41 protein-coding genes, 1 tRNA gene and 1 pseudogene (1 of these 43 running past the window's edge) are annotated in these 57,671 nt (G+C 69.7%); 18 read left to right on the plus strand and 25 right to left on the minus strand.

The genetic code is table 11. The features are described from left to right. Positions 1-1,827: aminopeptidase N (gene pepN, locus N4G66_RS17020; protein ID WP_261704962.1), on the plus strand; the 1,827-nt coding region annotated here is incomplete at its 5' end. 90 nt (positions 1,828-1,917) lie between these two features. Here pepN and N4G66_RS17025 read toward each other — a convergent pair. Together N4G66_RS17025 and N4G66_RS17030 are read right to left on the minus strand one after the other, a co-directional pair. Beyond that, positions 1,918-2,424, minus strand: a complete 507-nt coding sequence (locus N4G66_RS17025; protein ID WP_261704963.1) for a hypothetical protein — start codon at positions 2,422-2,424, stop codon at positions 1,918-1,920. 215 nt (positions 2,425-2,639) lie between these two features. Continuing rightward, positions 2,640-2,724: transfer RNA gene (locus N4G66_RS17030), tRNA-Leu, on the minus strand. A 142-nt stretch (positions 2,725-2,866) separates the two neighbouring features. Here N4G66_RS17030 and N4G66_RS17035 point away from each other — a divergent pair. Then, positions 2,867-4,198: a DUF2254 domain-containing protein gene (locus N4G66_RS17035; RefSeq protein WP_261704964.1), complete on the plus strand. Its 1,332-nt coding sequence runs from the start codon at positions 2,867-2,869 to the stop codon at positions 4,196-4,198. Positions 4,199-4,363: 165 nt separating this feature from the next. Here the strand turns inward: N4G66_RS17035 and N4G66_RS17040 are convergent, their stop codons facing one another. From N4G66_RS17040 to sucC, 3 genes are all read right to left on the minus strand, one after another. Continuing rightward, on the minus strand, positions 4,364-5,962 hold the full coding sequence (locus tag N4G66_RS17040) for an aldehyde dehydrogenase family protein (RefSeq protein WP_261704965.1): 1,599 nt from the start codon (positions 5,960-5,962) through the stop codon (positions 4,364-4,366). Positions 5,963-6,105: 143 nt separating this feature from the next. Continuing rightward, entirely contained in the window at positions 6,106-7,047 is a 942-nt protein-coding gene (gene sucD / locus N4G66_RS17045) for a succinate--CoA ligase subunit alpha (protein ID WP_261704966.1), read from the minus strand. Positions 7,048-7,058: 11 nt separating this feature from the next. Next, the gene (sucC, locus tag N4G66_RS17050) at positions 7,059-8,189 is read right to left on the minus strand and encodes an ADP-forming succinate--CoA ligase subunit beta (protein WP_261704967.1); all 1,131 of its coding nucleotides are present in this window, start codon (positions 8,187-8,189) and stop codon (positions 7,059-7,061) included. Between the two features lie 166 nt (positions 8,190-8,355). Between sucC and frc the strand changes: the two genes are divergently transcribed. The 4 genes from frc (at position 8,356) to N4G66_RS17070 (ending at position 14,655) form a co-directional block, all read left to right on the plus strand. After that, the gene (gene frc / locus N4G66_RS17055) at positions 8,356-9,588 is read left to right on the plus strand and encodes a formyl-CoA transferase (protein WP_261704968.1); all 1,233 of its coding nucleotides are present in this window, start codon (positions 8,356-8,358) and stop codon (positions 9,586-9,588) included. Position 9,589: 1 nt separating this feature from the next. Continuing rightward, entirely contained in the window at positions 9,590-11,737 is a 2,148-nt protein-coding gene (locus N4G66_RS17060; protein ID WP_261704969.1) for an acetate--CoA ligase family protein, read from the plus strand. Positions 11,738-11,860: 123 nt separating this feature from the next. Beyond that, the gene (locus tag N4G66_RS17065) at positions 11,861-13,249 is read left to right on the plus strand and encodes an OFA family MFS transporter (protein WP_261704970.1); all 1,389 of its coding nucleotides are present in this window, start codon (positions 11,861-11,863) and stop codon (positions 13,247-13,249) included. After that, a complete protein-coding gene (locus tag N4G66_RS17070; protein WP_261704971.1) occupies positions 13,249-14,655 on the plus strand; it encodes an OFA family MFS transporter in 1,407 nt (468 codons plus the stop codon). Before N4G66_RS17065 ends, N4G66_RS17070 begins: the two co-directional genes overlap by 1 nt. Positions 14,656-14,780: 125 nt before the next feature. Here the strand turns inward: N4G66_RS17070 and N4G66_RS17075 are convergent, their stop codons facing one another. From N4G66_RS17075 to N4G66_RS17120, 10 genes are all read right to left on the minus strand, one after another. Then, the gene (locus tag N4G66_RS17075) at positions 14,781-15,791 is read right to left on the minus strand and encodes a sugar phosphate isomerase/epimerase family protein (RefSeq protein ID WP_261704972.1); all 1,011 of its coding nucleotides are present in this window, start codon (positions 15,789-15,791) and stop codon (positions 14,781-14,783) included. Positions 15,792-15,802: 11 nt separating this feature from the next. Next, positions 15,803-17,128, minus strand: a complete 1,326-nt coding sequence (locus tag N4G66_RS17080) for a Gfo/Idh/MocA family protein (protein ID WP_261704973.1) — start codon at positions 17,126-17,128, stop codon at positions 15,803-15,805. Between the two features lie 82 nt (positions 17,129-17,210). Next, positions 17,211-18,260: a substrate-binding domain-containing protein gene (locus N4G66_RS17085; protein ID WP_261704974.1), complete on the minus strand. Its 1,050-nt coding sequence runs from the start codon at positions 18,258-18,260 to the stop codon at positions 17,211-17,213. 20 nt (positions 18,261-18,280) lie between these two features. Continuing rightward, a complete protein-coding gene (locus N4G66_RS17090) occupies positions 18,281-19,300 on the minus strand; it encodes an ABC transporter permease (RefSeq protein WP_261704975.1) in 1,020 nt (339 codons plus the stop codon). Next, positions 19,297-20,835: a sugar ABC transporter ATP-binding protein gene (locus tag N4G66_RS17095; RefSeq protein WP_261704976.1), complete on the minus strand. Its 1,539-nt coding sequence runs from the start codon at positions 20,833-20,835 to the stop codon at positions 19,297-19,299. The genes N4G66_RS17090 and N4G66_RS17095 overlap by 4 nt, the downstream gene beginning before the upstream one ends. 314 nt (positions 20,836-21,149) lie before the next feature. Beyond that, positions 21,150-22,331, minus strand: coding sequence for an ROK family transcriptional regulator (locus N4G66_RS17100; RefSeq protein WP_261704977.1), 1,182 nt, complete (start codon positions 22,329-22,331; stop codon positions 21,150-21,152). Between the two features lie 252 nt (positions 22,332-22,583). Further along, a complete protein-coding gene (locus N4G66_RS17105) occupies positions 22,584-23,258 on the minus strand; it encodes a GntR family transcriptional regulator (RefSeq protein ID WP_261704978.1) in 675 nt (224 codons plus the stop codon). A 155-nt stretch (positions 23,259-23,413) separates the two neighbouring features. Next, positions 23,414-24,361 carry a beta-ketoacyl-ACP synthase III gene (locus N4G66_RS17110; RefSeq protein ID WP_261704979.1) on the minus strand — a complete coding sequence of 316 codons (948 nt, stop codon included), beginning with the start codon at positions 24,359-24,361 and terminating at the stop codon, positions 23,414-23,416. Between the two features lie 134 nt (positions 24,362-24,495). Then, complete coding sequence (locus N4G66_RS17115; RefSeq protein ID WP_261704980.1) at positions 24,496-24,630, minus strand: MFS transporter small subunit; 135 nt, start codon at positions 24,628-24,630, stop codon at positions 24,496-24,498. Next, positions 24,599-25,930: an OFA family MFS transporter gene (locus tag N4G66_RS17120; RefSeq protein WP_261704981.1), complete on the minus strand. Its 1,332-nt coding sequence runs from the start codon at positions 25,928-25,930 to the stop codon at positions 24,599-24,601. The genes N4G66_RS17115 and N4G66_RS17120 overlap by 32 nt, the downstream gene beginning before the upstream one ends. Positions 25,931-26,293: 363 nt before the next feature. Here N4G66_RS17120 and N4G66_RS17125 point away from each other — a divergent pair, with 363 nt between their 5' ends. Both N4G66_RS17125 and fdhD read left to right on the plus strand, forming a co-directional pair. Beyond that, a complete protein-coding gene (locus N4G66_RS17125) occupies positions 26,294-27,265 on the plus strand; it encodes a 2-dehydropantoate 2-reductase (RefSeq protein WP_261704982.1) in 972 nt (323 codons plus the stop codon). Positions 27,266-27,608: 343 nt separating this feature from the next. Continuing rightward, positions 27,609-28,472, plus strand: coding sequence for a formate dehydrogenase accessory sulfurtransferase FdhD (fdhD, locus tag N4G66_RS17130; RefSeq protein ID WP_261704983.1), 864 nt, complete (start codon positions 27,609-27,611; stop codon positions 28,470-28,472). A gap of 73 nt (positions 28,473-28,545) precedes the next feature. Here fdhD and N4G66_RS17135 read toward each other — a convergent pair whose 3' ends face one another. Next, complete coding sequence (locus N4G66_RS17135) at positions 28,546-29,361, minus strand: LysR family transcriptional regulator (protein WP_261704984.1); 816 nt, start codon at positions 29,359-29,361, stop codon at positions 28,546-28,548. A 144-nt stretch (positions 29,362-29,505) separates the two neighbouring features. On the opposite strand from N4G66_RS17135, the gene N4G66_RS17140 reads away from it, so the two are divergent. Continuing rightward, on the plus strand, positions 29,506-30,234 hold the full coding sequence (locus N4G66_RS17140) for an SDR family oxidoreductase (protein WP_261704985.1): 729 nt from the start codon (positions 29,506-29,508) through the stop codon (positions 30,232-30,234). Between the two features lie 76 nt (positions 30,235-30,310). On the opposite strand, the gene N4G66_RS17145 is transcribed toward N4G66_RS17140, so the two are convergent. After that, positions 30,311-30,853, minus strand: coding sequence for an isochorismatase family protein (locus N4G66_RS17145; protein ID WP_261704986.1), 543 nt, complete (start codon positions 30,851-30,853; stop codon positions 30,311-30,313). Positions 30,854-30,872: 19 nt separating this feature from the next. Then, positions 30,873-31,248 (minus strand): annotated as a pseudogene (locus N4G66_RS17150) (MarR family winged helix-turn-helix transcriptional regulator); the annotation flags it as partial. 555 nt (positions 31,249-31,803) lie between these two features. Here N4G66_RS17150 and N4G66_RS17155 point away from each other — a divergent pair. Continuing rightward, the gene (locus N4G66_RS17155) at positions 31,804-33,687 is read left to right on the plus strand and encodes a sialidase family protein (protein ID WP_261704987.1); all 1,884 of its coding nucleotides are present in this window, start codon (positions 31,804-31,806) and stop codon (positions 33,685-33,687) included. 247 nt (positions 33,688-33,934) lie between these two features. On the opposite strand, the gene N4G66_RS17160 is transcribed toward N4G66_RS17155, so the two are convergent. Beyond that, positions 33,935-35,050, minus strand: coding sequence for a bile acid:sodium symporter family protein (locus tag N4G66_RS17160; RefSeq protein WP_261705092.1), 1,116 nt, complete (start codon positions 35,048-35,050; stop codon positions 33,935-33,937). 170 nt (positions 35,051-35,220) lie between these two features. Here N4G66_RS17160 and N4G66_RS17165 point away from each other — a divergent pair, with 170 nt between their 5' ends. From N4G66_RS17165 to N4G66_RS17180, 4 genes are all read left to right on the plus strand, one after another. Continuing rightward, positions 35,221-36,093, plus strand: coding sequence for a LysR substrate-binding domain-containing protein (locus tag N4G66_RS17165; RefSeq protein ID WP_261704988.1), 873 nt, complete (start codon positions 35,221-35,223; stop codon positions 36,091-36,093). 299 nt (positions 36,094-36,392) lie between these two features. Beyond that, on the plus strand, positions 36,393-38,219 hold the full coding sequence (locus N4G66_RS17170) for an AMP-dependent synthetase/ligase (RefSeq protein ID WP_261704989.1): 1,827 nt from the start codon (positions 36,393-36,395) through the stop codon (positions 38,217-38,219). 221 nt (positions 38,220-38,440) lie between these two features. Beyond that, positions 38,441-39,232 carry an aldo/keto reductase gene (locus N4G66_RS17175; RefSeq protein WP_261705093.1) on the plus strand — a complete coding sequence of 264 codons (792 nt, stop codon included), beginning with the start codon at positions 38,441-38,443 and terminating at the stop codon, positions 39,230-39,232. Between the two features lie 175 nt (positions 39,233-39,407). Next, on the plus strand, positions 39,408-40,103 hold the full coding sequence (locus N4G66_RS17180) for a glycoside hydrolase family 75 protein (protein ID WP_261704990.1): 696 nt from the start codon (positions 39,408-39,410) through the stop codon (positions 40,101-40,103). Positions 40,104-40,145: 42 nt separating this feature from the next. Here N4G66_RS17180 and N4G66_RS17185 read toward each other — a convergent pair whose 3' ends face one another. Further along, positions 40,146-40,847, minus strand: a complete 702-nt coding sequence (locus tag N4G66_RS17185; RefSeq protein ID WP_261704991.1) for an SDR family oxidoreductase — start codon at positions 40,845-40,847, stop codon at positions 40,146-40,148. A 130-nt stretch (positions 40,848-40,977) separates the two neighbouring features. Then, entirely contained in the window at positions 40,978-41,937 is a 960-nt protein-coding gene (locus tag N4G66_RS17190; protein ID WP_261704992.1) for a methyltransferase domain-containing protein, read from the minus strand. Between the two features lie 137 nt (positions 41,938-42,074). Here N4G66_RS17190 and N4G66_RS17195 point away from each other — a divergent pair, with 137 nt between their 5' ends. Then, positions 42,075-42,851: a phytanoyl-CoA dioxygenase family protein gene (locus N4G66_RS17195; RefSeq protein WP_261704993.1), complete on the plus strand. Its 777-nt coding sequence runs from the start codon at positions 42,075-42,077 to the stop codon at positions 42,849-42,851. Between the two features lie 27 nt (positions 42,852-42,878). Here N4G66_RS17195 and N4G66_RS17200 read toward each other — a convergent pair whose 3' ends face one another. Beyond that, positions 42,879-44,597, minus strand: a complete 1,719-nt coding sequence (locus tag N4G66_RS17200) for a glycoside hydrolase family 6 protein (RefSeq protein WP_261704994.1) — start codon at positions 44,595-44,597, stop codon at positions 42,879-42,881. An 11-nt stretch (positions 44,598-44,608) separates the two neighbouring features. Further along, positions 44,609-46,087, minus strand: a complete 1,479-nt coding sequence (locus N4G66_RS17205; RefSeq protein ID WP_261704995.1) for a cellulase family glycosylhydrolase — start codon at positions 46,085-46,087, stop codon at positions 44,609-44,611. A gap of 255 nt (positions 46,088-46,342) precedes the next feature. Here N4G66_RS17205 and N4G66_RS17210 point away from each other — a divergent pair, with 255 nt between their 5' ends. The 3 genes from N4G66_RS17210 to N4G66_RS17220 all read left to right on the plus strand — a co-directional run bounded on the left by N4G66_RS17210 (position 46,343) and on the right by N4G66_RS17220 (position 52,868). Next, positions 46,343-49,267, plus strand: a complete 2,925-nt coding sequence (locus N4G66_RS17210) for a glycoside hydrolase family 48 protein (RefSeq protein WP_261704996.1) — start codon at positions 46,343-46,345, stop codon at positions 49,265-49,267. Between the two features lie 194 nt (positions 49,268-49,461). Then, the gene (locus tag N4G66_RS17215; protein ID WP_261704997.1) at positions 49,462-52,116 is read left to right on the plus strand and encodes a cellulose binding domain-containing protein; all 2,655 of its coding nucleotides are present in this window, start codon (positions 49,462-49,464) and stop codon (positions 52,114-52,116) included. A gap of 203 nt (positions 52,117-52,319) precedes the next feature. Next, positions 52,320-52,868: a hypothetical protein gene (locus N4G66_RS17220; RefSeq protein WP_261704998.1), complete on the plus strand. Its 549-nt coding sequence runs from the start codon at positions 52,320-52,322 to the stop codon at positions 52,866-52,868. A gap of 79 nt (positions 52,869-52,947) precedes the next feature. Here N4G66_RS17220 and N4G66_RS17225 read toward each other — a convergent pair whose 3' ends face one another. Beyond that, a complete protein-coding gene (locus N4G66_RS17225; RefSeq protein WP_261704999.1) occupies positions 52,948-53,202 on the minus strand; it encodes a DUF7660 family protein in 255 nt (84 codons plus the stop codon). Between the two features lie 11 nt (positions 53,203-53,213). Beyond that, positions 53,214-57,671: the 3' portion of an RHS repeat domain-containing protein gene (locus N4G66_RS17230; RefSeq protein WP_261705000.1), read on the minus strand. 2,094 nt of this gene lie beyond the right edge of the window; 4,458 of the gene's 6,552 nt are visible here — the last part of the coding sequence; its start codon lies off the right edge, out of view — the gene reads right to left on this strand; its stop codon occupies positions 53,214-53,216.

The raw sequence follows: 57,671 nt of genomic DNA on the forward strand, positions 1-57,671 counted from the left end.
AAGAAGTACGACCAGCTGTTCGTGCCCGAGTTCAACGCGGGCGCGATGGAGAACGCCGGGGCCGTCACCATCCGCGACCAGTACGTCTTCCGCTCGAAGGCCACGGACGCCGAATACGAGATGCTCGCCAGGGGACTCCTGCACGAGCTGGCCCACATGTGGTTCGGCGACCTCGTGACCATGGAGTGGTGGAACGACCTCTGGCTGAACGAGTCGTTCGCGACGTACACCTCCATCGCCTGCCAGGCGTACGCCCCCGAGAGCCGGTGGCCGCACTCCTGGACCACCTTCGCCAACTCGATGAAGACGTGGGCGTACCGGCAGGACCAGCTCCCGTCCACGCACCCGATCATGGCCGAGATCCGCGACCTCGACGACGTGCTCGTCAACTTCGACGGCATCACGTACGCGAAGGGCGCGAGCGTACTGAAGCAGCTCGTCGCGTACGTCGGCACGGACGAGTTCTTCAGCGGCGTCCAGGCCTACTTCAAGGCGCACGCGTACGGGAACACGCGGCTCAGCGATCTGCTGGATGCGCTGGAGGAGACCTCCGGCCGTGACCTGAAGGACTGGTCCAAGAAGTGGCTGCAAACCGCGGGCATCAACATCCTGCGTCCGGAGATCGAGACCGATGCGAACGGTGTCATCACCTCCTTCGCCATCCGCCAGGAGGCCCCGGCCCTGCCCGCCGGCGCCCAGGGCGAGCCAACCCTGCGTCCGCACAGGATCGCGATCGGCCTGTACGACCTCGATGAGGACAGCGGCAAGCTACTGCGCAACGAGCGCGTGGAACTGGACGTGGACGGCGAACTGACCGCCGTGCCCGAGCTGTTGGGCAAGCTCCGCCCAGCCGTCATTCTGCTCAACGACGACGACCTGTCGTACGCGAAGGTCCGCCTCGACGAGCAGTCACTGGCCCTCGTGATCGAGCACCTGGGCGACTTCGAGTCCTCACTCCCGCGCGCGCTGTGCTGGTCCATCGCCTGGGACATGACGCGCGATGGCGAGTTCGCCACTCGCGACTACCTGGCACTGGTCCTCTCCAACGTCGGGAAGGAGACGGACATCGACGTCGTTCAGTCCCTGCAACACCAGGTCAAGCTCGCCCTCGACTGCTACGCCGCCCCCACCTGGCGCGAGACGGGTCTGGCGCGATGGAGCGAGTTCGCTCTGGCGCAGCTGCGTGCCGCAGAGCCTGCCGACGACCACCAGCTGGCGTGGACCCGGGCGTTTGCAGCCACGTCCCGCACGCCGGAGCAACTCGACCTGCTGCAGGCGCTGCTCGACGGCTCGCAGACCGTCGACGGCCTGGCCGTCGACGCCGAGCTGCGCTGGGCCCTGCTGCAACGTCTCGCGGCGACTGGACGCGCGGGTGAGGACGAGATCGCGGAGGAGCTGAAACGCGACGCAACAGCGGCGGGTGAGCGCCACGCGGCGATGGCGCGGGCGGCAAGGCCGACGGCGGAGGCGAAAGCCGATGCATGGGAGCGTGTCGTCGAGAAGGGCGAGCTGGCGAACGCTGTTCAGGAGGCAATCATCAGTGGCTTCGTCCAGCCCGACCAAGGGCAGCTGCTCGCCCCCTACACAGAGAAGTACTTCGCGGCCCTCAAGGACATCTACCTGAGCCGCAGCCACGAGATCGGGCAGCAGACCATCGTCGGACTCTACCCGCGCATGCAAGTCTCGCAGGAGACACTGGGCGCGACGGACGCGTGGCTGGCGTCGGCTCGGCCGAACGCGAAGCTGCGCCGTATGGTCACAGAGCTCCGCGCCGACCTGGAGCGAGCCCTTCGAGCGCAGAGGGCGGACGACGGGGTCCAATACTGATCCGCCGATGTCAGGGCTGCGAAGATCCCAATATTGCCGCCCCTGACCTGGGCGACGGACAGTGAAGCTGCGCCATCTTGAAGTGGCTGGTCAGGGTACGGGGTGTGATGTCGTTTCGGGGTGCTCGTGCTGGTCGTGGGCGGCAGTCCGGGGTGTGTCGTCGCGGGTGCCGCTCCTACGCTCCGGCCCGTGATGGATCCCGAGGTGTTGGAGCGGATCGCCCCGCGGCGTGCGGAGCTGGACGGACTCGAAGAGCAGCTGGTCGAGCAGCTGTCGGAGGTACGAGCCGAGCGCGATGAGCCGGCCGTGGCCGAGCGGGTGCGGCAGCGGATGGGCGAGCAGCTCTCCGACGAGCGCACGGAGGCCGGGTCTCCGGTGGTCCAGGTGGCAGGTCGGGCGGTGCGGCTGGTCCCGGACCGTGGGCCGGGGGTGGCTGAGTCCGTACTGCCGACGGAGTACCAGCGCGTCCTGACCGTGGTGCGGCAGGCCGCCAGCCCGGTCTCCACCCGGCAGATCGGCGAGGCGCTGGGCTTGGACACCGGGGTACGGGGCAAGTTGGAGCCGTTGCGCGGGAAGCTCACGAAGCGACGCCGGCAACGTGGCTCTCGGACACGAGACCCGGCTGCGCTGGAACCAGCGGGAGGCCTGGATCCGGTCCAGCGGCACCGCGCACCAGCCACTGATCGACGCCGAACCACAGGACAAGGCCGACGTCTACCAGGACCTCGGTCTCCGGCTCACCTACGAGCCAGGAAAACAGCTTGTGCGGGCCGAGGCTCAGCTCGACCCGCACAAGTTGGAGATACGGTCTGTGTCCGAGGGGGGACTTGAACCCCCACGCCCGATAAAGGGCACTAGCACCTCAAGCTAGCGCGTCTGCCATTCCGCCACCCGGACTAGGTGTCTGCCGCCCGGCCGGGGGTGTTCCCCGCGGCGACATGGACAACAATACCAAGGTTTCAGAGTGCCTTTCACCTGCATATCCGGGCCCTCGGAGCGGGTCCGCAGGACAAGGTAGGGGTGCGCCTACAGTCGCACCATGGGTGACTGGATGACTACCGGGGGTTTGCGGGAAGGGCGGCGGCCGAGGGCGCTGTCACCGTTGCGGGAGCATCTGCGCGACACGTTCTGGTTCGCGCCCACCGCGGCCATGGTGCTGGTCTTCGTGGTGTGGGCGGTGGCGAACGCGCTCGACACCGCGATCGTCGACTCGCTGCAGAAGGCGCGCGACTACGACACCCTCGACGATCTGCTGCGTCTGGCCGACGACGCGAAGGCCGTGGTGACGGTGGTCAGCTCGGCGATGATGACGTTCATCGGTGTGGTCTTCAGCATCTCGCTGGTCGCCGTCCAGATGGCGAGCGGGCAGTTCAGTCCCCGCGTGGTGCGGATCTTCGTGCGGAGCCGGATCACCAAGGCCACGTTCGCCGTCTTCCTCGCGACCTTTCTGCTGTCGCTCCTCGTGCTGACCTCGTACGAGGGGCAGGCCGAAGCGCGGTATGTGACCTCGGTCCCCCTCGTCCAGTCGGTTCTGACGCTCCTGATGCTGGGGCTCAGCCTCCTGCTCTTCGTGCTGTACGTGAACCAGACCCTGCGTCTCATGCGCATCAGCCATGTCATCGACCGCATCACCCGCGAGGCGTTCAAGGTGATCACACGGATGCCGGTGGCCCGCTCGTCCGGCGAGGAGAACGCCCTCGGGCCCGAGACCGCCCGGGTCGCCCACCACGGGCGGGCCGGCGTCCTGCGGGACGTGAACATCGCCCGGCTGGTGAAGGCGGCCCGGCAGCAGGATGTCGTCCTGCGGCTGATCCCGCGGATGGGGGACTTCGTCGTACCGGGCACTCCGCTGCTCGCCGTGCACGGAGGTTCAGCGCCCACGGGGCGGTCGCTGAGCTACACCGTGTCCGTCGGGGTGGAGCGCACCTTCCACCAGGACTTCGCCTTCGGGCTGCGGCAGCTCTCCGACATCGGGCTGCGCGCCCTGTCGGCCGCGGTGAACGACCCGACCACGGCCGTGCAGGCGATCGACCGCATCGTGCAGTTCCTGACCGCCGTCGCCGGTCGGCCACTGGACACGGCCCTCTATCGCGACCGGCGGGGGAACGTGCGGCTGGTACAGCCCGTGCCGGGCTGGACGGAGCTGGTCGATCTCGGGTTCGCCGAGATCCGGGCCTGCGCGATCGGCAGCCCGCAGGTCACCCGGCGCATCATCGCCGGGCTCGACGATCTGGCCGTGATCGCTCCCGCGGACCGCCGCGAGCCACTGCTCCGGCACCGCGCGCTGCTCATCGAGGCGGTGGAGCGATCAGGCCTGGAAGCGTCGGACCGCGCCTTCGCGCTGCGGCCCGACCGGCAGGGCATCGGGTAGCCGACACCCCCCGGCCGCACGCCGCCCGGCAGGGCGGCGCCCGGTCACGGGCGGCGCCTCACGCTCACCTCACGGGTTTCGGGACACTCACCGAGCTCACCGTGCCCACCGCGCAGGTCTCGCGACACCCATCGGGCTCACCGGGCAGGGCTCGCCTCACCGCGCTCACGGCATCAAGTGGTAGTCCGGGAAGTTCCCCGGCAACCGCTCCCCCGCCGGGCCCTGGGTCACCGCGCGTACCAGCAGTTCTCCGCCGACGAACGCGCCGCGCCATGACGCGCCGAAGCCGCCGAAGAGTTCGTCGCGGTCGCCCCGGGAGCGGGGCTTTCCGTGGCCGGTCTTGAACGCGCGGATCTGCGGGGCCAGTCGGGTGTACGTCGCCTCGTCGTCCGTGGACAGCGTGGCGACCAGCGCGCCGTTCGACGCGTTCATCGCCGCGAGCAGTTCGGCCTCGGTGTCGACCAGGACGATGGTGTCGACCGGGCCGAACGGTTCCGCGTGGTGCAGCGGTGAGGAGGGGGGCGGGTTGAGGAGGGTGACGGGCCGGACGTACGCCGACGTGTCCTGGCCGGGCAGGAAGCGGGTGTCGGACAGCCTGCCGCGGTGCAGCGGGACGGCGCCCCGGTCGATGGCCTCGGCGACCTGGTCGTGCAGTTCCTTGGCCTTGGCCGCGTTGATGACCGGGCCGAAGTCCAGTGAGGGGCAGGGGTCGTCGGGGTTCTCGACGGCGAGGGGGTGGCCGGTCCGCAGGGTGCGGACGGCGGGCAGGTACGCGGTGAGGAAGTCGTCGAACAGAGCGCGCTGGACGACGAAGCGCGGGTAGGCCGTGCAGCGCTGCTTGCCGTAGTCGAAGAGCTTGGGGACGATTGCCGTCAGCGCGTCCCAGTCGGTGTAGTTCCAGACGCCCCAGGTGTTGAGTCCCTCCTGTTCGAGGACATGGCGCTTGCCGAGGTCGGCGACGGCGGTGGCCACCGCGGCGCCGGTGTCCCGGCCGCCGACGAAGGAGACGCAGCCGATCTCGGGCGCGCGCACGAGCGCCTCCGACAGCTCACCCCCGGAGCCGCTGACCAGGGTGACGGGGATGCCTTCGCGCGCGGCGAGCGCGCAGGCCAGGGTGAGGCAGGCGACGCCGCCGTCGGTCGGGGTCTTGGCGATGACGGCGTTGCCCGCCAGGGCCTGGACCAGCATCGCGTGGACGAGCACGCTCATCGGGTAGTTCCAGCTGGCGATGTTGGAGACGGGTCCGTCGAGCGGGGCCCGGCCCTCGACCATGGGCTCGATGCCGTCGACGTACCAGCGCACACCGTCGATCGCCCGGTCCACGTCGGCCTGGGCCAGCCGCCAGGGCTTGCCGATCTCCCAGACCAGCAGGAGGGCGAGCAGTTCACGGTGTTCGGTGAGGGCGTCGAGGGTCGCCGCCACGCGGGCCCGGCGTTCCGCGAGAGGCACATGACGCCAGGCCCGGTGCTGTTCGAGCGAGGCGCGGACGGCCTGCCGGGCGGTGGCGCCGTCGAGCCGTGGCGGTCCCGCGATGGGACTGCCGTCGACGGGGCTGGCGGCGGGCAGTGCCCGGCCGTCCGCCTGCCAGCCGGAGTTCCAGAGGTTGAGGACCCGGTCGTCGCGGAAAGCCTCGGGGGCGACGGCGAGGCACCGCCGCCAGGCGTCGGTCCAGGACGTCCCAGACTTGAGGACGAGAGGGGTGGGGGCGAGGGGGGTGGGATCGAGGGGATCGCGTTCGCGAGGGTCGGTGTCGAGGGTTGTCATGGATGTCTCCGCTCTCGGTGCACAGTCGGGGGCGGGGGGCCCGGCTTCTGCCGAGCGGCAGGTCGTACGGGCCCGCGCGAACAGTCGTCGCGTACGTAAGGGGACGGTAGTGAGGCCGTACGGCTTCCGGCAGTCACCTCACGTCAACTATGAGTGACATCACTCCGGGTCGCAGGCTCGCCCAGCCGGGCCAGGACCAGCCGTGCCGTCTCGGTCGGGGTGCCGCCCACCTGCACCCCGACCGACTCCAGGGCCTTCTTCTTGGCCTGGGCGGTGCCCGAGGAGCCGGTGACGATGGCACCGGCGTGTCCCATGGTGCGGCCCTCGGGGGCGGTGAATCCGGCGATGTAGCCGACGACCGGCTTGGTGATGTGATCGCGGATGTACGCGGCGGCCCGTTCCTCCGCGTCGCCGCCGATCTCCCCGATGAGAACGATCAGCTCGGTGTCGGGGTCGTCCTGGAAGGCCGCCAGGCAGTCGATGTGGGAGGTGCCGACGACGGGGTCCCCGCCGATGCCCACACAGGTCGAGAAGCCGGTGTCCCGCAGTTCGTGCATGAGCTGGTAGGTGAGGGTGCCGGACTTGGAGACCAGACCGACGCGTCCGGGCTCGGTGATGTCGGCGGGGATGATGCCCGCGCTGGACTGTCCGGGGGTGATGAGCCCGGGACAGTTGGGTCCGATGACGCGGGTGCCCCTGGTGGCGGCATGCGCGCAGAAGGCGACGGAGTCGTGGACGGGGATGCCCTCGGTGATGACGACGGCGAGACCGATCCCGGCGTCGGCGGCCTCCAGCACGGCCGCGCGGGCGAAGGCGGGCGGTACGAACACGACGCTCACGTCCGCGCCGGTCGCCTCGATTCCCTCGCACACCGACCCGAACACGGGGACGCTTCTGGGGGCGCTGCCCAGGCCCTCGGGGTGCCGGGGGACGTCGAACTCGACGGTCCGGCCCGCCTTGCGCGGGTTGACGCCGCCTACGACGTTCGTGCCGGCCGCGAGCATGCGCCGGGTGTGTCTCATGCCCTCGACGCCGGTCATGCCCTGGACGAGGACCTTGGAATCCTTGGTCAGAAAGACGGCCATGTCCCGCTCCTTCAGGTGGTGTCGGCCAGTCGGGCGGCGAGGCGGGCGGCTTCGTCCATGGTGGTGGCCTGGTGCACCAAGGGGTGCGCGCGGTCGCCGAGGACGGCGCGGCCCCGTGCCGCGTTGTTGCCGTCGAGCCGGACGACCAGCGGCTTGGTCGCCCGTACGGTGTCCAGGGCCCGAACGATGCCGTCGGCGACCGTGTCGCAGGCGGTGATCCCGCCGAAGACGTTGACGAGGACGGACCTGACGTCCGGGTCGGAGAGGACGACGGAGAGGCCGTCGGACATGATCCGGGCGGACGCCCCGCCGCCGATGTCGAGGAAGTTGGCGGGGCGGGCGCCGCAGCCGGCGACCACGTCGAGGGTCGCCATGACGAGTCCCGCGCCGTTGCCGATGACGCCGACCTCGCCGTCCAGCTTCACGTAGTCGATGCCCCTGGCCGCGGCCGCCGCCTCCAGCGGGTCGGTGTGCGGGTCCTCCTGCTCACCCCGACGCGCTTGGCGGAAGCGGGCGTTGTCGTCGAGGGTCACCTTGCCGTCGAGGGCCATGATCTGTCCCCGGGTGGTGCGGACGAGGGGGTTCACCTCGACGAGGACGGCGTCCTCGCCCGTCAGTACCTGCCAGAGCCGTATCAGGATGTCGGCGGTCCGCGGGGGCAGGCCGGCCGCCCGTACGATCTCGGTCGCCTTCGCCGAGGTGACGCCCTCCGCGGGGTCCACCGGGATGCGCGCCACCGCCTCCGGCCTGGTCGCGGCCACCTCCTCGATCTCGGTGCCGCCCTCGGCCGAGGCGATCGCGAGGAAACGTCCGGCGGCGCGGTCGAGGACGTACGAGACGTAGAACTCGCTCTCGATGTCGACGGGTTGGGCCAGCATCACCGCCCGGACCGGGTGGCCCTTGATGTCCGTGCCGAGGATCTGACGCGCTGTCCGCTCGGCGGCGGCGGGATCCTCGGCGAGCCGCACCCCGCCCGCCTTGCCGCGCCCACCGGTCCTGACCTGGGCTTTGACGACGACCCGGCCGCCGAGCCCGCGGGCGATCACCCGCGCCCGGCGGGGCGAGTCCGTGACCTCGGCGCGCGGCACCAAGATGCCGTACTCCTCGAAGAGTTGCCGCGCCTGGTGCTCGTACAGGTCCACGATTCGGCTCCTGTCCTGAAAGTGGTGCACGACCCCTGGACATCACCCATCGGATGCGGGATAACAATCTTCATACAGTATTCGTCGACTGTATGCAATATGCCGAACCTGGCCCACCGCCGGCTGTACCGGGGCGGCTCAAGGCAACGGACAAGTGAGGTGACCTGTGACGACCAAGGCTCTCGAAGGCATCCGCGTCCTGGACATGACGCACGTTCAGTCCGGTCCCTCGGCGACCCAGTTGATGGCATGGCTCGGCGCCGACGTGGTCAAACTGGAGGCGCCGTCCGGTGACATCACCCGCACCCAGCTGCGGGACATCCCGGACGCCGACTCCCTCTACTTCACCATGCTCAACAGCAACAAGCGCAGCATCACCCTCAACACCAAGACCGAGCGCGGCAAACAGCTCCTGACCGAGCTGATCCGCCGCTCCGACGTCATGGTGGAGAACTTCGGACCCGGCGCGATCGACCGCATGGGCTTCACCTGGGACCGCGTCCGCGAGATCAACCCGCGGATCGTCTACGCCTCCATCAAGGGCTTCGGGGACGGCCCCTACACCGACTTCAAGGCGTACGAGGTGGTCGCGCAGGCCATGGGCGGCTCCATGGCCACCACCGGATTCGAGGACGGTCCACCGATGGCCACCGGCGCCCAGATCGGTGACTCCGGCACCGGGATCCACGCCGTCGCCGCCATCCTCGCCGCACTCCTCCAGCGCACCCGCACCGGACGCGGCCAGCGCGTCAACGTCGCCATGCAGCACGCCGTCCTCAACCTCTGCCGGGTGAAGCTGCGCGACCAGCAGCGCCTCGCGCACGGGCCGCTCGCCGAGTATCCCAACGAGGACTTCGGCGACGAGGTCCCGCGTTCCGGCAACGCCTCCGGCGGCGGCCAGCCCGGCTGGGCCGTCAAGTGCGCGCCCGGTGGCCCCAACGACTACGTGTACGTCATCGTCCAGCCCACCGGCTGGAAGCCGATCACGCGGCTGATCGGCCGCCCCGAACTCGCCGAGGACGCCGAGTGGGCGACCCCGCAGGCCCGGCTGCCCAAGCTCGCCAAGATGTTCCAGCTCATCGAGGAATGGACCGGCACCCTGCCCAAGTGGGAGGTACTGGAGAAACTCAACGCCCAGAGCATCCCGTGCGGACCGATCCTGTCCACCAAGGAGATCATCGAGGACGCGTCGCTCGCCGCCAACGACATGGTGGTCGAGGTCGAGCACCCCGAGCGCGGCTCGTACGTCACCGTCGGCAGTCCGCTCAAACTCTCCGACTCCCCCGTCGACATCACCGCCTCCCCGCTGCTCGGTGAGCACAACGAGGAGATCTACATCGGCGAACTCGGCCTCGGCGACGAGGAATTGCGGCTGCTCAAGTCGGGCGGGGTGATCTGAGATGGCGGGGCAGGACCGGGTGGCGAGGGTGCGGGCGCTGCTCGACGGCGTCCGACGCGAGGGGCGCACCGCGCTGACGGCGCCCGAGGGCAAGCTGGTCGCCGACGCCTACGGGATCGCCGTGCCCGGCGAGGAGTTGGCCCGCGACGCGGACGAGGCGGTGGCCCACGCGGAACGCTTCGGCGGCCCGGTGGTGATGAAGATCGTCTCCCCCGACATCCTGCACAAGACCGACGCGGGCGGGGTGCTGGTCGGTGTCGAGGGGGCGGCGGACGTACGGGCCGCGTTCCGCAGCATCGTCGAGAACGCGCGGGCGTACGACGTCCGCGCCCGGATCGACGGCGTACAGGTGCAGGAACTGGTCCCGCCGGGACAGGAGGTCATCGTCGGCGCGGTGAGCGACCCGACGTTCGGGAAAGTCGTCGCCTTCGGACTCGGCGGGGTGCTCGTCGAGGTCCTCAAGGACGTCACCTTCCGTCTCGCGCCGGTGAACACCGACGAGGCGCTGTCGATGCTGGACTCGATCCGCTCGGCACAGATCCTGCGCGGGGTGCGCGGCGCGCTGCCGGTGCACAGGGCGGCCCTCGCCACGCAGATCCGCCGGGTCTCCGAACTCGTCACGGACTTCCCCGAGATCGCCGAGGTGGACCTCAACCCGGTGATCGCCTCCCCGGAGGGCGCGGTCGCGGCGGACATCCGCGTGATCCTCGGCGGGAGCCCTCCGGCCGAACGGCGCCGGTACACGCGGGCGGAGATCCTCGCCTCCATGGACCGGCTGATGCGGCCGAGGTCGATCGCCGTGATCGGCGCCTCCGACGTTCCGGGCAAGATCGGTCACGCGGTGCTGCGCAACCTCGTCGACGGGGGCTTCACGGGCGAGATCCATCCGGTGAACCCACGGGCCGACGACATCCAGGGCCGCAAGGCCTACGCGAGTGTGACGGACATCCCCGGAGAGGTGGACGTCGCGGTCTTCGCCGTTCCCGCCCGCGCGGTGGCCCTGGTCCTGGAGGAGGTGGGGCGCAAGAACATCCCCAACGCGGTCCTGATCCCCTCCGGGTTCGCGGAGACCGGCGAACACGGGCTCCAGGACGAGATCGTGGCCATCGGCGAGCGGTACGGCGTCAGGCTGCTGGGCCCGAACATCTACGGCTACTACTCGACCTGGCAGGACGTGTGCGCCACGTTCTGCACGCCGTACGACGTGAAGGGGGGTGTCGCGCTCACCTCGCAGTCCGGTGGCATCGGCATGGCCGTCCTGGGGTTCGCGCGGACGACGAAGACGGGTGTCTCGGCGATCGTCGGGCTCGGCAACAAGGCGGACCTGGACGAGGACGACCTGCTCACCTGGTTCGGCGAGGACCCGCACACGACGTGCATCGCGATGCACCTGGAGGACCTCAAGGACGGCCGCGCCTTCGTGGCGGCGGCCCGCGCCACGGTCCCGAGGAAGCCGGTCGTGGTGCTGAAGGCCGGCCGTACCGCCGCCGGCGCGCGGGCCGCGGGCTCGCACACCGGAGCGCTCGCGGGCGACGACGCCGTGTACGACGACATCCTGCGGCAGGCCGGTGTCATCAGGGCTCCCGGACTGAACGACATGCTGGAGTACGCGCGCGCCCTGCCGGTGCTGCCGGCTCCCCGGGGCGACAACGTCGTGATCATCACGGGCGCGGGCGGCAGCGGCGTGCTGCTGTCCGACGCGGTGACCGACAACGGGCTGTCCCTGATGGAGATCCCGCCGGACCTCGACGCCGCCTTCAGGAAGTTCATCCCGCCCTTCGGGGCCGCGGGCAACCCGGTGGACATCACGGGCGGCGAGCCGCCGTCGACGTACGAGGCGACGATCCGGCTCGCACTGGAGGACCCGCGCGTCCACGCGCTCGTCCTCGGCTACTGGCACACCGTGGTGACCCCTCCCATGGTCTTCGCCGAGCTCACCGCCCGGGTGGTGGCCGAATTCCGCGAACTCGGCGTCGAGAAGCCCGTGGTGGCGTCGCTCGCGGGCGACGTCGAGGTCGAGGAGGCCTGCCGGTACCTGTACGAGCGGGGGGTCGTGGCCTACCCGTACACGACCGAGATGCCGGTGGCCGTCCTCGGCGCGAAGTACCGCTGGGCGCGCGCGGCAGGACTGTTGGGGGGCCGTTCATGACATGAGTGTGCGCGGGGGCGGCCGACGGTGCGCGTCGGCCGCCCCCGGGACCCGTGAGCGCACGAAAGGCATTTGGCAGGGGGCGCTGACCAGATCTTTCGACGCAAGGGGTGCTCGATCGACATGACAACCACCGACTACTCGACTGCGGTCCCTCATCGAGAGGTGAGGGACCGCCACGGCCGCGTGTACCGGGTCGGCGAGACCGACATCGACATCATGGGCCGCAAACGCGCGTGGATGGTCTTCCTGCCCTGGGCGGGCATGCTGGGCATCAGCTCCGCCGAGTACGCGTTCACCTCGGCGGAGGACACACTCCACGAGGCACATCTGTGGAGCAGCGGACACATCTTCTGGCTGATGGGTGTCTGGATCTTCTTCCAGGCGGCCGTGGCCTTCCCGGCCGGGCAACTGCGCGAGAGCGGCAGGCTCCCGGCCCGTACGGCGATGCTGCTGGGCGCGCTCGGCACCCTGCTCGGCTATGTGTCCCTGGCGTTCGCGCCGCATGTGGCGGTCGCCTATCTCGGCTTCGGCATGTGCAGCGGCATCGGCGCGGGTCTCGTCTACGCGACCTGCGTGAACATGGTCGGCAAGTGGTACCCGGAGCGCAAGGGCGGCAAGACGGGCTTCGTCAACGGAGGTTTCGCCTACGGGTCCGTGCCCTTCGTGTTCCTGTTCACCTCGTACATGGACCTGGGCAACTACCGGGGCGTCCTGGTGGCCGTCGGCCTGCTCTGCTGCGCCCTGGTCGCAGTGGCCGGCTGGTTCTTCAAGGACCCGCCGAAGGGCTGGTGGCCGGCGGACGTGGACCCGCTGAAGGTGCCGGACGACCCGAAGATCCGGCGGGCGCTGGAGAAGAACCCGCCCGCGGTGAAGCAGTACACGCCCAGGGAGGCCGCGCGTACTCCCGTTCTGTGGATGATGTGGTTCTGTCTGCTGTGCACGGCCGGGATCAACATCTTCGGCATCGCCTTCCAGGTGCCGTTCGGCAAGGACATGGGCTTCGCGGGCGGGATCGTGGCCACGGCGATGTCCCTGAAGGCGATCGTCAACGGCACCGGGCGCGGGGTCATCGGCTGGATATCCGACCGGTTCGGACGGCGCCACACGCTCATCATCGTGTGTCTGGTGCTCGGCTCCGCCCAGTTCGGCGTCCTGGTCTCCGGCCAGATGGGCAGCATGCCGTTCTTCCTGTTCTGCTCCATGGTCTCCGGCTTCGGCGGCGGCGCGATCTTCCCGCTGTTCGCGGCCATGACAGCGGACTACTTCGGTGAGAACAACAACGCCTCCAACTACGGGATGGTCTACAGCTCGAAGCTGATCTCGGGCCTCGTGGGCTCCGGCATGGGCGCGGTCGTCGTCGGCGCGTGGGACTACCACGGCGCCTTCGTGCTCGCCGGGTCCGTCGGTCTGGCGTCGGCCGTACTGGCCCTGTTCCTCAAGGCACCGGGCCGGCCGCGGGCCCGCGGCATCGTTCCCAATCCGCACCCGCTCGGCGAGGAGATGGCCTGATGACAACGGAACCCATCGCGGAGAAGGACGCGCCGGACGGCCCCGGCGCCTCGGGGCACGCGTACCGGGAAGTCACGGACGCCCGGGGCCGTGTCTACCGGGTCGGCGAGACGGACCGGGACATCCTCGGTCACTCGCGGAAGTTCATGGTGTACCTGCCCTGGGCCGCCATGATGGCCATCAGTGTCTTCGAGTACGCGTACGGCTCGGCCGAGGACACCCTGTCCCACGCCCACGGCTGGACGCAGAGCAACACCTTCTGGATCCTGAGCATCTGGGTCTTCTTCCAGGCCGGCATAGCCTTCCCCGCCGGCTGGCTGCGGGAGAAGGGCATCCTGACGGCCCGCAAGGCCATGTACACGGGCTCGGTCATGTGCGCGGCCGGCTTCCTCGCCCTGTCGCATCTGAGCAATGTGCTGCTGGCGATCCTGGGCTTCGGGGTCATCGGCGGCGTCGGGTCCGGTCTGGTGTACGCGACCTGCATCAACATGGTCGGCAAGTGGTTCCCCGAGCGCCGTGGCGCGCGGACGGGATTCGTCAACGGCGGATTCGCGTACGGCTCCCTGCCGTTCATCTTCATCTTCAACTACGCGTTCGACACGGCCAATTACCACCGTGTGCTGGACCTCATCGGCTGCTACGTGATGATCGTGGTGCTGTCCGCCGCGTTCTTCTTCAAGGACCCGCCGAAGAACTGGTGGCCCGCGGACATCGACCCGCTGACGTACGGCGGTTCCGCGAAGGGGGCCGCGAGTCTCTCCAAGAACCCTCCCGCCGTGAAGCAGTTCACCCCCAAGGAGGCCATCAGGACCGGCATGCTCCCGCTCATGTGGATCGCGCTCGTGATGACCGCGGGTGTGTCGATCTTCGGGATCTCCTTCCAGGTCGACTACGCCAAGGAGGTCGGCTTCGGCCCGCTGGTGGCGGCGTCGTCGATGGGCGTGATGGCGGTCATCAACGGCGTCGGCCGGGGCGTGGTGGGCTGGCTGTCCGACACGTACGGCCGCAAGCAGACCCTGGTGTTCGTCATCGTGGTCCTCGGACTCGCGCAGTTCGGCGTGATCTGGGCCGGTGACATCCACAGCGAGGCGCTCTTCCTGTTCTTCGCCTTCCTCTCCGGGTTCGGCGGCGGGGCCTTCTACCCGATGTTCGCGGCCCTGACTCCGGACTACTTCGGGGAGAACTACAACGCCACCAACTACGGGCTGGTGTACAGCGGAAAGCTGATCAGCGGTCTGTTCGGCGGCGGGCTCGGCTCCATGGTCGTCGCCGCCTGGGGATACGACGGCGCGTACGCGCTGGCCGGCGGCATCTCCATGGCGGCGGCCGCGATCGCCCTGCTGCTGCGGCAGCCGGGGCGCAGCACGGCGGACACCTCGGCACCCCGGCCGCAACCGGTGGGCTGAGTACGGGCCACCCTTACGAGGGTGGCCCGTACCGGGCCTGTACGAGGGTGCTGGTCCAGGCCCGTACGAGGGTGGCCCTCCCCGCGACTCGGCGGGGAGGGCCACCCTCGTGTGCCGGGGCGCGTCTACGGATTGTCGTTGCCGCCGAACGCCGCGTCGAACGATGCCGACGGGGGCTCGAAGTCGTACGCCTTGAGGCGGGTCAGGGCCTCGGGCGCGCCCTGGAGCCGGTCCATGCCGGCGTCCTCCCACTCGACCGAGACGGGTCCCGCGTAGCCGATGGAGCGCAGCATGCGGAAGACGTCCTCCCAGGGGACGTCACCGTGGCCCGCGGAGACGAAGTCCCAGCCGCGGCGCGGGTCGCCCCAGGGCAGGTGGGAGCCGAGCCGGCCGTTGCGGCCGTCGAGGCGCTTGCGGGCCTCCTTGCAGTCCACGTGGTAGATGCGGTCGCGGAAGTCGTAGAGGAAGCCCACCGGGTCGAGGTCCTGCCAGACGAAGTGGGACGGGTCGAAGTTGAGGCCGAAGGCCGGACGGTGGCCGACTGCGTCCAGGGCCTTGTGTGTTGTCCAGTAGTCGTACGCGATCTCGCTCGGGTGGACCTCGTGAGCGAACCGGACGCCCTCGGCGTCGAAGACGTCCAGGATCGGGTTCCACCGGGTCGCGAAGTCCTCGTAGCCGCGCTCGATCATCGCTTCGGAGGCGGGCGGGAACATGGCGACGAGGTGCCAGATCGCCGAGCCGGTGAATCCGATGACGGTGTCGACGCCGAGGGCGGCCGCCGCGCGCGCGGTGTCGGCGATCTCGGCGGCGGCCCGCTGTCGCACGCCCTCGGCCTCGCCGTCTCCCCAGATACGGGCCGGCAGGATGGCCCGATGGCGTTCGTCGATGATGGCGTCGCAGACGGCCTGGCCGACCAGGTGGTTGGAGATGGCCCAGCACTTGAGGCCGTACTTGTCGAGGAGGGCGTGCCGGGAGTCGACGTACCCAGGGTCCGCGAGCGCCTTGTCGACCTCGAAGTGGTCGCCCCAGCAGGCGAGTTCGAGACCTTCGTAGCCGAAGTCGCGGGCCAGGCGGCAGACCTCTTCGAGGGGCAGATCGGCCCACTGGCCGGTGAAGAGCGTGAAGTTGCGCGGCATTCCGGGCCTCCTCAGACGGCTACGGGGGTGTAGACGGAGTTCTTCGCGGCGCTCTCCTCGACCGCCGCGAGGACGCGCTGCACCTGCAGGCCGTCGGCGAAGGACGGTGCGGGCGGGCGGCCGGCGGCGATGGCGTGTACGAGGTCGCGGGCCTGGTGCGTGAAGGTGTGTTCGTAGCCGAGACCGTGCCCCGGTGGCCACCAGGCGTCGAGGTAGGGGTGGTCGGGCTCGGTGACGAGGATGCGGCGGAAGCCCGCGTGGGTGCCGGGTTCGGTGTGGTCGTGGTAGGCGAGTTCATTGAGGCGTTCCAGGTCGAAGGCCAACGAGCCGCGCTCGCCGTTGAGTTCGATGCGCAGGGAGTTCTTGCGTCCGGTGGCGAAGCGGGAGGCCTCGAAGGAGGCGAGGGCGCCGGAGGCGAAGCGGGCCGTGAACAGGGCCGCGTCGTCGACGGTGACGGTACCCGTACGGGAGCCCGGAACGGCGTCGGAACCCGAGCCCGAGCCCGAGCCGGAGCCGGAGCCGGAGCCGGCGAGTGAACCCGGGCCGGAGCCTGCGCCCGGACCGGAACGCGAGCCGTCCGACGGGGCGCCCGGCTCCGGCACGGCCGACAGACCGCTGGACGCCCGTGCGGGCAGAGGACGTTGCCGTACGAAGGTCTCGGTGAGGGCCGACACCCCGCCCAGCGGCTCCCCCGCCAGATACTGCGCGAGGTCGACGATGTGCGCCCCGAGGTCACCGAGGGCGCCCGATCCGGCAGCCTCTCTGCGGAGCCGCCAGGTGAGCGGGAACTCCGGGTCCACCAACCAGTCCTGAAGGTACGTCACTCGCACGTGCCGCAGTGGTCCGAGGCGACCCTCGGCGACCATGGAGCGGGCCAGCGCCGTGGCGGGGAGCCGGCGGTAGTTGAAGCCCACCATGGACATCTGGCCGCGCCCGAGGGCCGCGGCAGCCGCCGACGCCATCGCCTCGGCCTCTTCGACGGAGTTCGCGAGGGGCTTCTCGCACAGCACGTGCTTGCCCGCGGCCAGCGCGGCGACCGCGATCTCGGCGTGGCTGTCGCCGGGCGTGCAGATGTCGACGAGGTCGACGTCGTCCCGGGCGATCAGCGCACGCCAGTCGGTCTCGGCGGCCCCCCAGCCGTGCCGGTCCGCCATCGCCCGCACAGCCCGTCCGTCCCGGCCGCAGACCGCGGCGAGGACCGGCCGGCACGGCAGGTCGAAGACGCGGCCCACGGTGCGCCAGCCCTGCGAGTGGGCGGCGCCCATGAACGCGTAGCCGACCATGCCCACGCCCAATGGCGGCTTCGCGGCCTCGTCGCCCTGGTGCGGCTGTCCCATGCGGATGTCCTCCTCGTCGTCGTGGCGCGGTGGGATGGGGTGGGGCCCGGACCCCCGTACCGGGCCCCTGGCACAGGGCACATCACTTGAAGCCGGTGGCCATGTACTGCTTGACGTTGTCCTTGTCGACGACGGCCGAGTAGAGCGTGAGCGACGCGGGGATCTCGAACTCGGCGAGCCCGCCGATGCCCTTGCCCTGCCCGAGCGTGCGGGCCAGGTCGATCGCGGACGCGGCCATGGTCGGCGGGTACAGGACGGTGGCCTTCAGGACGCTGTTGTCGGCGTCGATGGCCTGGAAGGCGGAGAGCGCTCCGGCCCCGCCGACCATGAGGAAGCCGTCCCGCCCGGCCTGCTCGATGGCGCGCAGCGCTCCCACACCCTGGTCGTCGTCGTGGTTCCACAGGGCGTCGAACTTCGGTTGCGCCTGCAGGAGCTGGGACATCTTGGCCTGGCCGGACTCGACGGTGAACTCGGCGGCCTGGCGGGCGACCTTCTTGATGTTCGGATAGTTCTTCAGCGCCGCGTCGAAGCCCTGGGTGCGCTGCTTGGTGAGTTCCAGGTTGTCGAGCCCGGCGAGCTCGATGACCCGGGCGTCCTTCTTGCCTCTGAGTTTCTCGCCGATGTAGTGACCGGCACTCAGACCCATGCCGTAGTTGTCGCCGCCGATCCAACAGCGGTATGCCTGAGGCGAGTTGAAGATCCGGTCCAGGTTGATGACAGGGATGCCCGCACGCATGGCCTTGAGGCCGACCTGGGTCAGGGCCTTGCCGTCGGCCGGCAGCACCACCAGGACGTCGACCTTCTTGTTGATCAGGGTCTCGATCTGGCCGATCTGCGCGGCCGTGTCGTTGGAGCCCTCGGTGATCTCCAGGGACACGTCCGTGTACTTCCCGGCGCGGTTCTTGGCGTTGTCGTTGATGGCGTTGAGCCAGCCGTGGTCGGCCTGCGGTCCGGCGAAGCCGATGGTGACGTGCTTGCCCGGCTTGTCGTCGGCGGCCGGCTGGTCGTTCGCGGCCGGCCTCTCGTCCTTGGTGTCGTTGCTGGTGCAGCCGACGAGGAAGGCACCGGCCGAGACGGCGGCGGTTCCGAGGAGCAGTCCTCTGCGACTGGTCGGGCTCATGTGTTCTGGCATGGCGGTGGACCCTTCCCGTGTCAGGTCGTGCTTGCTGTGCGCCGCTGGACCAGGACCGCGGCGACGATGATCGCGCCCTTGGCGATCTGCTGGACATCGCTCTGGAGGTTGTTCAGCGCGAAGATGTCGGTGATCGTCGTGAAGATCAGGACACCGAGCACCGAGCCGGTGATGGTGCCGCGGCCCCCGCTGAGCAGGGTGCCGCCGATGATCGCGGCCGCGATGGCGTCGAGTTCGTACAGGTTGCCGTTGGTGTTCTGGCCGGAGCCGGACAGGATGATCAGCAGGAAGGCGGCGATGCCGCAGCACAGTCCGGAGAGCAGATAGAGGTACAGCCGCTGACGTCGTACGTCGATACCGGCGAGCCGTGCCGCCTCGGCGTTGCCGCCGACGGCGACCGTGCGCCGGCCGAAGGTGGTGCGGTTGAGGACCAGCCAGCCGATGACGGTGACGACGGCGAAGACCAGGACCAGCGGCGGGACACCGAGCACGTAGGAATCGCGCTCGCCTAGCTTGAGGATGTTGTCCACCGACACGATCTGGGTCCTGCCGTCGGTGATCTGGAGCGCGAGACCGCGGGCCGAGGCGAGCATGGCGAGCGTCGCGATGAAGGGGACCATCCCTCCGTACGCGACGAGCAGTCCGTTGACCAGGCCGCAGCCCAGGCCGACGAGCACCGCGGTGAGGAGGATGCCCGCGAAGCCGTACTCCTGGGTGGCGACCGTGGTGGCCCAGACCGAGGAGAGTGCGACGATCGCGCCGACCGACAGGTCGATGCCGCCGGAGGTGATGACGAAGGTCATGCCGACGGTGACGACTCCGATCACCGAGGCCTGGGTGAGGACGAGTTGGAGGTTGCGGGTGTCGAGGAACTCGTCGGGCCTGGTGACGCCGCCGATGACGATCAGGGCGGCGAGGACACCGAGGAGCGAGAGCGTGCGGACGTCGGCGCGGGCCACCACGGTGCGCCACGCGGGGAGTTCACCCGTCGAGGGCACCGTGCCGGTGCCGTCCCGGGGCGGGGACACGTGCTGCGTCATGACGCGGGGCTCTCTTCGCCGGCCACAGGGCTTCCTTCCAGGACGAGGTCGAGTACGCGGTGTTCGTCGAGATCGCGGGCGGGTGCGGTGTGTACGACGCGCCCCTCGCGGAGCACCAGGACGCGGTCGGCGAGCCCGAGCACCTCGGGCACTTCGCTGGAGACCAGCAGGACGGCGAGCCCCTCGTCGGCGAGCCGGCGGATCACCGCGTACAACTCGGCGCGGGCTCCGACGTCGACGCCACGCGTGGGCTCGTCGAGGAGCAGGACGCGGCAGCCGCGCAGCAGCCAGCGCGCCAGCACGGCCTTCTGCTGATTGCCGCCCGACAGGGTCCCGACCGGCACCGCCGGGTTGTCGGGGCGCAGGGAGAGCTCACGGGTGGCCGCGCGTGCCGCACCGCGTTCGGCCCGCCGGTCGATCCAGCCCCCGTGCGCGAAGCGGGACATGGAGGAGACGGACACATTGCGGGTGACCGACTCCAGCATCAGCAGGGCCTGCGCCTTGCGTTCCTCGGGGGCCAGTCCGAGTCCGGCGCGTACGGCGGCGCGCACGCTGCCGGTGCGCAGCGGCCTGCCGTTCACGCTGACCCGGCCGGTGGTCGGTCTGCGTGCCCCGTAGATCGTCTCCAGGATCTCGGAGCGGCCGGAGCCGACGAGTCCGGCCAGGCCGACGATTTCACCGGGCCGCAGTTCGAGGTCGAGCGGCGCGAACTCCCCCTGACGGGAGAGGCCTTGGACCGTGAGTACGGGGTCACCGGGTGGCCGCGCGCGGGGCCGGTCCGGGAAGAGGTACTCGACGTTGCGCCCGGTCATCAGTGCCACGACCTCGCGGGTCGGTGTCGACCTCGCGGGCAGTCCACCCGCAACCGCACGGCCGTCCTTCAGCACGGTGACACGGTCGCCGATGCGGCGGATCTCCTCCAGACGGTGCGAGATGTAGACGACGGCGACACCGTCCGCGGTCAGGTCGCCGACGATGCGGAAGAGGTTGTCGACCTCGTCGGGGTCGAGGGCGGCCGACGGTTCGTCCATGACGATGAGCCGTACGTCGTGGGAGAGCGCCCGCGCCATGGACACGATCTGCCGCTGGGCCGCGGACAGATCACCGACGAGCCGTGCCGGATCGATCTCCGGATGCCCGAGCCGCTTGAGCAGTGCGGCGGCCGACGCCTTGGCGGCCTTGCCCCGTACGACGAATCCGGCGGCTGTGGGCTCATGTCCGAGGTGGACGTTCTCGGCCACCGACAGCCCTTCCACCAGGTCGAGTTCCTGGTAGATGGTGGCGATGCCGAGGCGCATGGCGGCGATCGGGGACCTGAGGGTGACGGGCTCGCCGCGCCAGCCGATGGTGCCGTCGTCGGGCTGGTGGGCGCCGGCCAGGACTTTGATGAGGGTGGACTTTCCGGCGCCGTTCTGGCCGAGCAGACAGTGCACTTCGCCGGCCTGGACGTCGAGGTCGACGCCGTCCAGGGCCCGGACTCCGGGGAACGACTTGGTGATGCCGGACATGGTGAGCAGCGGTGGTTCTGGTGCCATCTCTCTCCTTGCGTGGGAAATCCCGGCCTTCAGGCCAAGCGGGAAACGCATCCTGAGTGCCGGAGCCGCGTAGTACGCTTTGCATCTGCCTCCGGCAGCGGTCAGGGCTTGGCCGTCATGAGACTCCTTGGAGTCGAGTGAGAAGCTCCCTCGTTTACGAGGGGGAGGAGTCACGACGGTTCCCTTGGGCAGGCGTGCGGGCCGGTTGCCGGGCGGTGCGCGTACGGGGCGGGCGGTTTCGGGCACGGCGGAGCGGGGCTCGGCGCCGGTGGTCCGATTCCTGGAGGTGGCTTGCGCGGGCTGGAGGAAGTGACTTACGCGGGCGAGAACAGGTGGTCGCTGATCAGCCGGGCCCCGCCGATGACTCCGGCGGTCGGGCCCAACTCCCCGAGGACGATGGGCAGATTGCCGGTCGCGAGCGGAAGCGACTGACGGTAGACCTGGGTGCGGATCGCGGCGAGCAGGGTGTGGCCGAGACCTGTCACCCCACCACCGATCACCACCAGGCCGGGATTGAAGAAGCTCACGAGTGCGGCGATGACCTGGCCGGTGCGGTTGCCGCCCTCGCGGATCAGGTCGAGCGCGGTGGCGTCGCCCGCCGCGGCCGCGGCGGCGACGTCGACGGCGCTCAGTGCGCCGTTCGTCTCCAGCCGCGAGGCGAGTTCGGCCGACAGTCCCTGCCGGGCGGCCTCCACGGCGTCACGCGCGAGCGCGGCGCCACTGAAGTGGGCCTCCAGGCAGCCCCGGTTGCCGCAGGCGCACGGACGGCCGTCGGGCACGGCCTGGATGTGCCCGATGTCGCCGGCGCTGCCCGTCGCACCGCGATGGACCTCACCGCCGACGACGATGCCGCAGCCGATGCCGGTGCCGATCTTGACGCAGAGGAAGTCGTTCACGGAGCGTGCGACGCCCGCGTGCTGCTCCCCCATGGCCATCAGGTTCACGTCGTTGTCGACCATGACCGGACAGCCGAGTTCCTGGCTGAGCGCCTCGCGGACCGGGAAGCCGTCCCAGCCGGGCATGATCGGCGGGGCGACCGGGACGCCCTCGGGGAAGCGGACGGGACCCGGAACGCCGATGCCGGCGCCGTCGAAGCCCTCCGCGAACCCCGAGGCCCTCAACTTCGCTGCCATGGCCAGTACTTGCTCGGACACCGCGACCGGGCCCTCGCGCACGTCCATGGGCTGGTTGAGGTGCCCCAGGATCTCCAGTTCCGCGTTGGTGACGGCCACGTCGATCGAGGTCGCGCCGATGTCGACGCCCAGGAATCTCAGTGCCGGCGCGAGCCGGACGCTGTGTGAGCGGCGCCCGCCCCGTGAGGCGGCGAGTCCGTCGGCCACCACGAGTCCGGTCTCCAGCAGCCGGTCCACCTCGACGGCCAGCTTCGACCGCGAGAGGTCGATCTGATCGCCCAGCTGAGCACGGGAGTTGGGGCCGCCGTCACGCAACAGTCGCAGCAGCCGGGCCTGATGAGCGTTCGCGGGTCGTGCCGTCATACGTCTCACGAACCCCTCCCCACCCGGATCGGCCTGCGTCCGTCAGGTTCCGGCCACCCTCACCGGCCGTGCTTTCGAGGGGAACGTAGCAGCGGCTGCCGGGAGTGGGAAGAAGTCGCGCACGAATTGCCACCGACTTTCCCCACTCTCAGGACAAAGGCAGATCCGCGACCGGAGAACGCGCCTCTCGGCGAGAGCGCCGCCTGCGGTCTCCGCATCGGTCTGTCGTGGGGGCGCATCTCTGTCGGCCGGCTACTTCTCTCGGTCGTGGTACATCTTCCGCGTGTGCTCCGTGTGGGCCCGCATGACCGCGGTGGCCCGCTGTTCGTCGCGTTCCGCTATCGCGGCGATCAGTTCGCGGTGTTCGATCCAGGACTGCCGGCCGCGCTGGCGGGCCACCGGCGTGTAGTACCAGCGGACCCGGCGGTCGACCTGTGCGGCGAGCTCGGCGAGAACCGTGTTGCCGGCGAGCTCCATGATCTTGGCGTGCAGCCGCGCGTTCATCGCGACCGCGCCGTCCACGTCGTCGTCGGCGACCGCCCGCTCGCCCTCGGCGCACAGGTCTTCGAGAGCGGTGATGGCGGCGGTGCCCGCGTTGGCGGCGGCGAGCCGGGCCGCTTCGGCCTCCAGGAGCGTACGGACCGTGAGGAGCTGGTCGGCCTCCTCCTCGGTCGGCTCGTGCACGAACGCGCCCTGGGCGGGCCGCAGATCGACCCAGCCCTCGGTGCTCAGCCGCTGGAGGGCCTCCCGCACGGGCTGCCGGGACACTCCGAGGTGACCGGCGAGTTCGCTCTCGACGAGGTGCTGGCCCGGCTGGAGGGCGCGGGTGGTGATGAGTTCGAGCAGCGCCTCGTAGACGCGGTCACGGAGCGGGCCGGGCCGCTCTAGCTTGGGTACCGCTCCCTGAGGCAGTCCTGTCGACAACATCACGGTCCCTCCTGGGCAGCGCCGTCGCCGCGATAGGAAAGTCGATTGTCAATTGTCTTTCGCCTACAGTCTACGGCGCACAAACGCCCGCAGGCACAGGGGTCGGGCTTGTCACATCCGGGGACGCGAGGGCCGGACGGGCAGCTCAGACCGCCTCACGGGCAGCGGACGACCTGCCCCGCGTAGGAGAGGTTGCCGCCGAAGCCGAACAGCAGGACGGGGTCGCCGGTGGAGATCTCGCCGCGCTCGACGAGCTTGGAGAAGGCGAGCGGGATGCTCGCGGCGGAGGTGTTCCCGGACTCGACGACATCGCGCGCGACGACGGCGTTGACCGCGCCGATCTTCAGGGCGAGCGGCTCGATGATCCGCAGGTTGGCCTGGTGCAGGACGACTCCGGCGAGGTCCTCGGGCGCGAGGCCGGCCCGCTCGCAGGCCTTGCGGGCGATCGGCGGGAGCTGTGTGGTGGCCCAGCGGTAGACGCTCTGCCCCTCCTGCGCGAACCGCGAGGGGGTGCCCTCGATACGCACCGCGTTGCCCATCTCGGGCACCGAGCCCCACAGCACCGGTCCGATGCCGGGCTCCTCGCCCGCGGGGCAGGCCTCGACGACGGCGGCCCCCGCGCCGTCCCCGACGAGGACGCATGTGGTGCGGTCGGTCCAGTCCGCCACGTCGCTCATCTTGTCGGCGCCGATGACCAGCGCCCGGGTCGCGGCACCGGCGCGCACGGCGTGGTCGGCGGTGGCGAGGGCATGGGTGAAGCCGGCGCAGACGACGTTGACGTCCATGGCGGCCGGCGAGGGGATGCCGAGGCGGGCGGAGACCCGGGCGGCCATGTTCGGGGAGCGGTCGACGGCGGTGGAGGTGGCGACGAGGACGAGGTCGATGTCGCCCGGCGTCAGACCGGCCGAGGCGAGTGCCTTGGCGGCGGCGTGCGCGGCCAGCTCGTCGACGGGCTCGTCGGGCCCGGCGATGTGGCGTGTCCGGATGCCCACGCGGCTCCTGATCCACTCGTCGCTGGTGTCGACCAGGCCCGCCAGGTCCTCGTTGGTGAGTACCTTGGCGGGCTGGTAATGGCCGACGGCGGCGATCCGTGAGCCGTTCATGAGTGGTCCCCTCGTGCTTCGGTAGCGGGATCCACCAGTCTGTTCAATGACTCACTGGTACGGCGGCAGGTGAAGCCACAGGATTGTGACGCCAGGCTTGTCGGCTTCTGTCAGAGTCTCGGAAGCCCGAACACCTACCCCGAGAACAGTTGGGTCGCCTTCTGTACGAGCTCGTAGAGGCCGTAGCACAGGGGTGCGCCCACCCACAGCCAGGCGAAGACGATCAGCGCTCGCCGGTCAGGCGGACTCGGGCTGCTGTCGTGCGACATCGGCGGCCTCCCTCGGTGCGGGGATGTGGTGGCGGGCGTGTACGGGCCGTACGAACTCGTTCGCGACGAAGCCGACGGCGAGCAGCCCGATCATGATCAGGAACGACAGGGTGTAGAGGGACGAGCCATGTCTGCCCGCCGCCTCCTGATGGTCGGCGATCCAGTTGACGATCAGCGGGCCGAGGACGCCGGCGGTGGACCAGGCGGTGAGCAGCCTGCCGTGGATGGCGCCGACCTGGTACGTGCCGAACAGGTCCTTCAGATACGCCGGGATCGTGGCGAAGCCTCCGCCGTAGAAGGAGAGGATCACCAGCGCTGCGAGGATGAACAGCGGCTTGGAGGAATCCCCGAGCCAGGCGATGAGCGCGTACATCAGCGCGCCGACCCCGAGGTAGACCCGGTAGATGTTCTTGCGTCCGATCAGGTCGGAGGTCGAGGACCAGCCGATGCGGCCCGCCATGTTGGCCGCGGACAGCAGGGCGACGAACCCGGCGGCCGCGGAGACGGACACCGGTGTCGAGGTGTCCCCGAAGAAGTCCGTGATCATCGGGGCGGCCTTCTCCAGGATGCCGATGCCGGCCGTCACGTTCATGCAGAGAATGACCCACAGGCACCAGAACTGGGGGGTGCGTACGGCGTTGCGAGCGGAGACCTGAACCCCGTCGAGCGCGCTCGGCCCGGACGCGGCCGGCTTCTCGCCGCGCGGCACACGTACCAGCAGCACTCCGAGCGTCATGAACACGGCATACGTCAGCCCGTGCACGAGGAAGGCGAGCGCGATCCCGGAGGAGTCGGATCCGAACGACTTCAGCATCTGGGCGGACCAGGGCGAGGCGATCAGCGCGCCGCCTCCGAAGCCCATGATCGCGATGCCGGTGGCCATGCCGGGCCGGTCCGGGAACCACTTGATCAGCGTGGAGACGGGCGAGATGTAGCCGATGCCGAGGCCGGTCCCGCCGACGAAGCCGTAGCCGAACACGATCAGCCAGTACTGCTCGGTGGCGGCGCCGAGCGCCGCGATGAGGAAGCCGGAGGAGAAGCAGACGAGGGCGACGGTCATCGCCCAGCGCGGACCGTTGCGCTCGACGAGCGTGCCGCCGAACGCGGCCGACAGGCCGAGCATCACGATGGCGAGCTGGAAGGGCAGCGCGCTCTGGGTGCCGCTCAGACCGAGCGCGGATTCGAGCGGCGGCTTGAAGACGCTCCAGGCGTAGGCCTGGCCGATGGAGAGATGGACCGACAGGGCGGCCGGCGGGACGAGCCAGCGGCTCCAACCGGGAGGTGCGACAGGAGGGCTCATGATCCGGGACGATAGGAAGCGGCTGAGCGACTGTGAAGCGGCGTGACGCAAACTCGTCGACCGTATGCGATGAGCGGTATCCCTGACGCGACGAACGGTCACGGGGCCGGACCCGAGGGGCCCTGCGCACACCGCACGAGCGGCTCCCGGTGCCCATGCCGCCGGTCTGCCCCTTGCCCTCACCACCGCCTCGGCCCTTGCCCCACCACCGTCATGCCCCTTGCCCTCGCCGCCGTCTCGCCCCTCCCCCTTGCCGCAGTCACTGCCTTGCCCTTGCCCTTGCCCATTCCATCCTGTAGACAATATTTCGTCGACAGAGTTCGGAAGTTCCTCGGTACCCTCGACCGAACGGAGCGCCACCCAGTGAGAGTCGCAGTTCTCGGCGCCGGTGCGATCGGCGCCTACGTCGGCGCCGCTCTGCACCGCGCGGGCGCCGACGTGCATCTGGTCGCCCGTGGCCCGCACCTCGCGGCCATGAGGCAGCACGGCGTCCAAGTCCTCAGCCGGCGCGGGGACTTCACCGCGCGGGCCCATGCCACCGACAACCCGGCCGACATCGGTCCGGTCGACTACGTCTTCCTCGGTCTGAAGGCCAACTCGTACGCGGCGTGCGGGCCGCTCATCGAGCCGCTGCTGCACGACACCACGGCGGTGATCGCCGCCCAGAACGGCATTCCCTGGTGGTACTTCCACCGGCACGGCGGACCCTACGACGGGCACCGGGTGGAGAGCGTGGACCCGGGCGGCGCCGTCACTGCGGTGCTGGCGCCGGAGCGGGCCATCGGGTGCGTCGTGTACGCCGCGACCGAGTTGGAGGGACCGGGCGTCGTCCGCCACCTCGAAGGCACCCGGTTCTCCATCGGGGAACCGGACCGGTCCGTCTCGGCACGCTGCCGGGCGTTCAGCGACGCCATGCGGGAGGGCGGGTTGAAATGCCCGGTCGAACCGGACCTGCGCAACGACATCTGGCTCAAGCTGCTCGGCAACATCTCCTTCAACCCGATCAGCGCGCTGGCCCGCGCCACCATGCGGCAGATGTGCCTGCACGGCGGGACGCGCAAGGTCATCGAGATCATGATGACCGAGACACTGAGCGTCTCCGAGGCCCTCGGCTGCGAGGTGGCTGTGTCCATCGAGCGGCGCCTCGCGGGTGCCGAACGGGTCGGCGACCACCGCACCTCCACGCTCCAGGACCTGGAACGCGGCAAGCCGCTGGAACTCGACGTGCTGCTCGCGGCCGTCGTGGAACTCGCGGAGATCACCGGCGTTCCGGTGCCGACGCTGCGTACCGTGCACGCCATCTCGGATCTGCTCGCGCTGCGGACGGCGGCATGAACACGGAGCGGGCCGCCGACGGCCGAGGCGGCATGCGGCCCGCTGCCACGTGTGCGGGACCGGCCCACGGCACACGCACAGGGCCGGCCCACGGCGCACGTGCGGGTCCGACCCACGGCACACGTGCGGGTCCGACCAGCGGGGTACGTGCGGGTCCGACCAGCGGGGTACGTGCGGGTCCGACCAGCGGGGTACGTGCGGGTCCGACCAGCGGGGTACGTGCAGGACAATGAGGACGTGAAGGTCGCCCACCCCGCCCGTCGATCCGGTGACCCGCACGGCAACCGCCGCAGGAAGGGCCGATCCGGCCGGCCACACGTACGGAAGCGGGACTGATCAGGCCATGGGACGAGTCACGGAACGACGCAAGGTGATCCGCATCCGGGACGGGGCCGTGAGCACCCGTCCGGACACGCTCGTCGCCGAGGAACCGCTGGAGATCCGCCTCAACGGCAAGCCTCTGGCCATCACCATGCGCACCCCGGGCGACGACTTCGCGCTGGCCGCGGGCTTCCTGGTGAGCGAGGGGGTGCTGGGCCGGGCCGACGAGCTGCAGAACATCGTGTACTGCGCCGGGGCCACGGTGGACGGCTCCAACTCGTACAACGTCGTCGACGTACGGACGGCGCCCGGTGTCGTCATCCCCGACATCACGCTCGAACGCAATGTGTACACGACGTCGTCGTGCGGTCTGTGCGGCAAGGCGAGCCTGGACGCGGTCCGTACGACGGCCCGCTGGACCATCGACGACACGGCGGGCGGCACGACTCCCCCGGTGCGGCTGGAACCCGACCTGCTCGCGAGCCTCCCCGACCGGCTGCGCGCGGCCCAGCGGGTCTTCGACCGGACCGGGGGCCTGCACGCGGCGGCGCTGTTCACGGAGGAGGGCGAGCTGGTCGACGTACGGGAGGACGTGGGCCGGCACAACGCGGTCGACAAGCTGGTCGGCCGCGCCCTGCAGAACGGCACGCTCCCGCTCTCCCGGACGGTCCTGCTGGTCTCCGGCCGGGCGTCCTTCGAGCTGGCGCAGAAGGCGGTGATGGCGGGCATCCCGGTGCTGGCGGCGGTCTCCGCTCCGTCGTCGCTGGCCGTCGACCTGGCGGCGGAGACCGGCCTGACCCTGGTCGGCTTCCTGCGCGGCGCCAACATGAACGTGTACGCGGGCGAGCACCGGATCGCCCTGCGGGCCGCGGCCGCCCAGGGCTGACACCGGTTCCCCGCGACACGGCGGCGGGGTCCCGAACGGCGGGGAGCGCCCCCTGCGCCGGAGGGACCCCGCCTCAGCCCCGAACCCCCGCGACCTCGGCGAACGCGGCGATCAGGGGCGTGCGCCGATTCCTCTCCCAGGCAAGGAACACCTGGTCGGGTGGCGCGTCCGTGACCGGTACGTACGTGATGTCCGGACGTGAGTACTGCTCGGCGACGGACTCCGGTACGAGGGTGATGCCGGCACCGCCCGCCACGCGCTCGAACTTCTCCTCGATGGTCCGGATCGGCAGCTCGTCCGGCCCGGGGTCCGAGTAGCGCAGCCAGGTCTCGCCCTCCAGGTCGGCGAGGACGAGTTCCTCCTTCCCGGCGAGCCGGTGGGCCGCCGGGAGCATCGCGACCCGGGCCTCGTCGAACAGGGGCAGCAGCGCGAGTCCCCGCTCCTGGATCGGCCGGCGGAGATAGGCGAGGTCGACGGTCCCGTCGAGGATCAGCTGTTCCTGGTCGTCCCATTCGACTCGGCGCGCCTGGACGTCGACGTCGGGATGGGCGGCGCCGAAGGCTCGCAGGGCGTGGGTGACGACCACTCCGGCCCGGAAGCCCACCACGAGCCGGCGCGGGCCGCCCGCCGCCCGTCGCACCCGGCGCCGGGTCGCATCGGCGGTGGCGAGCAACTGGCTTGCGTCATCCAGGAGTTGGCTCCCCGCCGCGGTCAGCGTCACTCCACGGCTGTCACGTTCGAAGAGCAGCGCGTCCAAGTCCTTCTCCAGCGCCCTGATCTGACGGCTCAGCACCGGCTGGGCGATGTGCAGTCGCTCTGCCGCGCGACCGAAGTGCAGCAGTTCGGCCACCGCCACGAAGTAGCGGATCTTGCGCAGGTCGAGATCCATGACCGCCCTTCCGTCGTGGTACCGGCGATGCCTTCAGGGTATCGCCGACGCCGAAAGAGGTCTTGGACGGCGGGGCACGGCCGCGAGCAGGCTTGACGGCACCGGGAACAACCCGGGAATCACGCGGAGCGGAAGGGAACCGACATGGGTCACAGAGGTCTGCAAGGGCAGCGGGTCGTCGTGATCGGCGGCACGGCGGGCATCGGGCTCGCGGTGGCGGAGGCGGTCGCACGGGAGGGGGCCGAGGTGGTGGTCGCCTCGCGCCGCCGGGAGAGTGTGGACGCCGCCCTGGAGCTGCTGCCGTCGGGCGCCGAGGGGCATGTGCTGGACGCGACCGACGAGGACGGCATCCGCGGGTTCTTCGGCCGGATCGGCGGCTTCGACCACCTCGTCTACACGGCCGGCGAGTCGCTGCTGCTGGAGAGTCTCGCCGAGTCCGATCCGACGCGGGCCCGGCGCTTCCTGGACACCCGGCTCTGGGGCGCGTACACGGCCGTCAAGTACGGCGCCCCGGCGATCCGCGAAGGCGGCTCCGTCGTCCTGACCACCGGCACGGCCGGGCGTCGGCCGATGCCGGGGACCACCGTCGCGGCGAGCCTGTGCGGGGCGATGGAGTCGCTCACCCGCGCCCTGGCCCTGGAGCTCGCGCCGATCCGGGTGAACGTGGTCTCGCCGGGAGTGGTCCGCACCGGGCTGTGGCGGGACCTGCCGGAGGAGGACCGCGACGGACTGTTCGGGTCCGCCGCCGCGTCGCTCCCCGTCGGCCGGGTGGGCGAGCCGGAGGACATCGCCGAGGCCTATCTGTATCTGATGCGCGGGGGCTACAGCACCGGCTCGGTCGTCGTGGCCGACGGAGGCGGCCTACTGGTGTGAGGGCCGCCTCCGGGTACTGGTGGTGAGAGCCGCCTCCGGGTACTGGTGCGAGAGCCGCCTCCGGCTCGGGGGCGGCTCAACCCGCGATGAGGCGCACCTCGCCGGCGGTCACGACCGTGCCGAGGCGCGGGAAGTCCAGGCGGACGGAGGCGTCGTGCTCGGGGGCGGTGAACGCGGCCATCGCGTCCTCCACGAAGACCAGGTCGTAGCCGAGGTCGCCGGCGGCGCGCGCGGTCGACTCGACACCCAGGTTGGTGGCGATCCCGCCGAACACCAGGGTGGAGACGCCGTGTTCGCGCAGCCGTTCGTCGAGGCCGGTGCCCTGGAAGCCGCCGATGGTCCGCTTCACGATCTCCAGATCACCCTCCGCGACGAGTCCGGCGACGAGTCCGCTGCCGGGCGGCTGCTCCGGGACTCCGGACCGCTCGACCCGGATCAACACGACGAGCGCGCCCGCCTTCCGGAATGAGGTCGCCAACTCCTCTGCGGTGGCCAGGACTTCGGTCCCCTTGTGCGGCGCCAGGGGCAACGCCACGATGCGCTCCATCAGATCGACGAGCACGAGGGCGGTGCGCGCCGGGTCGAGGGCGAGGTGGGGTTCGGTTTTGGGTGCGGTCATGACGGAACGTTAGCCCGCATCAGCCGTCCGTACCGGAAATCTGGATCAACAAGCCCATGAACTGCTCTCGTTCGGCCGTGTCGAGCGGAGCCATAAGAGTGTCGTCCGCCTCGCGGGCCACCCGCTCGCAGCGCGCCGGCACGCGCACCCCTCCTCGGTGAGGGACACGGCGTTCTTGCGGCGGTCTTTGGCGTCGGGCGTCCTGACGACCAGTTCGGCGGACTGGAGGTCCTCCAGGACGCCGACCAGGTCCTTCGGGTCGAGCCGGATGCCGCGGCCCAGGCCGGCCCGGGCGACCGACCGAGGCCGAAGAGCGCGGAGAGGACCACGTGGTGCCACATCTTCCGCCCCTCGGCGGCCGGCGCCTCCGCGACGAGGCCCCGGCCCCTGGCGGCGGGAGCGTCCGGGCGTACGACCTGCTCGTGGGCGCCAGGTCGGTGACCGGCTTCCGGCTCGCACGGATCGCCCGTTGCGAGCCGGAGCGGTACGAACTGTGGCCGCGCGAGCCGCGGGCACTGTTCGCCGGCGGGGCGATCCGGCCGACCGTGCACGCCGAGTTCACACTGGAGGACGCCGCGAAGGCGCACCCGGCGATCCAGTCGCGGAGCGACCTCGGCAAGGTGCTCCTGCCCCTGGCCTTCCGCCGGACGGGCGCACAGGCGGGGAAATTTTGGCGTGAACACGACCGATGCACGCTTCTTGTGGGGTGCGTGAGCGCCCAAGTAGCCTCTGCGGCGCGAACGTTGGACGTGGGATGTCCAGAGAATCCGGATTGCCCAGCCGCCGTACGAAGGGCAGGTCGCAGCATGCCGTCACGCCTTTGCACCCGTCTCAGATCCGCCTTCGCCGCCCGCCCGGGAGCCCTTTCCCCCACGCGTCTGCGACCTGTTCTCCCTCCCCGGCCGGGACCCGGCTCCCGCAGCCGCACCCACACCCGCCGGGGACCCGCCTTGGCCACCCGGCCGGGATCCCGCTCCCGCACGCGCCTCGAAGCCGTCCTGACCGCCGCTCTCGGCATCGCCGCGCTGGTCGCGCTCCCGGGTACGGCGCGGGCCGAACCAGCCGCGGTCGGAGGTGAGTTCGAACAGCAGGTGTTGTTCAAGGCCGCCCAGGACCCGGGCTACGCCTGCTTCCGCATCCCCTCGGTCGTCCGGACGACCGAGGGAACGCTCCTGGCGTTCGCCGAGGGACGCGTCCTCAACTGCGGCGACGCGGCCGACATCGACATCGTGGTGAAGCGTTCCGGCGACGGCGGGCACACATGGAGCCCGCTCCAGGTCGTCAACGAGGGGGGCGGGAACACCCACGGCAACCCCACACCGATCGTGGACCGTGAGACCGGCCGGATCGTACTGGCGGAGACCTACAACACGGGCCGCACGGACAGCGCGAGCTGCTCGACGCCGTGCGACCGCACTCCGCATCTCCAGTACAGCGACGACGACGGTCTCAGCTGGTCGCAGCCGCGCGACCTGAGCGACGAGATCCTGCCCGCGAACTGGAACTCCTGGTACGCCACCGGTCCGGTGCACGGCATCCAGCTCACCCGCGGCCGGCACGCCGGACGGCTCGTCTTCGCGGTCAACACCGAGACCTGGAAAGGCAGTCGGGTCACCGCCAACAACGCCGCGCTCATCACCAGCGACGACGGGGGCGACCACTGGGACATCGGTGCGAGCGACTCCTGGCCTATCGCGGACGACGGCACCTTCCGGCAGAAGCCGTCCGAGATGACACTCACCGAGCGCACCGACGGATCGGTCCTGGTCAGCGGTCGCGAGCAGGACGGCACCGACCTCGGGCACCGCACCCAGGCGCTCAGCAGGGACGGCGGCGACAGCTTCGTCTCCCCCTTCCGTGACGTCCCGGACCTCTACGCGCCCCAGGTGCAGGGCTCGACCCTGCGCGTCGGCGACCGGATCCTGCTGTCCTGCCCCGGCGACCCTGACCGCCGCCGGACCATGATGATCCGCTCCTCCTACGACGGCGGCCGCACCTGGGACAGCGTGGACCGCGGAACGGTCGTCACCACCGACTGGTCCGGCTACTCCGACCTGGTGCGCGTCGACGGCGACACCGTGGGCCTGATGTACGAGGGCGGCGCGGTCGACGCGCGCGACGAGATCCGCTTCGCCCGCTTCACCGAGGACTGGCTCCAGCCGCGCCGTGGCCCGGACCCGACGACGGCCGACCTCGCCCCCTTCACCCGGCGGGCAGCGGTCCTCGGCGGCGCGGGGCGGACGGCGGGCGTCCTCGGTGACGCGATGGAGTTCGACGGCACCGACGACGCCGTACGGCTGCCGTATCAGGACCGGCTGCCGCTGGGGACGAAGGACTTCACGGCGTCCCTGTGGTTCCGCTACACGGCCACCGGCGGTGAGCAGCCGCTGCTGTGGATGGGCGGGATCGGTACGACGCAGCCGCAGGTGTGGCTGCGCGGGGAGCCCGCGTCCAACCGGATCACCGGTCTCATCACCACCAGGAACGGCGCGTCGCCCCCGGCAACGGCGTTCGTGCGCACCACGGGCGCGTTCAACGACGGCCAGTGGCACCATCTGGCTCTGCGCCGCGGCGGGGGACAGCTCACGCTGTTCATCGACGGGACGACCGTCAGCACCGCGGACGTGCCCGGATCGGTGAGCCGGAACTCGCCGTTCGGAGTGCACATCGGGCAACGGATGGACAGCCGGGCGTACTTCACCGGCGCGATCGACGATGTGCGCGTCTACGACCGGGCGTTGAGCGACGACGAGCTGTCGGCGCCGCCCTCGCGGCAGGTGACCCGGGACACCGTCCTCTGGCTCCCCATGGACCACGTGACCGGGGACCGCTGACGTCCGTCGTGCCCGACGACGCACGAGCAGGGCGGCGGAACGGGACCGGGTTCGGCATCCCGCCGGCCCTGGTCCCGGCAGCCGTGCTGCTCACCGCCCTCCCGGAGCGCGACCGGGAGGGTGGTGCCACGTGCGGCGCCCGCACCCCGCAGGCGCACCCGGAGCCGAGCGGCGGCGACCGGGGCGTGCTGAGTCACGACGTCAACCGGCTCGACGCCGCGGGGCTCGGCGGGAACGGCCGCGTATCTCAGCCGGAACGTGTCCCCGTACCGACCGCGATGCGTGACGTCGCGGCCGGGGAGACCCGGGATCTGGCGGACCCGCCGGACCCGCCCGCACCGGCGGCCGTTCCGCCCGCGCCCGTCGTCCGCCCGGCGCCGGACGGCTGGTTCGAACCGGAACCGCCGGACTCGCCGGTCACCTCGGGGTCGCGGGCGCGGCGCTTGGCGATCACCGCGCACACCATGAGCTGCATCTGGTGGAAGAGCATCAGCGGGAGCACGGCGAGGGAGGCGTGCGCGCCGAACAGGACGCCGGCCATGGGGAGCCCGGAGGCGAGCGACTTCTTGGACCCGGCGAACTGGATGGCGATCCGGTCCTCCCTGCCGAAGCCCAGGGCCTTCGCGCCGTACCAGGTCAGAACGAGCATCACGCCGAGCAGCAGCGCCTCGACGACGAGGAGTCCCGCCAGCCGGACGGCGCTGACCTGCTGCCAGATGCCCTGCACCATGCCCTCGCTGAACGCGGTGTAGACGACGAGCAGGATCGAGCCGCGGTCGACGTAGCCGAGGACCTTCTTGTGGCGTGTGATGAAGGCGCCGATCCAGGGGCGCAGCAGTTGCCCGGCCATGAACGGCACCAGCAGCTGCAGCACGATCCTGACGACCGAGTCGGCCGAGAACCCGCCGCCGCCGTTGCCGAGGAGGACCGCCGCGAGCAGCGGGGTGATGACGATGCCCGCCAGCGACGAGAAGGAGCCGGCGCAGATCGCCGCGGGCACGTTGCCGCGGGCGATCGAGGTGAACGCGATCGAGGACTGGATGGTCGAGGGGACGAGCGTGAGGAAGAGGAGGCCGGTGTAGAGGTCGTGCGTCAGGAAGACCGGCTCCAGTCCGCGGGCGGCGAGGCCGAGCAGTGGGAACGCCACGAAGGTGCAGATCAGCACCGTGCCGTGCAGCCGCCAGTGTTTGAGTCCGTCCACCGCCTCACGGGTGGACAGGCGCGCGCCGTACAGGAAGAAGAGGAAGGCGATGGCGGCCGTGGACGCGCCCGAGGCGACGTCCGCGGCTGTACCGCTCGCCGGGAACAGGGCGGCGAGGCCCACCGTCCCGAGCAGCAGCAGGATGTAGGGGTCGGCCGGCATCCAGCTCGGCCACTGCAGGCGTTTCACGGTGCTCCACTGCTCGATTGCCCGGTTCGGTGCGTCTGATCGTCATGGCAGGTCGTGCCCTCTCCATCGTCCTCTCCCGGACCGTGATCGGGAATCCGTCATACCGCTCTCACTGTCATCACGTATCGCGATAACGTGGGGGTGTGTACGACCCTTCCCAGCTGCGTACGTTCCTGGCGGTGGCCCAGACGCTGAGCTTCACGCAGGCCGCCCGACGGCTGGGGGTGCGCCAGTCCACGGTCAGCCAGCATGTGCGCCGGCTGGAGGACGCCGTCGGAAGGCAGTTCTTCTCGCGCGACACGCACTCCGTGGAGCTCACGGAGGACGGCGAGGCGATGCTCGGGTTCGCGCGGCGGATCCTGGAGGTGCAGGAGCAGGCGACTGCGTTCTTCGCCGGGACACGGCTGCGCGGCAGGCTGCGGTTCGGCGCGTCCGAGGACTTCGTACTGACCCGGCTGCCGGAGATCCTGGAGGGCTTCCGCTCCGACCACCCCGAGGTGGACCTGGAGCTCACGGTCGAGCTCTCCGGCACCCTCCACGAGCAGCTCGCCGCCGGGCATCTCGACCTGGTGCTGGCGAAGCGGCGGCCCGAGGACCCGCAGGGCGAGCTCGTCTGGCACGACCGTCTGGTGTGGATCGGCGCCCAGCGGCTGCGGCTGGACCCGGACCGCCCTGTCCCGCTGATCGTCTACCCTCCCCCGGGCATCACCCGCGCGCTCGCCCTCGAAGCGCTGGAACGCCAGGGCCGGCCATGGCGCGTCGCCTGCACCAGCGGCAGCCTCAACGGCCTGATCGCGGCGGCCCGCGCGGGGCTCGGCGTGATGGCCCACTCACGGGGACTCGTACCGCCCGGCCTGGTCCGGGTACCGGAGCGAGCGGGGCTCCCGGAGCTCGGCGAGGTCGACTTCGTGCTGCTGCACGGCCACCGCCGACCGTCCGCCCAGGGGGCCGCGGACGCGCTCGCCACAGCGATCCTCGCGGGCGGGGACCGGCTGCACAGAGGGCGGCCGAGCTAGCGGGGCGGGTGGCGCCGCCTGCGAGGTCCGGACACTCGCACCGGTCCCGGAATCAGAGGTTCCGAATCCGCTCCCCGCGGCATCGCGTTCCGGCTCCGGGTCGTAGCGATTCCGTGGAGATTACGGACCCGAAACCTACGGAGCCGTAAGGAATTCTGTCCTACCCTTCCCCTTGTGGGGGCATTTCCGTGACTGACCTGTGCGGACGCCGCGCCCCTCGGCGGTTCGAGGTCCCTCCCGCCCGGTCGCATGGTGGGGTAGCTTTCACGGCGCTGTGCGGAGCGCCACGAGGAGCGGTATTGCGCGAGTTCACCAACCCCCCGTTGGCGTCGGCGCCGCCGGTGGGCGGCCTGGCCGACGTCGTCTTCGACCATGCCCAGGAAGACCCGCTCCACATCGCGCTCGGCCGCAAGGATGAGCGGGGAGAGTGGCACGACGTCACCTCGGCCGAGTTCCGGGACGAGGTCCTGGCGCTCGCCAAGGGCATGCTCTCCCAGGGCATCCGCTTCGGCGACCGGGTCGCCATCATGTGCCCCACCCGCTACGAGTGGACGCTGTTCGACTTCGCTTTGTGGACGATCGGCGCCCAGGTCGTGCCCATCTACCCCACGTCCTCCGCCGAGCAGGTCTTCTGGATGCTGCACGACGCACAGGTGTCGGCGGTCATGGTGGAGCACGAGGACCACGCGATGACCATCGCCACGGTCGTCGACCGGCTGCCCCAGCTGCACAAGCTGTGGCAGCTCGACGTGGGCGCGGTGCACGAGCTGTACGAGGCGGGCGCGCACCTGGACGACGAGGTGGTGCACCGGCACCGCCGCGCGGTCACCCCCGACTCGATCGCGACGATCATCTACACCTCGGGCACCACCGGGCGCCCGAAGGGCTGTGTCATCTCGCACGCGAACTTCATGTTCGAGGCGGACACCGTCATCACCCGCTGGGAACCCGTCTTCCACTCCAAGCGCGGCGACGAGGCGTCCACCCTGCTGTTCCTGCCGCTCGCGCACGTCTTCGGGCGGATGGTGCAGATCGCCGCGTTCCGCGGGAAGGTGAAGTTCGGGCACCAGCCCCAGCTGAACGCGTCCGCGCTGCTGCCGGACCTCGCCGCCTTCCGGCCCACCTTCTTCCTGGCCGTGCCGTACATCTTCGAGAAGGTCTTCAACGCCGCCCGCCGCAAGGCCGAGAGAGAGAGCAGATCCGGCCCCTTCGAGAAGGCCGTCGACATCGCCGTGCGCTACGCGGACGCCGTCGAGGCCAAGGCCTGGGGCATCGGCCCGGGCCCCTCGGCGGGCCTGCGCATGCAGCACCAGGTCTTCGACAAGCTCGTCTACTCCAAAGTGCGGGCCGCGATGGGCGGCCGGGTCAGGCACGCGATGTCGGGCGGCTCGGCGATGGACCGGCGGCTCGGGCTGTTCTTCGCGGGCGCGGGCGTGACCATCTACGAGGGGTACGGACTCACCGAGTCCACGGCCGCCGCGACCGCCAACCCGCCCGAGCTCACCCGGTTCGGCACCGTCGGGCAGGCGATCCCCGGCACGACCGTGCACATCGCGGACGACGGTGAGATCTGGCTGAACGGCGGCAACGTGTTCCAGGGCTACCTCAACAACGACAAGGCCACCGACGCCACACTGCACGACGGCTGGCTGGCCACCGGCGACCTCGGGTCCCTGGACGAGGACGGCTACCTCACGATCACCGGGCGCAAGAAGGAGATCCTGGTGACCTCAGGCGGCAAGAGCGTCTCACCGGGCGTGCTGGAGGAGCGGGTGCGCGACCATCCGCTGGTCGCGCAGTGCATAGTGGTCGGCAACGACCGGCCGTACATCGCCGCGCTCGTCACCCTCGACTCCGAGGCCGTCGAGCACTGGCTCCAGATGCGCGGCAAGCCGCCGCTGTCCGCCGGCGATCTGGTGCGCGACCCCGACCTGGAGACCGAGGTACGGCGCGCCGTGGTCGCCGCGAACACCCTGGTCTCGCAGGCCGAGTCGATCCGTACGTTCCGGATCCTGGCCAACCAGTTCACCGAGGAGCACGGCCTGCTGACGCCGTCGCTGAAGCTGAAGCGCAAGGCGATCGAGAAGGCGTACTCGGCGGAGGTCGAGGCGCTCTACCGGACGTAGTCCGGGCGGGAGCGCCGGACCTGCTCCGAGGACGAGGCCCCTCGGTGTTCCGGCACGATTGATCGCATCATTTCAGCCAATCTCTGATTCGTCGGACCGGGAGCCCGGTCAGGAATGCATCACGGCCTGTGATCGTTGACGATACGAGTACCACCCGACGACTGAAGGATCGAGAGCTCGTGAGCAAGGTCCCCCCGATCATCCTGAACAACGGCGTCGAGATGCCGCAGCTGGGCTTCGGCGTCTGGCAGGTGCCGGACGACGAGGCGGAGCGAGCGGTCGCCACCGCGCTGGAGTCCGGGTACCGCAGCATCGACACAGCGGCGATCTACGGCAACGAAGAGGGCACCGGGAAGGCCGTCAACGGCTCCGGCATCGCCCGCGAGGAGCTCTTCGTCACCACCAAGCTCTGGAACAGCGACCAGGGGTACGACGCCGCGCTGCGCGCCTTCGACACCTCGCTGGAGAAGCTCGGCCTGGACTATGTCGACCTGTACCTGATCCACTGGCCGACGCCGTCCCGGGGCACGTACGTCGACACGTTCAAGGCCTTCGAGAAGATCTACGCGGACGGCCGCGCCAAGGCCATCGGCACGTCGAACTTCCTCCCGGAGCACCTGGCGAAGCTGATCGACGCGACGTCCGTCATCCCGGCCGTCAACCAGATCGAGCTGCACCCGCACCTCCAGCAGCGCGCGACCCGTGAGTTCCACGCCGAGCAGGGCATCGCGACCGAAGCCTGGTCGCCGCTGGGCCAGGGCAAGGGCCTCCTGGAGGTCCCGGCGATCATCGCCATCGCCCAGAAGCACGGCCGCACGCCGGCCCAGATCGTCCTGCGCTGGCACCTCCAGCTGGGCACCATCGTGATCCCGAAGTCCGTGACCCCGTCCCGGATCAAGGAGAACATCGATGTCTTCGACTTCTCCCTGGACACCGAGGACATCGCGGCGATCTCGGCCCTGAACGAGGACCGCCGCATCGGCCCGGACCCGGCCACCTTCGACATCGGCTGACCGACCCGCCCGCGGTCCGCCGCCGGCCCGGATGCTCACCGCATCCGGGCCGGCGGCTTTTTCGCGTCCTTGGACCGGACCAACGCGGCGACAGGTCTTGACGCGGTCATGCAAGCAGGGCCACCTTGTACGGCAACCCGGTAAGGAAAGTTTCCTAACAGAAGGGTCCCCCACAGTGCGCACTCGAACACTGACCCTGTCCGCGGCCGTCGGCGCGGCGCTGCTCGCCGTCGCCACGCTCCCGGCGAGCGCCTCCGGCACCGCCACCCCCCGCTCGGCACAGGAGGGTTCGGTCAGCGCGGCCGCCCTCTTCGCCAAGGTGACGTCCTGTTCGCAGATATCGAGCGGGAAGTACAAGACCGACGACGAGACCTCGGCCACGATCCCCGTCTGCGGCAAGAACGGCGCCGTGTTCTGGAAGGCCGACATGGACATCGACTGCGACGGCCAGGTCACCAGCAAGTGCAGTGCCGACACCGACCCCTGGTTCCAGGACGACACCGCCTTCCACCAGTCCAACGGCCAGCCGCTGCGCGCCGACTCGACTCCCTACGTCGTCGTGCCGAGCACCAGCAGCATCTGGAAGTACACGAGTTCGGGCATCAAGGGCGGCGGTGTGGTCGCCGTCGTCTACAACGGCAAGGTCGAGTACGCGGTGGTCGGCGACACCGGACCGACGAAGATCATCGGTGAGGCGTCGTACGCCACGGCGAACGCACTCGGCATCGACCCCGACCCGGAGACGGGCGGGACCGATTCGGGCGTGACCTACATCCTGTTCAAGAACTCGCAGGTGTCCCCCATCGAGAGCCACAGCGCGGCCGTGTCGCTCGGGGACTCGCTGGCCAAGCAGTTCCTCGCCAACAACTGAGCACCTGCCCGGCGGGGAGGCCCCTCGCCCGCCGGGCCCGGATCAGACGGGCTGGCCGATCGGGCGGACGACGACCGTGTTCACGTCGACGCCCGTCGGCTGTCCCACCGCCCAGACGATCGAGTCCGCGAGCTGGTCCGCCGTCAGCAGGTGCCCCGGCGGAAGGCTGCCGTAGCTGTCCCAGAAAGGGGTCTCCACGCGGCCGGGCGAGATCAGGGTCACGCCCACTCCGTACTCGGTGACCTGGCGCCTGGTGTTCTCGGCGAGCCCGGTCACCGCCCACTTGGTCGCGCCGTAGATGTTGCCGGGCGTGTTCACATGCCCGGCGACACTGCCGATCAGCACGATGCGGCCACGGGTCTCCTTCAGCGCCTCGATGGATGCCCTGATGAGCAGCGCGGGCCCCAGCACATTGGTCAGCACCATCTCGGACCAGCCGGCGGGGTCGCCCTCCGCGACCGTGTCATGGGTGGCGAAACCGGCGTTGGCGACGACGGTGTCGAGCCGCCCGAACTCCTTGAGCGTCGCCTCGACCGCCGCTCGCACCTGGTCGTACTCGGCCGCGTGCCCGACGACCGTCAACAGCCCCTCAGGATTGCCGAGTTCATCGGCGAAGCCGCGCAGTCGCTCCGCACCGCGACCGGTGACGGCCACCCGGTGCCCGGCGTCGAGCAGCCGGCGGGCGACCGCGGCCCCGATACCGCTTCCGCCTCCGGTGATGAGTGCGACGGGAGAGTCGGTCATGGTGTACCCCCAAGAGTGTCCGGCCGGGCGCGGGCCGACTGTACGGCGAGCTCCGGGAGTTCATCACTTGGAGCACACTCGATGTCAAGGCCCACCGGACGTCCCCGCAGCCACGCGACGGTCGCCGGGGCTACTCCGGCTTGACCCCCACGTACACCGTCATCGCCGTCAGGACGAACACGTCCGAGCGGTGGTGCACGCTCGCCTTGTCGTCCGGGTCGAGGAGCCGGTCGAGCGTGGCGAGGTCCTCCGCGTCGAGCCCTTCGGCGAGGCCGTCCCGCCTACGGGTGAGGACCGTGACGACGAAGTCGCGAGCCACGTCCGAGAGCGGGGCCGGGAGGTCGAGGAGGAAGGTTCGGGTCGCCGTGTGGCGCAGGCCGACGGCGGTGAGCAGGGCGGGCCAGTCCTCCGTCTCCGTCACCGATCCGGGCAGCTCGGCGCGCATGCGGGTGAACCACTCGTCGTGCACCGCGTCGATGCGGGCCTCCAGGCCGGGCCGGCCGATGCCGGTGTCGCGCGGGAGGAAGCGCGTGGGCAGGCCGCCCTCCAGCAGGGCGAGGGTGCCACCTGGCGCGAGGCTCCGGACGAAACCCGCGAGGGCGGCCCGCTGGTCACCGACATGGTGCAGCGACCTGCTGGCCCACAACAGATCCGCGGGGTACTCCAAGTCGCCCACACCCTCGGAGAGTTCGGCCTCCACCGTGCTGAAGCGGTCGGCGACGCCGAGCCGCTCGGCGCGGGCACGGGCCTCCGCCAGCAGGGGCTCGGCGGCGTCCACGGCGACGACCCGCGCACCCGGGAACCTCTCGGCGAGCAGGCAGGAGATGACCCCGGGGCCACTGCCCGCGTCCACGATCAGCCCCGGCTCGGGCTGCTGCTCCCGCAGCCACTCGGCCGCCTCGGCGTACGCCGGGGTGAACAGCTCCGCCTCCTGCACCAGCAGGGGCAGCATCTGGGAGAAATCCATGTGGGTGTGATCGTGCCCATGGTTCTGCGCGGGACCGTGGTGGTGGCCGTGATCCTGCGCCGAGCCTTGCTGGTGCGCAGGGCCGTGGCCGCTGCCGTGGTCGTGGTCGTGGTCCTGTGCCATGGGACAAGCCTCTCTCTCGGGATGAGGACAGCGTGCGCCGCCACTCCCGGAAACGGCCAGTCGTGTTGCCCGAACGGCAAAAGAAACCGCCGGAAAACCGGATGCGCCCGCGGGGACCCGTCATCGAACATGGCCGAATGGACGACGCCGACGTCATGCTGGAGCGTTTCCTCGATGACGGCTTCGTGCGGATCGAGGGCGCCTTCCCGGCGCGGGTCGCCGCGGACTGCGTCCGGCTGCTGTGGCAGGAGACGGGCTGCTCCCCGGACGACCCCGCCACCTGGACCGAGCCCGTGCGCTGGATCTCCGGCATGGCCCAGGGCCCCTTCGCTGCCGCCGTCAACTCACCCGCCCTGCACGACGCGTTCGACCTGCTCCTCGGGGAGGGCCGCTGGGAGCCGCGCTACTCCCTGGGCAGCTTCCCGCTGCGCTTCCCGCACGAGGAGGAGCCGGACGACGCGGGCTGGCACATCGAGGGCAGCTATCTGCCCGAGGGCGCGACCTGGTACCACGCCAATCTCCGGTCCAGGGATCGCGCGCTGCTGATGCTGTTCCTGTTCACCGAGGTGGGTCCCGAGGACGCCCCGACCCGCATCCGCGTCGGCTCGCACCTGGACGTGCCGCCGCTCCTGGAGCCGTACGGGGAGGAGGGCGTCTCGGGCCTGGAGATCGCGCCGCTGCTGGTCGAGGCGTCTGCGCACCGGCCGGTCGCTTACGCCACCGGCCGGCCCGGCGACGTATACCTGTGTCATCCCTTCCTGGTGCACGCGGCGCAGCCGCACCACGGGAGCCGGCCCCGGTTCATGGCACAGCCGCCGCTGTCCCCGGCGGCGCCCCTGGAGCTGGAGCGGGCCGACGGGGACTACTCGGCGGTGGAGTTCGCGATCCGCCAGGGGCTGGGGAAGGACAGCTGACCCCTGGCGGACCGCGCGCTCAGCCGGTCACAGGGCCGGGTACGCGTTCTTCATGAGCTCCTGGAACTGGGCGGAGAACCAGTGCCCGGAGAGCGGGGCGTTCGCCAGCGCGCCGGAGAGGCTGTTCCCGTTGCGGGCGTTGCCCGTGTACGTCGGGTCGCACATCCGGTCGAAGCCCTTGCCCTCGTCGTTCGCGATCGCCGTGCTGGAGCCGTCGGACTCGCCCGGAGGCTTCATCCAGACATAGGCGTCGATGCCGGCCGCCGGTGCCGCCTTGGGACGCTCACCGAGGCCCGCGCCCGACTGGTTGCACCAGTTGCCGATGTGGATACGGCGGTCGTAGCGCCCTCCGTCGACGTACGTGTCGACGCTGGTCGTCGCGCCGGGACCGGCGGGCCGTGCCGTGCCGCCCCAGCCGTTCCTGGAGGTGTCGATCAGCATGCCGATACCGGAGTTGAAGCCGACCGAGACGAGCTGGGTGCGGAAGGCCTGCGCGAAGGAGAGCTCGTCGACATAGCGGTTCCAGTCCACCCACTTGGACTGGCGGACCGAGGTGCCGTTCACCGTGTCGTTGATGGTGAAGTTGTTCTCCTTGAGGGCGCTGTAGTTCGCCGTGTTGGTGATGAAGCCCTGGACATCGTTCACCGTCGCGCCCTCGGCGGTCGCGGCCTGCTTGAAGATGTTGGCGGCGGGGGCGAAGTTGTCGTCCCAGCCCAGCCATCCGTGGTGACCGGCGTCGAGGTAGTTGTAGACGTTCGGGATCACGCCGAGCTTGGCGAGCGCGTAGCCGACGCCCTTCACGTAGTTGCCGTTGGCGAGCATGGTGTCGCACGCGGGCGTGGCGGTCGCGCGGCTGCCGGTGTTGGTGACGAGGTTCGGCAGCGAGTCGATCTCGATGGTCGTGACGATGCGCAGCGAGGCGTACTTGGTGTCGGAGAGGATCGCCGCGATCGGGTCGATGAACTGCGTCTTGTACTTGTCGATCTCCGTCGCGCCGATCTCGCCGTTGGAGGCGAGCGCGGCGCAGTCACGTCCGGGCAGGTCGTAGACCACGAGCTGGACGACCTCTTCACCCGTGCCCTTCTGGGCGAGCGCCGCGTCGAGGTGGGCGCGCAGGCCCATGCTGCCGGACGCGCCGTTGATGGCGGCGATCCGGTCGAGCCAGACACCGGTGGGCTGGTTGGAGATCCGGCTGCCGCCGGTCTCGGCGGCGGCCTTCGCCGACCACTCCGGGTTCACGTACACCTTGGCGCCGGCGTACGGGTTGTCGACCTTGCCGGAGGGGTCGGTGCCGCCTCCGCCTCCCCCGCCGCCACTGCCGTCGTCGACGTTGCAGGTCACGCCGTCGAGCGTGAAGGCGGTGGGCAGCGCGTTGGTGCCGCTGTAGGAGCCGTTGAAGCCGAAGCTGACCGAACTCCCGGTCGCCAGTGTTCCGTTGTACGTCTCATTGGCGGCGGTGACGGCCGTCCCGCTCTGGGTGATCTTGGCGTTCCAGCCGGAGGTGACCTTCTGGTTCCCGGCGTACGACCACTTGACCGCCCAGGAGGACTTGGCGGCGCTGTTGTTGGTGACGGTGACGGCGGCGGTGAAGCCGGTGTCCCACTGGTTCTGCACCTTGTAGTCGACGGTGCAGGGGATGGAGGCGACGGCGTTGGTGCCGACGTCGGCGGGGACCGCCGAGGCGGCGCCCGTTCCCGCCGCGATCAGGGCGAGTGCCCCGAGAAGTGCAGTTCTTGCACGGCTCATGTGCGGGTTCCTTATCCGTTGAGGGCGCGCAGGTGGTCGCGCAGCCCGATGCCGTAGGAGGTCGGAGTGCCGTCGTAGTTCGAGATCAGCGACGGACCGGAGGAACAGTCCCAGGTGTTCCAGGTCCAGCCGAGGTACGAGAGCCCCCGGTCGTCGAACCACTTCATGACCGTGTCGACGAAGGCGTGGGAGCAGGTGTTCTCCCCGATCTCGCCCGCCACCAGGGGTACTTGGGCGGCGACCGGGGCGAGGGTCGAGTTCCAGCAGCTCTCGCTCGCGCAGGTGTTGAAGTTGTAGACGTGGTACGCGGCGACGAGATTGCCCGTGGGATCAGAGGGTTTGTACGTCAGCCACTGGCTCAGGTCGTTGGAGTACGCGAGACCGCCGGCCAGGATCAGGTTCTTGGCGCCGGTGCCGCGTACCGCGTCGACCAGGCTCTGCATTCCGGCCACCGGGTAGGAGATGCCGGGGCAGGTGCCGCCGTCGCGCCAGCAGGTCCACGCCTGGGTGGTCGTGGAGGTCGCGCGGTCCGGGTAGGGCTCGTTGAACAGGTCGAACGCGACGGCCGGGTCGTCCTTGAAGGTGTTCGCGACCGAGGACCAGAAGGACGGGGTGTACTGCGCGTCGGGCATGGGCTTCTGGCAGGTGGCGTGCACATCGGAGCAGCCGGCCGAGTTGCCGGTGTACTGGCCGTACGTCCAGTGCAGTTCGACGAGCGGGGTCATGCCGTGCGCCTCGACCTTGGCCACCAGGTCCTTGACCGCGGCGATGTAGTTGGCGCCGGCGTACTCCGGTTTGATGTTGGACAGGCCGAGCCAGCACTCCTCGTTCAGCGGAATGCGGACCGTGTTGACCTTCCAGTCGGCGATCGCCTTGACGGAGGCGTCGTCGACGGGGCCGTCGAAGAAGCCGTAGCCCTGGACGCACATGAACTCGCCGCCGGAGCGGTTGACACCGAGCATCCTGCGGGTGGCTCCGGCGGAGTCGACCAGCTTGTTGCCCGAGACGTGCAGTTTCGGCGCCTCACCGCCGGTCGGCGGCGGGTCGGTCGGCGTCGGTGTGGGCGTCGGCTGGGCGTCCACATTGCAGGTGGTGCCGTTGAGCTTGAAGGCCGTCGGCACCGCGTTGCTTCCCGACCAGGAGGCGAGGAAGCCGGCGCTGACGCTCGCGCCGGTGGCCAGCGAGCCGTTCCAGCTCTCGTTGGACGCGGTCACCGTCGTGCCGGACTGGGACCACTTGGCACTCCAGCCCTGGGTGACCTTCTGGCCGCCCGAGAAGTCGAAGCCGAGACTCCAACTGCTCAGCGCTGCCATGTTGTTGGTGATTTTCACGGCGCCCTGGAAGCCGGTGTCCCACTGACCGGTGACCGAGTACTCCACCGTGCACGCGGGAGTTGCTCCCGAGGCCGTGACGACCGGCGCGACAGCCGTGCCCACGAGGGCGACCGCGGCGCCGATCACTAAAAGAGACAAACGCGGGGGGTGACGCATGAAGCGACTCCTTGCAGATCTGGCGCGCCTTGATCGACGCGTCGACTGATGGAACCGCTCCCACTGGTGCCGATGAAGCTAGCGCCAAGTTCCACTGTTGGACAGAGGAGTTGCACTGTTGATCAATCGAATCATTTCGACTCTTCAAGCACCTTGACCCCTCACACCCCTCTCTCCAATATGGGAGCGCTCCCACTGGTTCAAGGCTTGTTGCTCCTCCCCCCATTCTCCGAGCCGCAAGGAGGAACCAGCACCATGGATCCCAGCCCTCGATGGAGACGTCGTCGCAGCTCGCGACGCCTGTGGACCGCCGTAGTGGCGGCTCTCGCCCTCCCGCTCGCGACTCTGGCGACCGGTACGACTCCCGCACACGCGGCCACGGTTCAGTGCAGCGTCGACTACAAGACCAACGACTGGGGCTCCGGCTTCACCGCGGATCTGACGATCACCAACCGGGGCACCGACGCCATCAACGGCTGGACCCTGACGTACGCCTACGCGGGCAACCAGACCCTCACCAACGGCTGGAACGGGACCTGGTCCCAGTCCGGCAAGACGGTCACCGCGAAGAACGCGGCGTGGAACGGGACGATCGCCGCCGGGGCCGCCGTGACCGCCGGCGCCCAGTTCACCTACAGCGGCACCAACACCGCACCCGCCTCCTACGCCGTCAACGGCACCACCTGCACGGGCGCGCATCAGCCGCCGATCACCGTGCTGACCAGCCCCGCGGCGGGCGCCGTCTACACCCAGGGCGACTCCGTCCCGCTGGCCGCGACCGCGGCGGCGGCCGACGGGGCGACCATCTCCAAGGTCGAGTTCTATGACGACACGACCCTGCTCGGCACCGACACCAGCTCGCCGTACACGCTGTCGGCGTCCGGGCTGGCCGTGGGCAGTCATTCCGTCCTCGCGAAGGCGTACGACAGCCTGGGCGCGTCGGCGGAGTCCGTACCGGCCGGCATCACGGTCGCCTCGGGACCCGCGATCGTCGCTTCACCGGCCCAACTCGGCGTCCAGCAGAGCAAGTCGGGGACATTCACGGTGAAGCTCTCGACCCAGCCGAGCGCGAACGTGACGGTGGCGGTGGCCCGCACGGACGGCAACACGGGGCTGTCCGTCACCGGCGGTTCGAGTCTGACCTTCACCCCGTCCAACTGGAACACGGCCCAGACGGTGACCATCACCGCCGACGCCTCGGGCACGGGGTCCGCGACCTTCACGGCCTCGGCGACCGGTCAGGCCAAGGCCACCGTCACCGTGACGGAACTGGCCGCGACGAAGGCGTACGACGCGCGCTTCCTGGACCTCTACGGCAAGATCACCAACCCGGCGAACGGCTACTTCTCCCCCGAGGGCATCCCGTATCACTCGGTGGAGACACTGATCGTCGAGGCGCCGGACCAGGGACACGAGACGACGTCGGAGGCGTACAGCTATCTGATCTGGCTGCAGGCGATGTACGGGAAGGTCACCGGCGACTGGTCGAAGTTCAACGCCGCGTGGACGACCATGGAGACGTACATGATCCCCACCCACGCCGACCAGCCGACCAACTCCTTCTACAACGCTTCCAAGCCGGCCACCTACGCGCCCGAGCTGGACACCCCGAACGAGTACCCGGCCAAGCTCGACACGGGTGTCTCGGTCGGCCCGGACCCGATCGCCGCCGAGCTGAAGAGCGCGTACGGCACGGACGACGTGTACGGCATGCACTGGCTCCAGGACGTGGACAACACCTACGGCTACGGCAACGAGCCCGGCAAGTGCGAGGCTGGTCCGACCGCCACCGGCCCGTCGTACATCAACACCTTCCAGCGCGGTGCGCAGGAGTCGGTGTGGGAGACGGTGCCGCAGCCGACCTGCGACGCCTTCAAGTACGGCGGAAAGAACGGGTACTTGGACCTCTTCACCGGGGACTCCTCGTACGCGAAGCAGTGGAAGTACACGGACGCCCCGGACGCCGACGCGCGCGCGGTGCAGGCCGCGTACTGGGCCGACGTGTGGGCCAAGGCCCAGGGCAAGAGCGCCGATGTCTCGACCACAGTCGGCAAGGCGGCGAAGATGGGCGACTACCTGCGCTACGCCATGTACGACAAGTACTTCAAGAAAATAGGCAATTGCGTCGGCCCGACGACCTGCCCGGCGGGTACCGGCAAGGACGCCTCGCACTATCTGCTCTCCTGGTACTACGCCTGGGGTGGCGCGAACGACACCTCGGCGGGCTGGGCCTGGCGCATCGGCTCCAGCCACACCCACGGCGGCTACCAGAACCCGCTGGCCGCCTACGCGCTCAGCACCAACGCCGACCTGAAGCCCAAGTCGGCGACGGGCGCCTCGGACTGGGCCACCTCGCTGACCCGGCAACTTGAGTTCTACCGCTGGCTCCAGTCGAACGAGGGCGCCATCGCGGGCGGCGCGACCAACAGCTGGGCGGGCCGTTACGCGACGCCTCCCACCGGGACGCCGACCTTCTACGGCATGTACTACGACCAGCAGCCGGTGTACCACGACCCGCCGTCCAACCAGTGGTTCGGCTTCCAGGCCTGGTCCATGGAACGGGTCGCCGAGTACTACCAGCAGACGGGGAACGCGAGTGCCAAGGCGGTCCTCGACAAGTGGGTCGCATGGGCGCTGTCCAAGACCACGATCAACCCGGACGGCACCTACCAGATCCCCTCCACGCTCCAGTGGTCCGGCGCCCCGGACACCTGGAACGCGTCGAGTCCCGGCGCCAACAGCGGACTTCACGTCACCGTCGCCGACTACACGAACGACGTCGGGGTGGCCGCCGCGTACGCCAAGACCCTGTCGTACTACGCCGCCAAGTCCGGCAACGCCCAGGCGAAGACGACGGCGAAGGCGCTCCTCGACGGCATGTGGAACAACTACCAGGACGGTCTGGGCATAGCCGTCCCGGAGACCCGCGCCGACTACAACCGCTTCGACGACAGCGTGTACGTGCCGAGCACCTTCACCGGCACGATGCCGAACGGCGACGCGATCAACTCGTCCTCCACCTTCGCCTCGCTGCGGTCCTTCTACAAGAACGACCCGGCCTGGTCGAAGATCCAGAGCTATCTGGCGGGCGGCGCCGCGCCCTCCTTCACGTACCACCGGTTCTGGGCGCAGGCGGACATCGCCCTCGCCATGGGCTCGTACGCGGAGCTTCTCGAATAGTCCCCGCTGTGGCTCCGCGTACGCGGTCCTGTCCCTGACGGCAGGGCCACCGGCCGGGCGGTCCCTCACCGCACTGAGGGCCGCCCGGCCATCACACGTTTCACCTCCGGCTCCGCCCCTTTCCCTGCCCTTTCCTCCTCCGCCTCCCCTCCCTCCCCTGCCTTCCCTCCCATCGCTCCCGGAGAGGACCCACCGTGCGAAGAACCCGCATCCTCACGGCCGTACTCGCCCTCGCCGCCGGACTACTGGCCGGCACCCCGCCCGCACTGGCCGCGAGCACCCCCGAGGCAGCCGTCGCGGCCGACACGTACACCTGGAAGAACGCCCGCATCGACGGCGGCGGCTTCGTCCCCGGCATCGTCTTCAACCGCACCGAAAAGAATCTCGCCTACGCCCGTACGGACATCGGCGGCGCCTATCGCTGGGTCCAGGCCTCGAAGAGCTGGACCCCGCTGCTCGACTCGGTCGGCTGGGACGAGTGGGGCCACTCCGGCGTCGTCAGCCTGGCCTCCGACTCCGTCGACCCGAACAAGGTGTACGCGGCGGTCGGCACGTACACCAACAGCTGGGACCCGACCAACGGGGCCGTCCTGCGCTCCGCCGACCGGGGCGCGAGCTGGCAGAAGGCCGACCTGCCCTTCAAGCTGGGCGGCAACATGCCCGGACGCGGCATGGGCGAACGGCTGGCCGTGGACCCCAACAAGAACAGCGTGCTGTATCTCGGCGCGCCCAGCGGCAAGGGTCTGTGGAGGTCCACGGACTCCGGCGCGAGCTGGTCGCAGGTCACCGGCTTCCCCAACGTCGGCAACTACGTGCAGGACGCGACCGACACCAGCGGCTACGCCTCCGACAACCAGGGCATCGTCTGGGTCACCTTCGACGAGTCCACCGGCACCTCGGGAAGCGCCACGCAGACGATCTACGTGGGGGTCGCCGACAAGGACAACGCGGTCTACCGCTCGGCGGACGGCGGCGCGACCTGGTCCAGGATCGCGGGCCAGCCCACCGGTTACCTCGCCCACAAGGGCGTTCTGGACGCGGTGAACGGCTACCTCTACCTGGCCTACAGCGACAAGGGCGGCCCGTACGACGGCGGCAAGGGCCAGTTGTGGCGCTACGCGACCCGGACCGGGACGTGGACGAACATCAGCCCGGTGGCGGAGGCCGACACCTACTACGGCTTCAGCGGGCTGACCGTGGACCGGCAGCACCCCGGCACCGTGATGGCGACGGCGTACAGCTCCTGGTGGCCCGACACCCAGATCTTCCGGTCCACGGACAGCGGCGGCACCTGGACGAAGGCCTGGGACTACACCTCGTACCCGAACCGCTCGAACCGCTACACGATGGACGTCTCGTCCGTGCCCTGGCTGACCTTCGGCGCGAACCCCTCGCCACCCGAGCAGACTCCCAAACTCGGCTGGATGACCGAGGGGTTGGAGATCGACCCGTTCGACTCCGCCCGGATGATGTACGGGACCGGCGCGACGATCTACGGCACCGAGAACCTCACCAACTGGGACGCCGGGAGCCAGTTCGCCGTCAAGCCCATGGTCCAGGGCCTGGAGGAGACGGCTGTCAACGACCTCGCCTCTCCCCCGTCGGGCGCTCCCCTGCTCAGCGCGCTCGGTGACATCGGCGGTTTCCGGCACACGGATCTCACCAAGGTCCCCTCGATGATGTACACCTCGCCGAACCTCACGACGACGACCAGTCTCGACTACGCCGAGTCCAACCCGAACACCGTGGTGCGGGTCGGCAACCTCGACTCCGGGCCGCACATCGGCTTCTCGACGGACAACGGCGCCAACTGGTTCGCGGGCAGCGACCCTTCGGGCGTCACCGGCGGCGGTACGGTCGCCGCGGCCTCGGACGGCAGCCGCTTCGTGTGGAGCCCGGCGGGCACCTCGGTGCAGTACACCACCGGGTTCGGTACGTCATGGTCGGCGTCGAGCGGTATCCCCGCGGGCGCTGTCGTCGAGTCGGACCGGGTCGATCCGAAGACCTTCTACGGCTTCAAGTCGGGGAAGTTCTACGTCAGTTCGGACGGCGGCGCGACCTTCACGGCCTCCTCGGCCGGGAACCTGCCCAGCGGGGACAGCGTGCGCTTCAAGGCGCTGCCCGGCACCAAGGGCGATGTGTGGCTCGCGGGCGGCGCGAGCGACGGTGCGTACGGACTGTGGCACTCCACGGACGGCGGCGCGAACTTCACCAAGCTGTCGAACGTCCAGCAGGCCGACACCATCGGCTTCGGCAAGGCCGCGACCGGCGCCTCCTACCAGACGCTCTACGCCGGCGCGAAGATCGGGGGCGTCCGCGGAATCTTTCGCTCGACGGACAAGGGCGCGACCTGGACGCGTATCAACGACGATGCCCACCAGTGGGGTTGGACGGGCGCGGCCATCACGGGGGACCCGCGGATCTACGGGCGGGTGTACGTCGCGACGAACGGGCGCGGGATCGTCTACGGCGACAGTTCGGACACCGGGGGCGGTGGCGGCGGCACGGACCCGACGCCCCCGCCGACGGGGGCCTGCACGGTGACGTACAAGATCACGAACCAGTGGTCGGGCGGCTTCCAGGCCGATGTGTCGCTGGCCAACACCGGTTCCGCCGCCTGGACCGGCTGGACACTGGGCTGGATCTTCCCGGACGGCCAGAAGATCACCCAGCTCTGGAACGCCGACTCCACGCAGTCGGGCGCCGCGGTCACGGCGAAGAACCTGACCTGGAACGCGAACGTGGCCCCCGGTTCGACGGTGGGCTTCGGCTTCACGGGGAGCTGGACGGGGGCGAACACGAAACCGACGGCTTTCAAGCTGGGGGATCAGAGCTGTGCGGTGAGTTGACCTTCTTGTTCTTCGCTCTCAGGGGCGCGTGCCTGTCGGGCGCGCGCCTTGAGAGCGTCGCGGCGTGTCACGAGAAGGGCGGATGAGAGCCCTTCGTCCCACCCGCGATGATCACAACTACGTCACTTCGTTCACCCTTCACTCACATAATCTTCACACCCCCCGATATCGTCGCCTCACCACGAACCATCCCTGGGGGGACCATGTCGTACAACCAGACGCCGCCACCGAACGGATACGGGTGGCAGCCTGTGGCCCCCGGCTCCGCACCGCGACCGGCCAGACCTCGTTGGGCGCGGAAGCGCTATGTGCTGCCGACGATCGCCTTCGCCTTCCTCGTCGGCATCGGCGCAGGCGGCAGTGACAGCAGCGGCGCCGGAAAAGGCCAGAAGAGCAACACCACGAAGGTCGCGGCGGACAAGGTGCGACCCGCTCCCACCGTCACAGTCACGGCGACGGCAACCGCGAAGCCGAAGCCGGCGCCGACGGTGACGGTGACCGCGACGAAGACGGTCAAGGTGAAGGTGACCGTCACGGCGAAGGCCGCCTCCGGCAGTGGCAGCGGCTCCGGTGGCAGCAGCGGCGGCGGAACCAGCGTCAGCACCTGCTCGATCACCTCCAACGCCGGCAACTGCTATTCGGCCGGCCAGTACTGCCGCAACAGCGACCACGGTGCCAGCACGACCACCGCGGGCGGCACCAGGATCACGTGCGCGTACCGGTCCGGCGGCTGGCGCTGGTCGTACAGCTGACGCGACACCGGCAGCGGCTGCCGGAGAACGCGAGAGGTGACCGGTGAGATCTCCCGGTCACCTCTCGTCGTGAGGGGCTCTACTCGTAGATGAGCGCCGCGGAAAGAATGACCGCGATGAGTTCCCAGTCGGGCTGTTCGGGCACGGGCGTACCGGCGCTGTTCAGGTAGTACCCGCGCAGGCTCGAAACCCAGGACCCAGCCGCCCCCAGGTAATCGACGGTCTGCGGGTTCTCCACTCTGATGGAGCCGTCGTCGATCCTCTCTACGAGAAGGTGGATGTAGGCCGCCAGATCCTTGTAGGACTTGACGTTCTCGGCGCTCGGAATGTCCATTTTTGCTTTCCTCAGGGAATCATCGGGGGCCGGATCTCAAACGTTCCCAGTTCGGCTGCTTCTTCAGCGGCTGCACCGATTCCAGCTTCTTCAGCGGCTGCCGCGGCAGCACCCCTCGGATTGGTCCACGTGCCGACATACGCGCCTTTTCGGGAAACTTTGATGTCAATGGTGAGACCGCCGGTCTCGGTCGTCTTCTTTCGTCCGATCTCCTGCGCCACCATTTCCTTCCTCACGTATTCGACGGGTATCGAATCGATGCCGGCCATTTGAAACGATACCAGTCGCCTGTGGTCCAGAGTCCAGACACCGTCGTCGAGTTGGACCACTCGGATGGTCGGCAGATCCTCGGGTTTCAGGTCGCCGTTCTTCAGGTCGCGCGCCGTCTCGAAGACACTGTGGCCGTCACCGGACGCCCTGCTGACGGAGTCCTGCATGAACTTGATGCTGTACGGGCTGAGAACTCCCGTGACGGCTTCGGCGACCTTCTTGTCGTAGTTGCAATTCCACAGGGTGCAATGCCAGGTGTCACTCTCCTTGTCGATCGCCCTGTCCATCTCCCCGTGCAGACTGGAGACGGTCGAAGCGAATTCGTCGGTGCAGAGAGTTTTGTTGTCGTGACAGACCTGGTCCCAGGTGCTGACTTCTTCACCGAACTGGTCGATTCCCTCGCTGAGTTCGGGCTCGGCACCTCCCCAGCCCATGACCGAGTTCCCGAAACGATAGTCGTGCTGCTTGCCGTGCGCCTTCCAGAATGCCTTCGTCAGCGCCTTGATGTCGTTCGTGGCGGGGTCGAAAGCGAAGTGCGGCGTGACCAGTACCGGATTCGGGTGGGACTTCTTCTTTTTCTTTTCCTTGGCCGGCGGCGGCGACTTCGGGTGGCAGAAGGACGGGTCGACGTCGCAGCGCGTGCGGCCCGTCGGGTCGCTGGAGGTGACCGGATCGTTGTCCGCGTAGCCGTAGGCGTTCAACGACTGCGGATCCGTCGGCGTGAGCACGGGGTCGGTGCTGAGGAAGCGACCCGTGGCCGGATCGTAGTCGCGCGCGCCGAGGTGGGTCAGTCCGGTCGCCCGGTCGTCGGTGCCCCCGACGAAACCCTTGGACCCTGGCCAGGTACCGGGCTGGGATCCGCGCAGCGCGCCGAACGGGGTCGTGCGCCGCTCCTGCATGGCCAGGGTCGTGGCGTTGATCGCCAGCTCGCCGGTGCCCTGGTGGTCGCCGACCAGGAAGTAGAGCTTGTTGTCGTCGGTGCGGACCGCCTGGTTGCCGCCGCCGAGGTTGTAGTAGCGCTCGGCGGTCGGGGTGGCGGCTCCCTTGGTGAGCGTGAGTTCGGTGGAACCGATGTAGGCGTGCGTCTCGGTGGGCGTGTGCTCGACGAGCCGGTTGCCGTCGGCGTCGTAGACATAGCTGGTGCTGTCGGTGCCGCCGGAGGCGTTGGCGACGTCGACCTCGCTGAGGTGCCCCTCGCTGTCCCAGATCAGCGTCTGCTTCTTGCCGCCGACCGTCCGGGTCTGGGTGTCGCCGATGTCGTCGTAGGAGTACGAGTCCTGCGTGGGCCCGCCGGGGCCGGTGACACTGACGCTGGTCACACCGTGCGGTCGGGGTGACTTGGCCGCGGGGTAGGCGTAGGCGCGCTTGACGTCCTTGTTGGCGTCGCCCGACAGGTCGTGCTGGGTGTCACTGGTGCGGTTGCCGGTCGTGTCGTAGGTGAACGACTGCCAGTAGGGTGCCGGACCGCCCAGAACGGAGGCGGAAGGTGTGGACGCGCACGTGGTACCGCCCTGCGCCCAGGCCTCCGTGAGCCGCCCAAGGTAGTCATAGCTGAAGCACTGGTCGTCCGTGCCGTCCCGGGCGACGTCGCTGATCGAGGTGATGTTGCCGGACTGGTCGTAGCCGTAGGTGGAGGACTTGTCGACGCCGGGGACGTCCTGCCGGTCGACCCGGGAGTTCTGCAGCTGCTGCGTGCCCCACTGGTAGGAGTCGGTGACCTGGACCTGCTTGCCGCCGGACTGGTAGGTGAACTGCAGCGGCTTGCCCGTGAAGCTGTAGGTGGTGTTGGTGGTGTAGGTCACCCCGCCGGTGCCGGTCAGGGTCTTGGGCCGCAGCACCTCGTCGTAGGTCGGAGTGAGTGTCTCGGTGGTGAGCGCACCCGCGGCCGGGTAACTGGTCGACTGGACCGTGCCGTCCGCGTTGTAGTTGACGTTCGACTGGTACGAACCCGCGAGCGCACCCTCCGAGGCGGGCAGGGTCACCGTGGTGCGGTGCGGCCGGTAGAGGGTGTCGTACAGGCTGAGGCTCGTGGTGTAGGCGGACCCGGAGGCGCCGCCCACGTAGCGGGTCGTCGAGGCGAGCTGTCCCTTGAACCCGGACGGGTCCCAGACATGCTTGGTGAGCAGGGGGCCGGAGGTGTCGCCGTCGTGGGACTCGGTCTCGCGCCCGAGGCCGTCGTAGACGTGGCTGACCTTCCGCTGCCGCGCGTCCGTGGTGGACAGCAGCAGACCGCGGTCGTCGTACTCGGACGTGGTGGTGCCCTTGTCCGGCTCGGTGGTCGTGTGCACGCGGCCGCGCTGATCGTACTTGTACGTCCAGATGTTGCCCGGGTCGTCGGTGACGGTGGAGAGCTGGCCGGCCGGGTTGTAGTCGTAGGTGGTCGTGTCGTACGCCCCGGACGGGTTGGAGCCGTGGAACTGGCGGAGCTCCGTCTCGTGCCCCTGGGCGTCGGCGATCGTGGTGGTGGCGGGTGTCCCGTTCGGCGGAGTGACGGTGACGCGGTCGCCGTCGTAGGCGGCGAGGGTGGTGGCCAGGACGCGCGAGGGGGAGTTGGTGCCGTTGCCGGCGACCTGCTCCGTCTTCACGACACGTCCGACACCGTCGTACGTGGTCCAGGTCTGCGACTCCACCGACAGGGCGTCGTCGAGCACGAGCAGGGGAGCGGCGGGCGCGCCCGTGTTGTAGTACGGGGCGAAGGTTTTCGCCGCCAGACCCCGCTCGTCGTAGAACGTGTCGCTGACCAGCCGGCCTCCGCCCGGACCGGGCGTCTGCGTCTGGCGCGGGCGCAGGAAACCGTCGTACAGCGTGTACGAGGTCTGGGTACCCGTGCCTGCGAGTGTCGTCGTCGCCACGACGACCGGAGCGTTGTCACTGATGGTGTACGAGAACGAGTAGTTCGGGATGTCGTTGTTGGCCTGTGACCGATTGGGCAGCCACACCCGCAGGTTTCGGCCCAGCGCGTCATAAGTGGTGTCGGTGCGCTTGCCGTTGGTGTCGACCACGGTGACGGGCTTGCCGCTCACCGGGTCCATGGTGGTCGTGCTGGTCTGGGCGGTCGCGCTGTTGCCCGCGGTGGCCGGGGGCGTGGTGACCGCGACGGTCGTGGGGAACCCGGTGCCGGGTGTGTAGACCGTCGTGGTGGTGCGGCCGTCGCTGCGATCGGCGCGTACCGGGGCCGTCGTCCCGGTCGCGGTCACATTGCCCGTCAGATCCGTTGCGGTGACCTGGCGTCCGTAGGAATCGAAGGTGGCTCCGGACTCGAGATAGGTGGCCGTGGTGCCGTCGTGCGACTTGAGCGTCGAGACATGGGTGGCGTCGCCCTGGGTGGGTGCCGCTCCATAGGCCTGGCCGTCATAGGCGTTGCGGACGTCGGACACCACGTCCTTGGCCCGGTTCGGGGTCACGGAGCAGCCCACGGACACGGTCTCCGCGCGGGCGGGCAGGTCCAGGATCCACGCGGTGGTGTTCTCGGCATAGGTGCTGCGGGTGCAGCTGTTGTCGGTGGAGGTCGAGGTGTCGCCGGCGTCGTCGACCTGGGTGATGCGGCCGGCGACGTCCTCGTGCTCGTAGGAGGTGTACGTCTCGCGCCACTTGCTGCCCGCACCGTCGTCGAGGGAGGTCCAGGTGCGACTCGACGCGCTGCCGTTGAGGTTGGCGCTGGTGGTGCCCCATGACCTGATGCGGAGGGCGGTCTGGTGGTACCAAGGGGTGGTGACCGTCTTGGCGAGGACCTTGCCGGACGGACCGCTGTAGGTCTCGGTCTTGTATTCCTGGCCTTCGACCGCCGAGACGTCGGTGATCGTGCCGCCGTTGTCGTCCGGGACGGTGACCGACTTGGTCACTCCGTCGGTGGCGGTTCGGTCCCCGTTCATGCCGCGCAGGAAGTAGTGGTCGGTCTGCGACTTCATGCCGACCGGATCCTGGCCGCCGGTCTGTACCCGGACGTGTCCGTAACCGCGGTAGGTCGACCAGGTCTTGTACTTCTCTTTGGTCAGTCCGTCATCGTCGTCGTAGTGCCAGGCCGCCCCGCCCAGATAGGAGTAGCGGGTGACCATGTCCGGGGCGTGCGTGGTCCGGTCGGTCTGCGTGACCGAGTCCACCACGTACTTGTTGAACCACTGCAGACTCGGGTTCGCGTCACCGGACTTGGTGAAGTACTGCGGAAAGCAGCGGGTGGTGTTGGAGGACGGTGACGGAAG

The organism is Streptomyces rhizosphaerihabitans (assembly GCF_025399795.1).
GTDB classification, from domain to species: domain Bacteria; phylum Actinomycetota; class Actinomycetes; order Streptomycetales; family Streptomycetaceae; genus Streptomyces; species Streptomyces rhizosphaerihabitans.

Excerpts from the sequence above, each read along its gene's own strand:
- N4G66_RS17035 (WP_261704964.1), top strand. The coding sequence starts at position 2,867 with ATGGGTGACTGGATGACTACCGGGGGTTTGCGGGAAGGGCGGCGGCCG.
- N4G66_RS17040 (WP_261704965.1), bottom strand. The coding sequence starts at position 5,962 with ATGACAACCCTCGACACCGACCCTCGCGAACGCGATCCCCTCGATCCC.
- sucD (WP_261704966.1), bottom strand. The coding sequence starts at position 7,047 with ATGGCCGTCTTTCTGACCAAGGATTCCAAGGTCCTCGTCCAGGGCATG.
- N4G66_RS17060 (WP_261704969.1), top strand. The coding sequence starts at position 9,590 with ATGGCGGGGCAGGACCGGGTGGCGAGGGTGCGGGCGCTGCTCGACGGC.
- N4G66_RS17065 (WP_261704970.1), top strand. The coding sequence starts at position 11,861 with ATGACAACCACCGACTACTCGACTGCGGTCCCTCATCGAGAGGTGAGG.
- N4G66_RS17070 (WP_261704971.1), top strand. The coding sequence starts at position 13,249 with ATGACAACGGAACCCATCGCGGAGAAGGACGCGCCGGACGGCCCCGGC.
- N4G66_RS17075 (WP_261704972.1), bottom strand. The coding sequence starts at position 15,791 with ATGCCGCGCAACTTCACGCTCTTCACCGGCCAGTGGGCCGATCTGCCC.
- N4G66_RS17080 (WP_261704973.1), bottom strand. The coding sequence starts at position 17,128 with ATGGGACAGCCGCACCAGGGCGACGAGGCCGCGAAGCCGCCATTGGGC.
- N4G66_RS17085 (WP_261704974.1), bottom strand. The coding sequence starts at position 18,260 with ATGCCAGAACACATGAGCCCGACCAGTCGCAGAGGACTGCTCCTCGGA.
- N4G66_RS17090 (WP_261704975.1), bottom strand. The coding sequence starts at position 19,300 with ATGACGCAGCACGTGTCCCCGCCCCGGGACGGCACCGGCACGGTGCCC.
- N4G66_RS17095 (WP_261704976.1), bottom strand. The coding sequence starts at position 20,835 with ATGGCACCAGAACCACCGCTGCTCACCATGTCCGGCATCACCAAGTCG.
- N4G66_RS17100 (WP_261704977.1), bottom strand. The coding sequence starts at position 22,331 with ATGACGGCACGACCCGCGAACGCTCATCAGGCCCGGCTGCTGCGACTG.
- N4G66_RS17105 (WP_261704978.1), bottom strand. The coding sequence starts at position 23,258 with ATGTTGTCGACAGGACTGCCTCAGGGAGCGGTACCCAAGCTAGAGCGG.
- N4G66_RS17110 (WP_261704979.1), bottom strand. The coding sequence starts at position 24,361 with ATGAACGGCTCACGGATCGCCGCCGTCGGCCATTACCAGCCCGCCAAG.
- N4G66_RS17115 (WP_261704980.1), bottom strand. The coding sequence starts at position 24,630 with ATGTCGCACGACAGCAGCCCGAGTCCGCCTGACCGGCGAGCGCTGATC.
- N4G66_RS17120 (WP_261704981.1), bottom strand. The coding sequence starts at position 25,930 with ATGAGCCCTCCTGTCGCACCTCCCGGTTGGAGCCGCTGGCTCGTCCCG.
- fdhD (WP_261704983.1), top strand. The coding sequence starts at position 27,609 with ATGGGACGAGTCACGGAACGACGCAAGGTGATCCGCATCCGGGACGGG.
- N4G66_RS17135 (WP_261704984.1), bottom strand. The coding sequence starts at position 29,361 with ATGGATCTCGACCTGCGCAAGATCCGCTACTTCGTGGCGGTGGCCGAA.
- N4G66_RS17140 (WP_261704985.1), top strand. The coding sequence starts at position 29,506 with ATGGGTCACAGAGGTCTGCAAGGGCAGCGGGTCGTCGTGATCGGCGGC.
- N4G66_RS17145 (WP_261704986.1), bottom strand. The coding sequence starts at position 30,853 with ATGACCGCACCCAAAACCGAACCCCACCTCGCCCTCGACCCGGCGCGC.
- N4G66_RS17160 (WP_261705092.1), bottom strand. The coding sequence starts at position 35,050 with ATGCCGGCCGACCCCTACATCCTGCTGCTGCTCGGGACGGTGGGCCTC.
- N4G66_RS17175 (WP_261705093.1), top strand. The coding sequence starts at position 38,441 with ATGCCGCAGCTGGGCTTCGGCGTCTGGCAGGTGCCGGACGACGAGGCG.
- N4G66_RS17185 (WP_261704991.1), bottom strand. The coding sequence starts at position 40,847 with ATGACCGACTCTCCCGTCGCACTCATCACCGGAGGCGGAAGCGGTATC.
- N4G66_RS17190 (WP_261704992.1), bottom strand. The coding sequence starts at position 41,937 with ATGGCACAGGACCACGACCACGACCACGGCAGCGGCCACGGCCCTGCG.
- N4G66_RS17195 (WP_261704993.1), top strand. The coding sequence starts at position 42,075 with ATGGACGACGCCGACGTCATGCTGGAGCGTTTCCTCGATGACGGCTTC.
- N4G66_RS17200 (WP_261704994.1), bottom strand. The coding sequence starts at position 44,597 with ATGAGCCGTGCAAGAACTGCACTTCTCGGGGCACTCGCCCTGATCGCG.
- N4G66_RS17205 (WP_261704995.1), bottom strand. The coding sequence starts at position 46,087 with ATGCGTCACCCCCCGCGTTTGTCTCTTTTAGTGATCGGCGCCGCGGTC.
- N4G66_RS17210 (WP_261704996.1), top strand. The coding sequence starts at position 46,343 with ATGGATCCCAGCCCTCGATGGAGACGTCGTCGCAGCTCGCGACGCCTG.
- N4G66_RS17220 (WP_261704998.1), top strand. The coding sequence starts at position 52,320 with ATGTCGTACAACCAGACGCCGCCACCGAACGGATACGGGTGGCAGCCT.
- N4G66_RS17225 (WP_261704999.1), bottom strand. The coding sequence starts at position 53,202 with ATGGACATTCCGAGCGCCGAGAACGTCAAGTCCTACAAGGATCTGGCG.